This window comes from Streptococcus azizii (genome assembly GCF_001984715.1).
In the GTDB taxonomy this organism is placed as follows: domain Bacteria; phylum Bacillota; class Bacilli; order Lactobacillales; family Streptococcaceae; genus Streptococcus; species Streptococcus azizii.
This window is the reverse complement of the sequence record NZ_MSPR01000003.1, coordinates 1-57,671: the sequence shown is the minus strand read 5'-3', so window position 1 is coordinate 57,671 and position 57,671 is coordinate 1. Positions and strand designations below refer to the sequence as shown.

Sequence of the window (57,671 nt, the reverse complement as noted above, 5' to 3'; positions counted from 1 at the left end):
GCCGAAGGAGCTTATCCCCTTTCTTTTCACAATAATAAGGACTGGGCTTTTTTTTCTTATTGACTACAAGCTGACCTGTCGAACTCTCAACCTTACCCCGCAAGCCCTGATGCTTAGGAACTTGCAGATAGATCGGCGCTTCGACGAGTTGCAAGAAGAGGTGCTGAGACATCTGATCCATCGCTGTAATACGGATATCCTGTTGTTTTTTATCCGTCGCACTATGGATAGAGACATCTTCAAACGGAAGATAATCTAATCTCGCATCTGCTCTTCCCAACTCTAAATTTAAAATCGACATCCACTGATTTGGCAAGGAAACCGTCAGATGGCAGGGGAGGTTTGAAGCAAAGTGCAACCCTCGATTTTCAACATAAATCTGAGGTAAAAAGGTTTGATGGGTCTGCTGAGGGTAGACTAGATGAATCTGAACCTGCTCCGATTTGCTTTTCACAAAGACAATTTTTCCCTTTGATACGCTAATAAAGAGAGATTCAATATCCGAAAAAGCATAGTCTTGCTTCAACTTGGACGAAGAAAAAATTTTCAAACTTGGAAGCGTAAAACTCAGACGGGGCTTTTCCTCCTCAACTAAAAAATCTGGCTCCTCGTCAAACTCCAAAAAGCAGGCACGTGCTTCGTCTTTTGTCAAAACACCTTTTTCATATAATTCGATCAGTCGTTTTTGTGCTTCTCGTGCCATCTTCTCACCTCGATTCTCCTTTATTATACCATAGACAAGGCAAAAGAAATCAGCCCGAGGACTGATTTCTTTTCTCGACGAACAGCAGCGGCCCGCGGCACTTGCCACAGCCATATTTTGCTGTATTTATACGCCGCTTCCGCGGATAGACATGGGCGCATTGTTGGCATTGATAGAGATAAACATTCGTCTCAAATGCCGAAAGGGCAGGTGCATATCGTACCCCATCTACTGCCTCTAGCAATTCCTTAAAATCCCTATCCCTGTGGCGGTATCCCTTTTTCTCAAAATAGAGATGATAATGGCAGAGTTCGTGGCGGACAATCTTGCGAAACAAAAGAGGGGCTGCTTCATAGTAACGCGGATTAAAATCCAAGTGACCATCCTTTGGAAAGAAACACCCACCTGTCGTTTTCAAACGGCGATTCCAGTAAGCCTGATGGCGAAATTCTTTTCCGAAATCTTCACGTGAGACCCGCCGAACATAGTCAGTTAGATTCATGAGGAGGCACCAAACTGAGATTGACTTTTTCTCTAATAGCATCTAGCTTATGGACCCAAACGGTTACCAAATCACCGACCGAAACCACTTGGCTAGGGTGCTTAATGAAGGTTTTACTCATATTAGAAATGTGAATCAAGCCGTCCTCGTGGATTCCAATGTCAACAAAAGCACCGAAATCAACCACATTACGGACCACACCCTCTAATTTCTGACCAACTTCCAAATCCTTGAAGTCAAGAATATCCTGACGAAGAACAGGTGCTGCAAAATCATCTCGTAAATCCCTTCCCGGTTTGAGTAGATCAGCGATAATATCTTTCAAGGTTTCCTTACCAAGACCAAGTCTAGCAGCCATTTCTTCTAACGGAACAGCCTTTAATTTTTCCTGAGCGACTTCATCTATCTGCTCAATTCCTAGCAAATCGAACAGTTTTTGAACAGCTGGATAGGACTCTGGGTGAACCCCCGTATTGTCCAAAAAATTGCTAGCCTCTGGAATCCGTAAGAAACCAGCAGCTTGCTCGAAAGCCTTGTCTCCCAGACGCGGAACCTTCTTTAATTCTGCTCGCGAAGTCAAGGCGCCGTGCTCCTCTCGATATGTGACAATATTTTCCGAAATGGTCTTATTGAGTCCAGCTACATGGGCAAGGAGGGCGGAGCTTGCTGTATTGATATTGACTCCGACTTGGTTGACCACTGTATCAACCACAAAATTTAGGCTTTCTGTTAATTTCTTCTGGTTGACATCATGCTGATACTGGCCAACTCCGATTGATTTTGGATCAATTTTTACCAACTCTGCCAGCGGATCTTGTAGGCGACGGGCAATAGAGATAGCCGAACGCTTCTCTACTGTCAAGTCTGGGAATTCATGCCGAGCCAACTCAGAAGCTGAGTAGACAGACGCACCACTTTCATTAACAATGACATAGCGAACAGTCGGAAATGCCTGTAAGACTTCTGCTACAAAACTCTCTGATTCTCGGCTAGCTGTCCCGTTTCCAATAGCAATGATTTCAATGCCATATTGACCAATCAAGCTGGCAAGTTCTTCTTTCGCTTGAGCAATCTGGGTCTGAGAGGCTGGTTTGACAGGATGGATTACCTGGGTCGCCAACAGTTTTCCGGTCTGATCCACGACCGCTAGCTTGGCCCCCGTCCGGAAAGCTGGGTCAAATCCCAAGACCATCTTCCCTTTTAATGGTGGTACTAACAGGAGGTTGCGCAGATTATCTGAGAAGAGAGAAATGGCCCCTTCTTCAGCTGACTCTGTCAATTCTGTCCGAATCCGCCGCTCCATTGCTGGCAAGATTTTCTTCTTGACTGCTTGGCTAATAGCTTCTGTAATATAGGTATTTTTCTGCGGGAAACGGACTTCAAAAAAACGTAGTATTTTTTCTAGATGATGCTCAAAGGAGACTTTCAAGGCCCCTACTTTTTCTCCACGGTTGAGGGCTAATGTCCGGTATCCCTGCATATTGGCTACTTTTTCAGAAAAGTCGTAGTAAATCTGAAAGACTTGCTTTTCATCAGCTTCTTGATCCTTCAACTGCGAATGAAGGATAGAATAGTGTAGAACCTCGTGATAGGTCCAGGCCCGCAATTTCACATCTTCCGAAATTGCCTCAATCAAAATATCCACTGCACCAGCTAAACAAGCGCTTGCCGTTTCAAAACCTTCACAGATGAAAGAGGTCGCCTCTTTTTCTAAGTCTGCGACATTTTGCAAAATGAGCCGAGCCAAAGGAAAGAGACCCGCCTCCCGTGCAATGGTCGCCTTGGTGCGACGTTTTTCCTTATAAGGCAGGTATAGCTCTTCTACATCTGCCAATTTTTCAGCTCCTTCAATCGCCTGGCGCAGCGAATCGGTCAATTTTCCCTGCTCCTCGATCTTGGCTAAGACGCTTGCCTTGCGCTCTGCCAGAGCCGTTAGGGACTTGTCCAAATCAATAATAGACTTGATGACAACTTCATCCAAATTTCCCGTCATTTCCTTACGGTACCGAGCGATAAAGGGGATAGTATTGCCTTCTGCTGTCAGGGTCAAGACACTCTCAATCTGCTTTAAACGAACACCCAAGTCCTGGGCAATTTTCACATATTTTTCTTCCATAGCCCTTATTATAGCACACACAAATAAAATAATAAAATCAGAAATTATCAAATCAGCTCAAACCTTATCATTTTACACTTTCCCCCAATCACTCTACCTACCGTTCTTTATCAATTAACCTCACACATTATCACATTTTATCTGATTTTTGGTACTTTTTTGGTATCTCCATATTTTCGAGCTTACCCTTCAAATCTTCTCTCATTGTATCCGTCACATGAGTATAAATTTCTAAGGTAGTCTTTTCATCTCCATGACCTACACGCTCCATTATCAACTTTAAAGGGACATTCAATTCTGCCAATAAACTGATATGAGAATGTCGCAAGGCATGAGTTGTGAGATTAAACACTTCCCCTTTCTGAATACCTGATTTAGAAAAATGTGTACGCAAATAAGTATTAAAAGACATTGGTTTAAGTGGTAATAATTCTATGATTGCTTTCTTTAAGTTTGCCCAAGCAGTTTCAATTGGATTTAATTCCGGTGAATAAGGAGGTAAGGGCAGAAAGAAGTGGTGATGTTCAATACAAAGCTCATCTAGTTGTTTCTTGGGGTGAAAAGTCGCATTATCCATCACAATAACATGAGTTTCAGATAAGGAGGGTAACAGCTCCACTTCATAAAAAAGTCACTTGTCATACTTTCTTTGTAAATCATCGGAGCTACAAATTGATGTCCAATTTGACCAGCTACAACTGAAATACGCTCAAACCTTCTTCCACTAATCTTCTCCAGAACCTTATGTCCCCTAGGAGCTCTCGCTCGTGGGCGTGTTAAATAAGTGTCAATGCCGGTTTCATCAATGTAGATGATTGGATAGCCGGATAGGTGTTGGAGAATGGTTGAGAACTGCTGGACTTTTCCTGCGTCCTGCTCTTTATAAGTTGTTGTCTTTTTTTAAAGTTACTTTGAGTTTCTTTAAAGCAGCCCAAACAGACTGCGGTGTGCAATCAAACTGTTCAGCTATTTCACGGAGAAAGGCATCTGGATGTGCTGAGACAAACTTCTGAAGTTGATCCAGTGGCAATTTTCTAGGACGTGGGGAACGCTTTTTAACCGCCAAAGTCCCGTGATGTTTTAACTGTTGTTCCCATAAATAGAGAGTGTTTACGCTAATATCAAAGAGCTGACAAGCTTCTTTACGAGTATGACCTTCGTCTTGAACAAACGAAATCACTCGTTTTCTAAAATCTAAATCATATGCCATAACTTTAGTATACCATAATTACTGTTTTAAAACTGATTGACTATACTATTTCAATCATATTTTATTTCTCCAACAACACAAAAAGCTAACAACCTTTTGCATTGTTAGCTCTTATATACTATTTCTTTGGCAAGCGTTGCTCATAATGAGACCAAGCAGACCAAATTTTTACAATTTTCCGTGACTTATCAATCGTATAAACAACCCTATGCTGAATATTTACTCTCATGGAGTAAATCTCCTTATTTTTAGGAGACAGCTTTTCCATTCTACGAACTCGACTATAGGGATTTTCTTTCAAAATAGAAACAATCTCATTAAAATCACCCATCAAACCTGCTTTTTCTAATTTTGGAATATCTTCCTTTTTAACGAGCTTGTGAGGGATTACTAACCATTCACTCATAGAGCGTCCTCAATTAAGAAGTCTTCTTCCGTTTCCTCTTCCATTCGTTCAAGAACAGTTGACAAAACTCCTGTATTTTCTAAATAATGTAACTCTTTCATAGCTCGATAATCAGCCAGGGATAAAACAACAATACCTGCACCCTCATCTCCTACTGAAATTTCAAGCTCTTCATGATTTTCTATGACTGCTTTTGACAAGTTATAAATATCTTTCCTGAATGATGTTAAGTTCATTGTCAGTACCTCCTACTTGTCTTTATTATAACGTACTTCAATACGTACGTCAATAATTTGTAGTTTGAAAGACTACTATTTACCGAAATACATAGTAATTGTTAGTTGAAAAGAAATCCTTACTATTCAGACGACAATCACGACCGTAAGATTCAAAGTCAAAATAGTTTTCTAATTCTGCTGGGATTTTTATTGTTTCAAAACACTCTACCAGCGCAACACCAAATTCTTCATCGTTAGAGGCTTCTACAATCGTCCAATCTTCCAAATCGAACTCACTAATAAATCCTCGAATACCTCCATAGATTGATAGCCAGCGTTCTAGGCATTTCTCATATAGTGCAGGTATTTCTTCTAGCTTTTCTGCCAACTGCTGAATTTCTTGCAGACTCGTCTGTTCTGATATTCCAGCCAAGTTTGAATCAACGACTATCATTTCATCACCATCACGATAGTTTAAGTGCTGTTTTACCTATTCTAAATTAGTAGGAAACTCAAACCAACTCCAGTCGCCTATGCGTAAATTTTGTAACGCTACACTTAAAATCATCATTCACCTCTCTTAAAACGATAAAAATTTTCCGCATATCCATTATATGCAATCGGATCATCTGACAATTCATACGCTGTTGTTGAATCAATAAAACCGCTATACCACGGATATTGAAAAGAAAAAAGAAGCAAACAAAGAATACTCTTGCAATGGCAGATGGCTTCACCTCTAATTTTTATATATAACGATAAATGCTACAAAATACAAGAAAAACAAAATAGACAGAAAATACAGAAAAATCAAAAAATATTGACAATCTTTATTTTTTTTGTTATTATAAAATAGTTATAACATAAATGAGCGCTAATTCTATCGGAAAGGTGGTGGAGTAAATGATTGGTCCAATTCAAAATTAATAAGCCTAGTTGTAAAACAAACTTTGAAATCTATTCAAGCAAGAGTTTGAATAGATTTTTTATACATCATTCTTTTTGGCAAATAAAGGTACTAGGAGGATTAAGATAGTATGAAATATAAAACTAGTTTTACTACAGTAATGATGGAATCTCCAAGTAAAATTATTGGAGTAGGAAGTAGACAATATTTTGTTGATGATGTAGAATATGATTCTTCCTTATCCATCCTACATTTTTTAACCAAGCCCAGAGATATTGAGGAAATAAAGAGCTATTTGATTGGAAATAATTTAGATTTTGCTTTATTTCAAAAATTATTGGAGCATAAATTAGTCACATCTATTGAGGAACTTTTTCAAAAGGAGGATACTGAAGAATTTAAAAATGCTCTCTATTTAAATTTACTATTGGATAATCCAATTGATGTTTTGAACAGATTTAAACATACAACATTTGTAGTTATTGGCTGTGGTAGTATTGGTAATTTTATAAGTTATGCCTTATCAGTTTACTTCCCCAAGAAGATAATACTTATAGATGGAGATAGAATTGAGAGAAGTAATTTAAATCGCCAAATTCTTTTTTCTAAAGAGGATATAGGTTGCTATAAATCAGAAGTGATTGCACGAGAATTAAAGAAAAAAAATAGCCAATCAGATATACAGATAGTGACAGACTATGTGACAGCTGAAAATATCTCAACCATTCTTCAAGGGCTAGATTCTAATTCAACTTTCGGTATCATTTCCGGTGATGACCAAGTAGCAGTAAGAATATCATCTGAAAAATTTGTTGAAAAACAAATACCTTTTTTGAATGTAGGGTATCTAAACGACATTTCCGTCATTGGACCTTTTGTCATACCTAGAAATTCTGCTTGTCCTTTTTGTAATCATTCATTAGTAGCAACAATGGATTCTCAGAGTCATGTCAGTGAAATCATAAATGCAGAATATTCATCTCCTTCAAGTTTTACAAATAGTACGTTAGCTACTAGTTTAGCAATGTCTGATATTGTCCAATTCTTCTCTGGAAATTTACAAAAAGTCAAATCTTTGAATGCACGAGTCGGAATCAACAGTGATACTTTTGAAAAATATACCTTAGAGAATAGACAAGATCCAAATTGTTCGGTTTGTGGGGTGAAAAATGAAGGGCATTAATCTTCGTAAAAATATCCATATCTATTTTCTTTCAAGTATCTTAGTAACTATTTCCTATAGTCTACCCCATTCCATATTAACCGTACTGTTCATTGCAAAAGGAATCTCTCTATCACAAATTTTAATGATTCAATCAGCATATAGTTTGGCGGTGATGTTATTTGAATTTCCTAGCGGTGTGACAGCAGATATATTCTCTAAAAAAGATATGTATCTTATTTCAAAATCATTGCTCATCATACTGTATATCATTATCATCTATTCAAATAGCTTTTGGCTGCTGTATCTTGCTTGGTTCATCTATGGCATAGCTACCGCATTCGATAGTGGAACTATTGACGCAGACTTAGTCAATCAAATTAAAGAATCTAAAAATATTGAGTTAAGTAGCTTTATCGCTACAGATAGCCGACTGTCTATTCTTTCTCTATTGATAGGAAGTACAACAGGGAGTATTTTCTATCTATATTTTGGCACTGGAATATATTTCCTTAGTATTCTATTCTGTATGTTGGCCATCATCATTACGTTCTTCTTCTTCCAAGAGTCTACTATCCAAAAGGAAGTAAAAAATCCTAGAATTAACGACTTTAAAAAACATATTCTCAAGGGATTCAAAGAATTAAAAAATAGTAATATGATGCGTTTTGTAATAATATTAGAATTTTTAACTCAAATTTTTTTTCAAACACATTTCCAACTATGGCAGGCATTTCTTATTGAAAAAGACATTCCCTCTACTCTTTTTTCTCTATTCTATATTCTCTTTCAAGTAGTTGCTTTGATTTCATACTCCATTGATTCACACAAAATAACAGCACTCGCTAAATTTAAATTATACAGTATTCCTTTAGGTTTCCTACCGCTGGTTTTCCTATCCAACAAACCATACATATATATACCCGTCTATATTTTGTACGTCTTTTTATTCTATATTATTCAATTTATTTTAAAAAAATATTACACACAAATCGTTTCAAAAGATACTATATCATCATTAATATCTTTTAAAGCAACCATTAGCCGCCTTGGTAGCATGATAACCTTATTTCTTTTGAGTATTTTTGCTAACTTTATACCAGCCAGCTCCTTAATCATTTCTAGTTTCATTTTTACATTCTTCTCTTTAACTTTGGGGATTGCTATTTTTATGAAGAAATATAACTCCTATACCAACTAAAACTACCTATTATTTAGAATGATTAAGGAATGTGATACCATTTAGCCAAGTAGTCTCTCTCCCCAACATCATCTCCAATGAAATAAAAAACATCATCTGAATCAGTGACAAGAAAGAGTACACTCGTTCAGATGATGTTAAATGATAGTATCTGCTACAGCAATAGTGAGTCATTGCTTCAACAACCTACTATACCAACTTTATTTTGTAAAATCAATCCTCTGTGCTAAGCGATCAATCACTAGAGAACCAACAAATAGGGAAGCAAATTCTCCCATAGCCGTGGTAAACCAAGTCGCTAAAAATGGACTTTGGTACAAAACATATAATTCGAGGGCGATGGTACACATGGTCATTGCAAAGAAGAGCGAAAAGTATAAAAATGCCTTGTTTACAAGCCCTTTCCATAGATACTCATCCTGGTATTTTTTAAAGAAATAGACCCCTAGAGCTACAAATACGAGGGTGGAGCCTCCACCAACAAATACATCAACAACTCCAAAGCCAATGAGATTAGATAACATGCAGCCGATGGTAACAGCTACTAGATATTTACGATGATAGAAAGCTAGAAAATTGAGCATTTCTGATAAGCGAAATTGGTAGGCACCGTAAGAAATCGCATTGAGCGGCGGTGTCACTGTCAATACCACATAAAGAGCGGCGACCAAGGCGATATGTGCCATGTCGCGGACTGTCCATTTTGTTTGTTCCATATCATTCTCCTTTGGCGGATAAACCGCGTGTAATATGCTTGGCTAAAGGAAGGAAGCGCCAAGGGTTGTATAAGATACGAGGACGTTTGACACGAGCTCCACTCGTTTTATTTCCAACCTTCAACAGTCTTTTCCTAGACTGTTGAAGCGAGCAAAGCAAAAATGGGATTGAAACAGTTCGGGGAACTGTTTCAACGGTCACCTAGAAATAAGAAAGTGAGCCTAGAAGTTCGGTGAACTGTTTCAACGGTCACCTAGAAAGAAGAAAGTGACCAGAGAAGCCCGAGCTGGGAAATAAGAAATTTTCCGAGTGAAAACATCAGGTAGAGGTTTTCAGCTTATATCTTAAAGGTTACTGAGAGTTTGCCAAGGCAAACTTCTATTTCCCGACTTCAAAGGTATACCATACCTTTGAAGCTAGGAAAAACTATCCCAAAGGGATTCTTATCTGTAATCGGCTAAAGCTGAAACAGCTGCCTATCTTTTTTGCACAGCTCGTAGTCCGAGTTCAATTCCTCAAGATACGAGGACGTTTGACACGAGTTGCACTCGTTTTATTTCCAACCTTCAACAGTCTATCCCTAGACTGGTTGACACGAGTTCCACTCGTTTTATTTCCAACCTTCAACAGTCTATCCCTGACTGGTTGACACGAGTTCCACTCGTTTTATTTCCAACCTTCAACAGTCTATCCCTAGACTGGTTGACACGAGCTCCACTCGTTTTATTTCCAACCTTCAACAGTCTATCCCTAGACTGTTGAAGCGAGCAAAGCAAAAATGGGATTGAAACAGTTCGGGGAACTGTTTCAACGGTCACCTAGAAATAAGAAAGTGAGCCTAGAAGTTCGGTGAACTGTTTCAACGGTCACCTAGAAAGAAGAAAGTGACCAGAGAAGCCCGAGCTGGGAAATAAGAAATTTTCCGAGTGAAAAGCTCCAGTGGTGCTTTTCAGCCTATTTCCAGCCTTCAAAGATATGCCATACCTTTGAAGGCTGGAGACTTGTTTTCGTACCTGTAAGACGAGCAAGCTCATAAACGCTATCGCAGCCATTTCATCTGTGAAAGTTCTGCCTTCGTATTTTTACAACATTCCAAGTATAGCACAATTTGAGAGAATATGATAGACTAAGGGTATGAAAAGATATATAAACGCATTTTTTAATCATGAAATTCTATCCTATCTGTTTTTTGGAGTAGCGACAACCTTGGTCTATATGATCACAAGAACCGGTCTTTTCTTTGTCATTCCCCATACCCTAGTCCTTGTCTTTGTCTCCAACTGCGTCGCCATCCTATTTGCCTTTTTTACCAATGATCAAATCGTCTTTAAACAGACCTGGTCCGGATGGCCCGTACGCCTCCTGAAATTCATCTCTGCTCGAGTGACCACCTTGTTACTTGACATGCTGCTAGCCTACATCTTGGTAGATGCCTTCCCCCAACTCATCGGGCAGTTCGTCAACCAGAACCTCGCTAGTATCAATGCCATTGCAACCCTCATTTCACAGGTTCTTGTCATTGTACTCAACTATGTTCTAAGCAAAGTATTTATCTTTCAGAATACAAAAAACATCTCCTAATTATAGGAGTTGTTCAGGTTGTAGACAAAGTATCTCTGAGAAAATTTGTCAATGTCAACATCGAAGGCTAGTATCAGTGCTCTTATCTCTTCGTGAAAAGGCGAGCGAAGCGAGCCCATAACCGCTACTTTACGCCGTAACAAAAAACACCAGAAACGTTCTGTTTCTGGTGTTCGGAGATTTTGAGACTCAGGCTCAAAATCTAGGCATGAAATCCCGTAGGAAGTTGCTGCCGTCCGTACTACCTAAGTAAAGTATCATAATAAAATAATCGTTTTGGAGAAAATAGACTTTTTCTTCAGTCTAAACAGCTCCTAATTGTAGGAGTTGTTCTTTTTATCGTTTCTTGTAAATCGTGCTTTGATACGGTGTATAATCGACCCCACATCGCCAGGTCTAGGAGAAAATTCTGCTACCTTCAAACTCTGCACGGTAGCATTGAAAACCGCTCCAATAATCAAAACATTTGCCACAAAGATAAACCAGAGCATCAGAACCAAGATCACCACCGAGGTAACGAGACGAAAATCTAGAAAGCGATTCGCATACGAGTCAATGTAGAGTCCAAAAACTTGCCCTACTGTTGCCATAACAGCCAAGACAAAGAAGGAACCTGGCAACACATAACGAATTTTTTCGATGCGAACATTGGGAAGGAAGAAATAGAGCATCGCTAGCGCCAAAAAAAGGGCAAGGTAGGCCACTAATTGGGTCTGATTGATAAGAGTATCAAATAAGGGATCCACATGAAATTTTGCAGCTAACAACTGGAGGAGCGTCTTACCAAAAGCTAGCATCATCACGCTGAAGATGATAATCCCTTGCAGTCCAATCCCTAAAAACATTCCCACTGCACGGCTGATGATAAAATCTCGATGTTGGTCAACCCCGTAGGCCTTGTTAACTGCCTTTTGAAGTGCCGCCATACTCTTTGAAAGAGTCCAAAGGGTGGTAACAATAGCAATTCCCAACCAGGATGATGACGGACGAGTCAGGATACTGACCACCATGTCTGCTGCTGTCGGATAGAGTTTTTCAGGAAAGATTTCAACCAGTACATCTAAAATCTGATCGACATCAATCTGTAAATAAGGCAAGAGGTTTGCCAGCGTCAATAAAATAGGAAATACTGAAATAATCAGATAATAGGCAACAGCAACCCCTGTCAAATCAAGCTCAGCTGACCGATAAAAGGTCATAAAGGAGGTCATAAAGGATTTACAGTTACTCCAGAGCTGTTTTCGATTCATTCTCCCTCCCTTTTCACATCAATAGGTCCCTTCTTCTCCTTGACTAGTCAAAATCACAGGACCATCTTTGGTAATAACAAATTGGTGTTCATACTGGCAAGACAGGCCTCCGTCCAATGTTTTATGGGCCCAGCCTGTTTTTTCATCAGTATCAATCTCCCAAGTGCCTGTATTGATCATCGGTTCGATGGTCAAGACCATCCCCTCACGTAGGCGTAAGCCACGGCCGGCACGACCGTAGTGGGGTACCATCGGCTCTTCATGCATGGTAGGTCCTACGCCATGCCCTACCAAGTCACGAACCACACCATATCCCTTACTTTCTGCGTATTCTTGAATCGCTGCACCAATATCACCGATACGGTTGCCAACCACTGCCTGCTCAATGCCTCGGTAGAGACATTCCTTGGTCACTTCCATGAGGTGCTTAACCTCCTGACTAACCTTACCGACTGCATAAGCCCAGCAGGAATCTGCAACGCCACCACTATAGGACTCCGTATGCTGTTTCATAAGCGCTACGTTAGTAAAGTCTAGCTTTGAAACGTCCAAAACAGCCCTGTCAATCGGTTCACTCAAGACCATATCCACCTTGAGTAAATCCCCTTCTTTCAAGATGTAATGACGGGGAAAGGCGTGAGCGACCTCATCGTTCAAGCCACAACAAGTAGCGTATGGATAGTCCATGATGTGACCATCGACACCAATCTGCAAGGGAAGGACATTTTCTTCCTTACAGCGCCTGCGGACATATTCCTCCACTTCCCATAGATCCAGACCCGGTTTAATCAGGTCACGAAGTCCGATATGAATACCAGCAAGAATATCTCCTGCCCGATTCATCGCATCAATTTCTCTTTGTGATTTAATCGTAATCATCCCATCCCTCTTCTAGTTGTTTATCCTGTTTCGCACGTAGCAGAAACTCTATATACTCACGCATTTTACGACTGTAGCGGTCGCTTCCCTTATATTGACGAACCTTTAGAAAACCTGCTTTTTCTGCTACACGCTGACTAGCTCTATTTTCCACATGCGTTAACAAGCGTAAGGTTTGAAAACCAATCTGAGTCATTCCTAGATAAACCAGGGTTTGTAACACCTCTGTCATGAGGCCTCTTCCCCAGAAAGATCGGTGCAGAAAATAGCCAATTTCTGCCTCTCTCGCCCGCTCATCGATATTCTCAAAGCGAATGCAACCAATCAGCTGCCCTGTTTCTCTGTCCTCTATGGCCCAAATTCCTAGCGGAAATCGCATAAAAGCCTGAACCAACAAGCCTCTCGTCTCCTCAATCGTCCTTGTACTGGGCATAATGTAGCTCGTATTGTGAGCATCAGAGAGAATCCGGTGCAAGTCCCTGCCATCATCATAAGAAAAGGGACGGAGCAGTAGACGATCCGTCTCAAAGTTTGCGTACTCTGCCAGCGACTCCCAAATTGTCATCTTCTATTCCCTACCAAAAATGAACAGGTTGAGCCTTGAATAGGTTCCTACTCGCAGCCCTATCTCTCATGAAACACTTTATCACTTGTCTCAATGAGTTCGATATCTGCTCCTAAGTTTTTTAGTTTCTCAATAATGTTCGAGTATCCTCGAAGAATAAATTCAATATTGGTAATTTCAGTACGACCTTCCGCCATTAACCCTGCAATCACCATGGCAGCCCCTGCACGCAAGTCAGTCGCCTTCACACGGGTTCCATTGAGTTTATTGGAACCTTGATAGCTGATTCGACTGCCTAAAACACGAATATCAGCCCCCATATTGGCCAATTCTTGCACATGGCCGACACGCTTTTCGTAAATTGTATCTGTGATAGTACCTGTCCCTTCTGCCTTCAGCAATAAGGGAGTGATCGGTTGTTGTAAGTCAGTCGCAAATCCTGGGTAGGGGGAGGTCTTGACACTCACCGCTTTTAGCCTGCTCTGCTTTTCAACGAAAATACTATCCTCAGACACTGTCATACGCACGCCCATAGCTTCCAATTTTGCGATGAAACCTTCCAAATGTTCATAGAGGACATTATCAATCCGAATCCCTTCACCGACAGCAGCGGCAAGGGCGATATAGGTCCCTGCTTCAATCCGATCCGGAATGACCTGATGGCGGGTACCGTGCAACTTCTCGACACCTTCAATCGTAATGACCTCTGTACCTGCACCACGGACATGGGCCCCCATGTTATTTAAGAGGGTTGCTACATCAATAATTTCTGGTTCACGAGCAGCATTTTCAATCACTGTACGTCCCTCGGCTTTGACAGCCGCAAGCATCGTATTGATCGTTGCTCCCACGCTCACCGTGTCCATGAAGATGTGTGCCCCATGAATACGTTTACCTTGAGTAGATAGATGCATGTTGAGGTCTTCATAGGTCATGGTTGCCCCCATTGCCTCAAAGGCTTTCAAATGTAGGTCAATGGGCCGTGGTCCCAAATCACAGCCACCCGGCAAGCCAACGATGGCCTGCCCAAAACGACCGAGCAGGGCTCCATAAAAATAGTAAGAGGCACGCAAGCTATTGATTTTACCAAAAGGCATTGGCATATCCTTGACACCACGAGGGTCAATCTCCAAAGATTCCCCGCTACGCTTGACAACTGCCCCCATTGTCTCCATAATATCAATCAAACTGTCGACATCTGAAATCTCAGGTACTCCATCCAAACTGACAATTCCATCTGCTAAAATAATGGCTGGAATGAGAGCTACAACTGAATTTTTAGCGCCACTGATAGTCACACTCCCTTTCAAGGAACGACCACCATTGATTACAATTTTTCTCATACTATTCAAATCTCTTTCTCAATTTCGCCAAACGGCACACAGCCTATTCTACCATAACTTGATATAAATAGCTAGTTTTCATCTCAAGCAACACAGCGTAGGGACAAAGAAAAGGCATGTTCACTTTCTAGTTACATGCCTTTTTCAACTATTTTCAGAAAATTCATCTTCTGACTAGAATAATCCCTCACTATCAAGATTGTCATACTCAATAAAAATCAACAGTATAGACTAGTAAGGACCACCTATACCAGCCACTCTGGTGAAATCCCATAATTGTCCAAGATGTCCTGAATCCGTTCAAATTGTAGTCGAAAATGATGTTGACAGTGTCCATCTGAACCAACTGAATAGCGCCTACAGCCCATCTCCTGCAAAATAGACAGAGCATATAGGTAAAGTGGCTCATTATTGTACAGATACATAGATTTACTATTTAACTCAAAAGCCAACTGATGATCCATCATCTTTTGAAAAAGAGAGCGCAGATGTGGCTCATATTCCCTCAAGTCGTCAACGGTCAGAGATAATCTCCTAAAACCATAGTCAAAATGGGCTAGCACATCTGCTGGAACTCGTTCTATTGCTCGTTCCACTTCCTGCCAATAGGATATAATATGCTCTTTGGAATCGAGTGAGAGGACCTCATCTTCCAAGTAATCAAAGTCACCATTATGGTGTACGGATAGGAGTTTCAAATCAAACTCCTTCCCCTCTAAATAAGCTAGGGTATCCGCTTCTCGAGGTGCATAATAGCCAATCTCAATGCCCTTTTTGATTCGGTCGCCATACTGCTGTTTCAAGCGTTCAATTTTTTCTGTATAGGCTCGATAGTCTGGCACATCATCGCGAGGACCACCTAGGTAAGGATTGGACAAATCAAAATGCTCTGTCGTCACGATTTCTCCCTCATAAATCGTTAAATAATCTTCAAACTCTGCCTGCGCATCATAAGAAAAATAGGTGTGTAAATGATTATCCCGCATCATTTTCTCCTTTACTCGAAAAGCCAAACAACTACAACAAGAGCAGTTACCAAACAAAGACTAGAATCTAGTTATGATTGCGCAAAAATCAGCCTGGTAGTCCACTCCCCTATCTCCTCATACTCAAACAACCTGGAAAACGATGACCTTATCACCATTGGGCTATAAGAGTACCTGAGCTTGAACTCAGACTATTCTTCAAGAATTTTTTTAAGAGCTGCCACCTTATCCAAGCGCTCCCATGGCAAATCAATATCGGTTCGTCCCATATGTCCATACGCTGCTGTTTGGCGGTAAATCGGCCGTTTTAAATCCAACATGTGGATAATGCCGGCTGGTCGTAGGTCAAATAAGTCTCGGATGGCTGCTTCCAGCCGACTCTCTGCTACTAGACCTGTCCCAAATGTGTCAATCCGCACCGATACTGGATGTGCCACCCCAATCGCATAGGCCAACTGAACTTCTGCTTTTCTAGCAAGACCCGCTGCAACGATATTTTTAGCGATATAACGGGCCGCATAAGAGGCTGAACGATCCACCTTGGTTGCATCTTTGCCAGAAAAAGCACCGCCACCATGACGGGCATAACCGCCATAGGTATCGACAATAATTTTACGACCAGTCAAGCCAGAGTCGCCTTGTGGTCCTCCAATGACAAATCGGCCAGTAGGATTGATGAAGTACTTCGTCTGCTCATCTAGATAGTGAGCAGGAATGACAGCCGTAATGACCTGTTCAATGATGTCTTTACGAATCCTTTCCTGACTGACTTCTGGATCATGCTGCGTCGAGATGACCACTGTATCGACGCGCAAAGGCTGGTCATCTTCATCGTATTCAACTGTCACCTGACTTTTAGCATCTGGGCGAAGATAGGCAATCTCCCCAGACTTTCTCAAGTCTGCCAATTTCTTGACCAGACGATGGCTCAGTGAGATTGGCAGTGGCATCAACTCGGGTGTTTCATCTACAGCAAAGCCAAACATGAGCCCTTGGTCACCAGCCCCAATTTGATCCAAGGAATCTTGATTCATACCTTCACGGACTTCTAGGGCTTCGTGAACTCCTTGTGCAATATCAGGTGATTGCTCTACCAAGGACGGATGGACTCCCACCGTTTCCGCTGAAAAACCATACTCAGTATTGGTATAGCCAATTTCTGCAATCGTATCTCGGACCAAGCGGTTAATATCAACATAAGCAGTGGTGGAGATTTCTCCAAATACATGGACAGACCCTGTATAAACAGCCGTTTCAGCTGCAACATGGGCCTCCGGATCCTGCTCTAACACCGCATCTAAAATCGCATCGGAAATCTGATCTGCAATCTTATCTGGATGCCCCTCAGATACCGACTCAGAAGTGAAAAGTTTACGTTCTGACATCTTCATGTCCCCCTTTAAATAAAATTGATACAAAGAAAACAACTGCTCGCTTCCTCCCATTACCGTGGTCTACAGACACAGCCTAGTAACTTGGGCTTGATAGACCACCTACTGGTCACTGCTATAGAAAAAAGTGAGACTCTGGAGCTGTTTTTCTCAGTGAGTTAAAAGTTACAAAGCACCGACTGTTCCATTTTTGGAGCAATCGCCTTTTCGGGACTCATAACTCCTCTAGTATACCATGTTTGGAAAGAAATTTCCGATTTTTTCAATCGCCTGAACCCCAACCCAGCCTTTCCTTGATATTTATACCCACCCCAACCATCTAGGGATGAAGAGAACAATACTCAATAAAAATCAAAAAGAAACTGGACCGCATCCAGCTCAGGTTGTAGACAAAGTATCTCTGAGAAAATTTGTCAATGTCAACATCGAAGGATAGTATCAGTGCTCTTATCTCTTCGTGAAAAGGCGAGCGAAGCGAGCCCATAACCGCTACTTTACGCCGTAGCAAAAAACACCAGAAACGTTATGTTTCTGGTGTTCGGAGATTTTGAGACTCAGGCTCAAAATCTAGGCATGAAATCCCGTAGGGAGTTGCTGCCGTCCGTGCTACCTAAGTAAAGTATCATAATAAAATAATCGTTTTGAAGAAAATAAACTTTTTCTTCAGTCTAAACTGGACCGCATCCAGCTTCCTGTATTATTTATACTTTATGGCACGTTGGAAATTTTTCCATATCCCTGCATCATCTGTCTGGAGAATCAGACTGGAATAAATTTTTCCGATGTACCAGATACTGCCCGCTGTTGTCGCTAACAAAATGCCAAGAGATAGAAACCCTTCAAGATAGGAGGCTTCTGCATGAATCAAGCGAATGGGCATAAAAAATGGTGAGAAAAAGGGAATGTAAGACCCTATAGTCAGCCAGATATTCTCCCCTTTTACTCCCAAGGTTACACTGACCATCATGGCCACTACCACCAGTATAATCACTGGTTGAACAGCCTTATTGGCATCCTCCACACGTGTCACCAAGGCTCCACAGGCTGCAGAAAGCACGATATAAAAGACCAAGCCAAATAACATGAAAAAGAGGATATAGACTGTCGATGGCTGGAATAAGAGTGTCAATGCCTCTTGATACTGCTCTAAGAAGATCTGAACAAGCGGAAACTGGCTAGCAACAAAGTAGGCGAGCAAGAAACCGACGACATAAATCGAAATATGGGTAAACACAACTGCCATAATCCCTAGCATGCGACCGTAAAAGTAGTTGGACGCACGAACGCTAGAAAAAATGACCTCCATAATCTTGGTCCCTTTTTCATTGGCGACATCCTGCGCAGTCGTTGCTGCATAGACAATGAGGAGCATGTAGAGGGCAAGTGAGAGGATAAAGACTAGGCCTGATTGAAGGGATTGAAGCAATTCTGTATCCTTCTCAATGACTTCATCATAGAGAATCTCTCTGGATAAGATTTCTTTTTGTTCCTCGCTCAACTTCGCCGTCTCCTGGCTCAATGCTACCTGTAGTTTATTCAAGCGATCCACAACATCTTTCTTAGCAAAGGAATCCATGCTTTCCTTACCACGGTAGCCTGCATGTACCTGATGCTCCTTGACCTCTACCACGAGATAGGCATCTATCTCTCCTGCCTCCACTGCTTTTTGAGCAGTCCTTTCATCCTGATAGGCAAAGCTGTATTGAGCCTGTCCCTCACCCAAGGCTCCTTGAACCTCTGGACTGGCCGTCACAACAGGTAGCGGATCCGAGGAGGATTGAGACATGCCAACCAGCACTCCCGAGCCGATAGAGATACCCAGAAAAAGAAACGGGCTCAAGACCATAAACACGAAACTCCATGATTTCACATGACGGAAATAGGTTTCTTTTATGACAATATACAGTTGTTTCATAAGTCGACTCCTGATTCTAATTTGAAGATTTCATCAATCGTTGGGGCTTGCTGGTCAAAGGTGGATACATATTGTCCCTGAGTAAGAATATCAAATAAGGCTGGTCCTGCTGTTTCATCATCCAGAACCAAACGCCAAGTACCTTGCTTGGTGCGGCTGACCTTAACTACATGGGGCAAAACTTCTAATTCTTCCTGTGTCCTCTCACTTGCAACAAAAATACGTGTCTTACCGTAGCTGTTGCGGACATCTTCAACTGTCCCTGAAACGACTACCTCTCCATCACGAATCATCAAAATATCATCGCAGAGTTCTTCCACATTGGTCATGACATGGTCTGAAAAAATAATGGTTGCTCCCCGTTCTTTTTCTTCAACAATAACCTGCTTAAGTAGCTCCGTATTAACAGGATCCAGACCACTAAATGGCTCATCTAGGATAATCAAATCCGGATGGTGCATGAGGGTAATGATTAGCTGTATTTTCTGTTGATTTCCCTTGGATAAACTTTTGATTTTATCTGTCGGATTGCCCTTCACTTGTAATCTATCCATCCAAAGCGGTAATTGTTCTTTGATATAAGCAGTAGACAATCCTTTCAAACTAGCCAGATAATGCACTTGATGATAGACCGTTAATTTCGGCATCAGGCTACGCTCTTCTGGTAGATAGCCGATTTTCTCATAGGTCGCTTGGGAAATAGCCTCTCCGTCTAAGCGAATCTCTCCCTCATAATCCAAGAAATTTAAAATGCTATGAAAGATGGTCGTCTTTCCTGCACCGTTTTTTCCTACTAGACCGATAATCCTCCCTCTTTCTGCTCGAAAATCAATCCCATGTAAAACTGCTTTTTGTCCGAAACGTTTCTTTAGTCCTGACACTTCTAACATAGTGAACCTCCTTGTCTCCATCAACAGCATGTATAAGCACTGTCATAGTCTGTTAGTCTACATTTTGCATCCTTTGTTTTCCCTATTTCTCTTCAGTTGTTGATTTTTTTGAGTATTACATAACTATATCCTTATTATACTCCTAATTACAAAAAATGCAATCACAGGCAGACAAAAGACACCCCCTAGCAGAAGGCGTGTCTGCAATAGGATACATCAGTAAGTCTAGGCAAGCTAGCTCTGAGAAATTTTCTCCACTGGTTCATCAGACTACAGGAACAGCGCTACCCTCTCAGCAAAAAAGCGCTTGAGGGGAGTCACTATACGACCTATTCCGCCAAGCTACAAAGCTCATGAAAAAAGCAACTGTCCAGTGGAGAGTTGCTTCCATCATCTATACAGCGAGCCTAGCCTGCAACAGATACTAAAAATAGAGGGTTGACCTAGTGTTCCATTCGACTAGCTTACTAATGTCTTTTGATGTTCATGGAGTATCAAATCCAATCTGTCTGAGCAATCGCTTCTCTTACTCTTTCAATCGGCAGTTGAACGAGCTCACAATTTTTTTCTCGATAAAGGTACTTGGCATAGTCGTCAATCCTATATTCATTGATATACACCACGCGTTTACAACCTACTTGGAGCAGCTGCTTGGAGCAATTTAGACAGGGAAAATGGGTGACATAGGCGGTAAATCCTTTGGGAATCCCCCGCGTCGCTCCTTGTAAAATCGCATTGACCTCCGCATGCAGGGTCCGCACACAGTGACCATCCACTACCAAGCATTCCTGATCCAAGCAATGCTCCGTTCCTGAGACAGAACCATTATAACCGGTTGCGACAACCTTGTTATCCTTTACGAGAACCGCACCAACCTTGGCTCGTTTACACGTCGCGCGATTAGCAATCAAGAGTGCCTGCGCTGCAAAGTATTCATCCCAGGCCAAACGTTTTTCTGACATCTCTATCCTCCTCATGTATATCTTCCTTCTTCTACCTTCTAGTGCAGAAGAGAACCATCATCCTACCTACTGAGAAGTTAGTGGCACCGTTTCGGTCTCCCGCTGACCGGCTAACTGATGCAAGATGGTTTTGAGCTGGGAAACCGTCGTCAATACTGCTTCTTCATAGCCCAATCCTTCCGACGAAAGAGGATAGATAATCGCTCCCACGATAACAGAGTCATCATAATTTCCTGTATCTTCTAAACGATAAAAGGTAATTTTAGCAGCATTATTATCGGGATTTACTTCATAGCCAACTCGCCACTCCTGATCCTCGATAGCAACAGTGCTTTCTTGAATAAAGTTCTGACCATCCGCTTTCAGACGTTGCGCCAACTCCTCCTGCTTCATGACCTCTCCACCTGAGAGGGGGGAGGTTAGATAGACATCTAGGCTATAAACTTGCACACCAAATGCCAAGCCTCCTTCAAAGGATCTATAAACAGCGTCCCTAGGCTGCGTCTCGCTATTGACACCCTCAAGCTGCCAAGTATCTGGTACTTGATAGAGACGATAGGTCACTTCCTCACTATCTCCCGCCCCAACTGTTTTTATCACCCCATTTTTAGCAGAATAGAGTTTTTCTTGGGCCTTGTTCGTCTGAATAGCGCGAGGAGCCGCCTCTACGAGCTTCTGAAAATCAATGGTCCCTGACTTTGGTACTAGCTGACTATTCAAATCTAGACTCGCCTCTGTCGCAGAGGATGAGGTCGAGGAGCTTCCTTTTTCTCCACAGGCTGACAGGCACAGTAGAGCCGCTACTACTAAATATAACACTTTCTTTTTCATCTGTATGCTTATCCTTTCTACTTAGCTTCATACCAAGTCTTGCCCGCATTTTCATCGGCAATCAATGGAACGGAAAGAGAAATCGCCGCTTCCATCACTTCCTTCACCATGGAGCGAATCCTAGCCAACTCATCATTTGGTACTTCTAGTACAATCTCATCGTGTACCTGCAAGAGCATGCGCGTGCGCAGGCCCTCTTCTCTCATCGCCTTATCTAGATTGATCATGGCCACCTTCAGGACATCGGCTGCTGACCCCTGAATAGGAGAGTTGATAGCAGTTCGCTCAGCAAAATTCCGAACATTGAAATTGCGCGAGTGGATGTCGGGAATCTCCCTACGACGGTGGTAGATGGTCTCTACATACCCCTTGTCGCGCGCCTCACGAACAATCCTTTCCATGTAGTTCTTGATTCCTGGAAAGCGTTCAAAATACGTGTTGATATAGGCTTTCGCTTCTTTTCGACTAATCCCCAAATTATTGGACAAGCCAAAATCTGAAATCCCATAGACAACCCCAAAGTTCACTGCCTTAGCATTTCGACGGTCATTGGCTGTCACATCTTCTGGTCTTTCGATACCAAAGACCCGCATAGCGGTCGAAGTATGAATATCCGCCCCTTGACGGAAGGCTTCAATCAGATGTTCGTCCTGCGAAATATGCGCCAAAATCCGCAATTCAATCTGCGAATAGTCTGAACTCAGTAAGACACTATCCTCCCACTCTGGAACAAAGGCCTTGCGAATCAAGCGCCCTTGCTCTAGTCGTACAGGAATATTTTGCAAGTTGGGGTCGGTACTGGATAGACGACCTGTCTGGGTCAAATCTTGAACATAGCGAGTATGAATCTTCCCGTCCTCCATAATGGATTCCTGAAGACCAATCACGTAGGTAGACTGCAACTTAGTAATCTGGCGATATTCGAGAATCTTCGAGACAATCGGCGCGATAGGTGCCAGTCTTTCCAAGACATCGACAGCCGTTGAATAGCCTGTCTTGGTCTTTTTGGTAAATTCAAGTGGCAAGCCCATCTTCTCAAAGAGAATCATCCCCAGCTGCTTGGGCGAGTTGATGTTAAACTCTTCACCAGCCAAATCATAAATGTCCTGCGTCAACTGTTCAATCAAGATGTCATTTTCAGCCTGCATGACCTTGAGAGTCTCTGCTTCCACTTTTATCCCGGTCATCTCCATTTTCGCAAGGACATTGGCAAGTGGTAGCTCTATAGCAAAGAGTAAATCTGACTGCTGATTCTCAGCTAGCTTGGCACGCATGGTCGACTCAGTCTCTACTAGCACTGCCAGTTTATTGGCCAAGTGCTGATAGAGAGCTGCCTGATCGGGTAGCATACGCTTTGCTCCCTTGCCATACACTACCTCATCAGCATCCAATCTATGTTGACCATAGAGGGTCGCAATCGTCGCAATCTCATTATCTTCGACTGTGCTGAGGAGGTACTTAGCCAAGCGACTATCGAAAGCTGCCAAGCCTAGCTCAATCCCATAGTGGGAAAGGAGGACCTTGCTCCGTTTGAAATCATAGGTCTTAATGGCTGTCTTACTCAAAAACTCCCGCAGAATATCCTGGGAGAGTAAGTCTGCCCCACCCACGTAAATGGTCTTTTCATCTCCCCAAGCTAGAGCGATGATCGGCTCCTTATGATAATTTTCGCCAAAGATTTCAAAGTGGAAAAACTGCTCTTCGTGGAGCATGCTCGCCTCAATAGTTTCAACGGTTACAAAGTCATTCCTGCGAGCCGCAGGTCCAGTCGCCTCACTTCCTAACTGGGAGCGAAGCACTTTAAAGCCCATGTCCTCGTAGAAGCGTGCCAGTTGTTCTATATCTGGTCCTTGGTAGACAATATCGTCCAGACCGATGCTAATCGGTGCCTGAGTATCAATGGTCGCTAAGGTTCGTGAAAGGAAGGCCTGCTCCTTATCCTGAATCAGATTCTCCTTCATCTTGGAGGGTTTCATCCTGTCAAGCTGCTCATAAATTCCGTCGAGCGACCCGTATTCGGTCAACAGTTTCAGCCCTGTTTTTTCACCGATTTTGGTCACACCGGGGATATTATCTGACTTATCGCCCATGAGTGCTTTTAAATCGATGAATTGGGCTGGTGTGATGCCCATTTTTTCCATGAGATAGGCTGGTGTGAACTCCTCAAATTCTGCCACCCCTTTTTTAGAAATTTCAACGATGGTATTATCATCGGTCAGCTGGATCAAGTCCTTATCACCGCTAACAATGGTAACATCAAACGGTAGCTCTGTCCGCTCTGCCATTTTGTCTAGGGTGCCAATGATATCGTCTGCCTCGTAGCGCTCCAATTCGTAGTGGCGAATCCCCATGACATCTAACATCTGACGAATGAAGGGGAATTGCTCCCGAAACTCGTCTGGTGTCTTGGCCCGACCTGCCTTGTAATCCTGATACATCTCCGTACGAAAGGTCGTTTTACCCGCATCAAAGGCGACCAACACATGGGTCGGCTGGATGCGCTTCATCATATGGTCGAGCATGAGATGAAAACCATAAATAGCATTGGTATGAAGCCCAGTTGGATTCTTAAAGCGATCGATTTGATTGTAGAGGGCAAAGAAGGCACGAAAAGCCACAGAGGAGCCATCTATTAGTAATAATCTATTTTTTTTCATATTTTTATCCATATTCCCATTATACCACACCTCCTCCTATTTTCTTACCGATAAGGCATAAAAAAACTAGCCCGACCGAGCTAGTTTTCGCATGGACCTATCTTCCTCCCTGTCTGATGACTCCTACAGCAGCTCTAATACTCTTTAAAAATCAAAAGGATACGTTGTCACCTTGTCTCGGTGAGTGAAAAGCTCCAGTGGAGGTTTTCAGCCTGTTCCCTTGAAATAAGATGGAACAGAGTTCTACCTTCGACTTCGTTTCCTAGTCTACTTTTGATTTTTATTGAGTATAAAAAGAGATTGGCATGATTTCTATGGACTTCTCTCTGGTGAAGCTCTTGGAGAACGAAATGCCCATCGCCTTCTCTATCCAGTCCTCATAAATGACCATTACCAGCTGGTCAGGTAGCCCAGACAGCCTATGGTATCGAATGACCTAACTATAATGGAGTCATTAGGCATGGAACCTCCACAGGACTGCCGTCCATACTGTCCAGTAACCATCAACTGTTGAAGAGTAGCCCGTAGGGTATTCTGCAAACTCAAGATAAGATTATCTCTATTCTTTCTTCCGAGGTTTCAAGTCAATAACAGCGGAGGCAGTCACAATCATAAAGGTTGCTAAAGGAAGAAATAGCTGGGTGATTTCTCCTGTTTGAGGAAGAACCTGCTGATTCTTTGGCTCTTTCACATCTTTTTGAAGCGGAGGCAGCTCCCTCTCGTCCATTGATAAGAAATTAGTGTTCTTATTTGAATCAAGGTTTCCTCCCTTGGTCGTTCCGATAATAGGAGCTGCTTTTGTACCGTATTCGATGATTTCATCTACTGGCTCTTTCGTAATTTGGTTAGACTTCTCGACACGGCTAGTCTCCTTGCCGTTCGTAAGAGTGACCGTCTCGACAATCGTACGCTCGCCATTGACACCAGCTTGGACGACCTGTTCGTAGCCTACTCCTTGTTCGGGATTAGCGCGACGGACTGTCTTATAGGCGATTAACTCCGTACGAGTTTCCTCACGAGTCTCAACGACTGGAGCTGATTTCGTGCCATATTCGATGATTTCATCTACTGGTTCTTTCGTAATCTGGTTAGACTTCTCAACGCGGCTGGTCTCGACACCATCGGTCAGGGTGACCGTCTCGACAATCGTACGTTCGCCATTGACACCAGCTTGGACAACTTGTTCGTAGCCTACTCCTTGTTCGGGATTAGCACGGCGGACTGTCTTATAAGCGACTGGCTCTGTGCGGCTTTCCTCACGAGTCTCAACGACTGGGGCTGATTTCGTGCCGTATTCGATGATTTCATCTACTGGCTCTTTCGTAATCTGGTTGGACTTCTCGACACGGCTGGTCTCCTTGCCGTCAGTCAAAGTGACCGTCTCGACAATCCTGCGTTCACCATTGACACCAACTTGGACGACCTGTTCGTAGCCTACTCCTTGTTCGGGATTAGCGCGACGGACTGTCTTATAGGCAACTGTCTCAGTGTGGGTCTCCTCCTTCGTTTCAACGACTGGGGCTGATTTCGTACCATATTCGATGATTTCATCTACTGGCTCTTTCGTAATCTGGTTGGACTTCTCGACGCGGCTGGTCTCAACACCGTCGGTAAGAGTGACCGTCTCGACAATCGTACGCTCGCCATTTTGACCCTGCTGGACAACCTGTTCGTAGCCTACTCCTTGTTCGGGATTAGCGCGACGGACTGTCTTATATGCAACTGTCTCAGTGTGGGTCTCCTCCTTCGTTTCAACGACTGGAGCTGCTTTCGTACCGTATTCGATGATTTCATCTACTGGTTCTTTCGTAATCTGGTTGGACTTCTCAACACGGCTGGTCTCCTTGCCATCGGTCAAAGTGACCGTCTCGACAATCGTACGCTCACCATTTTGACCCTGCTGGACAACCTGTTCGTAGCCTACTCCTTGTTCGGGATTGGCACGGCGAATCGTCTTATAGGCGACAGACTCCGTGCGGGTTTCTTCCTTCGTTTCAACGACTGGGGCTGATTTCGTACCATATTCGATGATTTCATCTACTGGTTCTTTCGTAATCTGGTTAGACTTCTCGACGCGGCCTGTCTCCTTGCCGTCAGTCAAAGTGACCGTCTCGACGATTGTGCGCTCACCATTGACACCAGCTTGGACGACCTGTTCGTAGCCTACTCCTTGTTCAGGATTAGCGCGACGGACGGTCTTATAAGCAACTGTCTCAGTACGGGTTTCCTCACGAGTCTCAACGACTGGAGCTACTTTCGTACCATATTCGATGACTTCATCTACTGGCTCTTTTGTAATCTGGTTGGACTTCTCGACACGGCGGGTCTCCTTGCCATCAGTCAAAGTGACCGTCTCGACAATCCTGCGCTCGCCATTTTGACCCTGCTGGACAACCTGTTCGTAGCCTACTCCTTGTTCGGGATTAGCGCGACGGACTGTCTTATATGCAACTGTCTCAGTGTGGGTCTCCTCCTTCGTTTCAACGACTGGAGCTGCTTTCGTACCGTATTCGATGATTTCATCTACTGGTTCTTTCGTAATCTGGTTGGACTTCTCAACACGGCTGGTCTCCTTGCCATCGGTCAAAGTGACCGTCTCGACAATCGTACGCTCACCATTTTGACCCTGCTGGACAACCTGTTCGTAGCCTACTCCTTGTTCGGGATTGGCACGGCGAATCGTCTTATAGGCGACAGACTCCGTGCGGGTTTCTTCCTTCGTTTCAACGACTGGGGCTGATTTCGTACCATATTCGATGATTTCATCTACTGGTTCTTTCGTAATCTGGTTAGACTTCTCGACGCGGCCTGTCTCCTTGCCGTCAGTCAAAGTGACCGTCTCGACGATTGTGCGCTCACCATTGACACCAGCTTGGACGACCTGTTCGTAGCCTACTCCTTGTTCAGGATTAGCGCGACGGACGGTCTTATAAGCAACTGTCTCAGTACGGGTTTCCTCACGAGTCTCAACGACTGGAGCTACTTTCGTACCATATTCGATGACTTCATCTACTGGCTCTTTTGTAATCTGGTTGGACTTCTCGACACGGCGGGTCTCCTTGCCATCAGTCAAAGTGACCGTCTCGACAATCCTGCGCTCGCCATTGACACCAGCTTGGACAACCCGTTCGTAGCCTACTCCTTGTTCGGGATTGGCACGGCGGACTGTCTTATAGGCGATTGACTCCGTACGGGTTTCTTCCTTCGTCTCAACGACTGGAGCTACTTTCGTACCATATTCGATGACTTCATCTACTGGCTCTTTCGTAATCTGATTGGACTTCTCAACACGGCCTGTCTCGACACCATCGGTAAGAGTGACCGTCTCGACGATCGTACGCTCACCATTTTGACCCTGCTGGACGACCTGTTCGTAGCCTACTCCTTGTTCGGGATTAGCACGGCGGACTGTCTTATAGGCAACTGTCTCAGTACGGCTCTCCTCACGAGTCTCAACGACTGGAGCTGCTTTCGTGCCGTATTCGATGATTTCATCTACTGGTTCTTTCGTAATCTGATTGGACTTCTCAACACGGCCTGTCTCGACACCATCGGTAAGAGTGACCGTCTCGACGATCGTACGCTCACCATTTTGACCCTGCTGGACGACCTGTTCGTAGCCTACTCCTTGTTCGGGATTAGCACGACGGACTGTCTTATAGGCGACCGGCTCTGTCCGGCTTTCCTCACGAGTCTCAACGACAGGAGCTGATTTCGTACCGTATTCGATGACTTCATCTACTGGCTCTTTCGTCATCTGGTTGGACTTCTCGACACGGCTGGTCTCCTTGCCATCGGTCAAAGTGACCGTCTCGACAATCCTGCGCTCACCATTGACACCAGCTTGGACGACCTGTTCTTGACCCTCTGCTAGGGCAGGATTGGCACGGCGAATCGTCTTATAAGCGACTGGCTCTGTGCGGCTTTCCTCCTTTACCTCAATGACAGGTTCGGCAGGTCGAACATTATTTTTCCCTTTGGCAATGTTATCCAGAGACGCACTTACACTCGTCCCATCCACGAAGAGAATGGAAAAGGTTCCTTCTGAGGATAGAACATATTCTTGAATGTCATTGCCCCAATCTGCTTCGTACCAACTCTTGAGCGCTCCTACTAAACTTGCCTTTTCAGTATCCGTCAGCTGATAGATATTTTCCACTCTTATTTTTTCAAATGAGCCTAAGCCAAAATCTTCCCCCATTACACTGACAAATTCTTCAGATAGGGGGGCTGCTAGCTTGGCATTTTTAGCAGCACGAATTGCATTTTCCAATTTATTTCTGCCACTATAAATACCTAAGAATTCTTCCAGAGCAGCTTGTGCACTATATAATTCTTGTGTATTTGGTAGGGTTGATAAAATATCATCCAATCGGACATTCAAAGCCTGCTTTTGCTCTTCAGTAATTCCATTTTCGGACCCTGTGTAATTCATATCTTGTCGATAAGGATCCACCGTTCTTGACAGTTCATCAAGAATGATCGGTCCCTGCTGTTTGACACTGTCTCCTTTGGCAATGACAGCTTCCATATTTCTGACCAGCTGTTCAGCTTCACTCACAACGGCTTGATAGGCATTGTAAGCCTCAGGTTGAATCCCTTCTGGAGCCACTTTCTCCGCATTGGTGATTTGATGGATGTAGCCCTGTACCTTGGCAACGTCAAAATTTGTATAGGTTGTGATGATATTGCGGATGTTCGCATCTTTTGATAGAACTTGTTGACCAATGAGCGTATCAGCGTGAACCGTTGTTGTAGCAATCACCCCCGGCAATACACTGGCTCCAATGATAACAGAGGCTGCTCCTATCGAGAATTTGCGAATCGCATATTTTTTTATGCAATTCCAATTAACTGAAGATTTCTTCATATCACTCCTCCTTTTCATCTAACAATAAGTACAGCACTACTAAAAGGCTGTACTTATTTATGATTTCACCTATTTTTCATCTTCTTTTCTTTTATTTTTGAATAGCATAGCTCCACTTAGTCCTAAGCTAGCAAAGGCTAGAACATTTAGGAATGGGAGTGTCTCTGTACCTGTATTTGGTAATTGAGAACGTGAAGTAGCTGATTGATGTGAAGAAGATGGGAACGATGAAGTAAATGCCTTTGTCGATACCATATTTGGAAGTAGGCTTCCTTGATTTGGATCTGTTGGCGTGCTTGGATTCGTTGGTTTACTTGGTTCCGTTGGTTTGTTTGGTTCCGTTGGTTTGTTAATGCAACTACATTCCCCATCTTTACCATCTTTACCATCAATTCCATCGCGAACAAATTCACGACTAACTTCACGACCATCACCATCTGTGACAATAACCCAGATACCTGTATGCCCATCCGTATTCTTACCTGGAACCGTTGTGACTACTGGAGTTTTACCATCCTTGCCATCACGGACAAATTCACGGCTAATCTCGTTGCCATTACCATCGCGGATAATCACCCAAATTCCTGTATGACCTTCTGTATTCACACCTGGTGTGGCTTCAACTGTCGGAGACTTGCCGTCAACGCCGTCACGACCATCACGACCGTCGCGACCATCGCGAACAAATTCACGACTGACTTCACGACCATCACCATCTGTGACAATAACCCAGATACCTGTATGCCCATCCGTATTCTTACCTGGAACCGTTGTGACTACTGGAGTTTTACCATCCTTGCCATCACGGACAAATTCACGGCTAATCTCGTTGCCATTACCATCGCGGATAATTACCCAAATTCCTGTATGACCTTCTGTATTCACACCTGGTGTGGCTTCAACCGTCGGAGACTTGCCGTCAATGCCGTTGCGACCATCACGACCGTCTTCACCCTTATCTCCCTTGTCGCCCTTGCTGCCATCTGGGATAAAGGTGCGACTTAGCTCATTGCCGTCGCCATCTTTGGTGATAACCCAAGTACCATCTACTTCTTCGCCAGCAGGGTTGGTACCACGGCCTCGCTCTGTGGCTACACTTGGAGACTTACCGTCTACACCGTCACGACCATTCTGACCGTTTTGACCGTCTGGGATAAAGGTACGGGCTATTTCAGTGCCGTCACCATCTCTGGTAATCACCCAAGTACCATCTACTTCTTCACCAGCAGCGTTGGTACCACGGCCGCGTTCTGTGGCTACACTTGGAGACTTACCGTCTACGCCATCACGGCCATTCTGACCATCTTGGCCGTTTTGACCGTCTTCACCCCTATCTCCCTTGTCGCCCTTGCTGCCATCTGGAATAAAGGTACGGTTCAATTCGTTACCGTCGCCGTCTTTGGTGATCACCCAAGTACCATCTACTTCTTCGCCAGCAGGGTTGGTACCACGGCCTCGCTCTGTGGCTACACTTGGAGACTTACCATCGACACCGTCTCGACCATTCTGACCGTTTTGACCGTCTGGGATAAAGGTACGGGCGATTTCAGTGCCGTCACCATCTCTGGTAATCACCCAAGTACCGTCTACTTCGTCACCAGCAGGGTTAGTACCACGGCCACGTTCTGTCGCGACACTTGGGGACTTACCATCTACGCCGTTCTGACCATTTTGGCCAGCTTCGCCCTTCTCACCTTTATCTCCCTTATCGCCCTTGCTGCCATCTGGGATAAAGGTGCGGCTTAGCTCATTGCCGTCACCATCTTTGGTGATAACCCAGGTACCGTCTACTTCTTCACCAGCAGAGTTAGTACCTTTACCACGTTCTGTCGCAACACTTGGGGACTTGCCGTCTACGCCATTCTGGCCGTTTTGGCCATCTTCACCCTTATCTCCCTTATCGCCTTTGCTTCCATCTGGGATAAAGGTGCGACTTAGCTCATTGCCGTCGCCATCTTTTGTGATGACCCAAGTACCGTCTACTTCTTCACCAGCAGGGTTAGTACCCTTGCCACGTTCTGTCGCAACACTTGGGGACTTGCCATCTTGACCATTTTGACCATCTTCGCCTTTATCTCCCTTATCGCCTTTGCTTCCGTCTGGGATAAAGGTACGGGTTAGCTCATTGCCGTCACCATCCTTGGTAATCACCCAAGTACCGTCTACTTCGTCACCAGCAGGGTTAGTACCACGGCCACGTTCTGTCGCGACACTTGGGGACTTGCCATCTACGCCGTTCTGACCATTTTGGCCAGCTTCGCCCTTATCGCCTTTATCTCCCTTATCGCCTTTGCTTCCATCTGGGATAAAGGTGCGGCTTAACTCGTTGCCATCTACGTCCTTGGTAATCACCCAAGTACCGTCTACTTCGTCACCAGCAGGGTTAGTACCTTTACCACGTTCTGTCGCAACGCTTGGGGACTTGCCGTCTTGACCATTTTGGCCATCCTCGCCTTTATCTCCCTTGTCGCCCTTGCTGCCATCTGGGATAAAGGTGCGGCTTAGCTCGTTGCCGTCACCGTCCTTGGTAATCACCCAAGTACCGTCTACCTCTTCGCCAGCAAGGTTGGTACCACGGCCACGTTCTGTCGCAACACTTGGGGACTTGCCGTCTACGCCGTTCTGACCGTTTTGGCCATCCTCGCCTTTATCTCCCTTGTCGCCCTTGCTGCCATCTGGGATAAAGGTGCGGCTTAGCTCATTGCCGTCGCCATCTTTTGTGATGACCCAGGTACCGTCTACCTCTTCACCAGCAGGGTTAGTACCACGGCCACGTTCTGTCGCGACACTTGGGGACTTACCGTCTACGCCGTTTTGGCCATCTTCACCCTTATCTCCCTTGTCGCCCTTGCTTCCATCTGGGATAAAGGTACGGTTCAACTCGTTGCCGTCACCGTCCTTGGTAATCACCCAAGTACCGTCTACTTCGTCGCCAGCAGGGTTAGTACCCTTGCCACGTTCTGTCGCAACACTTGGGGACTTGCCGTCTACGCCATTCTGACCATCTTCACCTTTATCTCCCTTGTCGCCTTTGCTGCCATCTGGGATAAAGGTGCGGCTTAGCTCATTGCCGTCGCCGTCCTTGGTAATCACCCAAGTACCGTCTACTTCTTCACCAGCAGGGTTAGTACCCTTGCCACGTTCTGTTTCGACACTTGGGGACTTGCCGTCTTCTCCTCGAGAACCATTTTGCCCGTCTGGAATAAAGGATAAGAAATCATCATATTCATTGAGAATCCACGTTCCATCTACGATGTTCCCTGCACTATCCTTTCCTCGACCACGTTGTACTTTTAAAATTGTTCCTGGGCTTCCGTCTTCGCCCTTGTCGCCCTTGCTGCCATCTGGGATAAAGGTGCGGCTTAGCTCATTGCCGTCACCATCTTTGGTGATGACCCAGGTACCGTCTACCTCTTCGCCAGCAGCGTTAGTACCACGGCCACGTTCTGTCGCAACACTTGGGGACTTGCCGTCTACGCCGTTCTGACCGTTTTGGCCATCTTCGCCTTTATCTCCCTTGTCGCCCTTGCTGCCATCTGGGATAAAGGTGCGGCTTAGCTCATTACCGTCGCCATCTTTGGTAATGACCCAAGTACCGTCTACCTCTTCACCAGCTGCGTCAGTACCCTTACCACGTTCTGTTTCGACACTTGGGGACTTGCCGTCTTGGCCATTATCGCCCTTGGTAATCTGTGGAACAGCTGTCGCTGAAATAGCGTCACTCGGGGTCTTGCCTTTTTCTGTTTGTTTTGCATCAACACTCTGACCTTTTTCAAAGGCTGGAAGATCCGTAATGGACCAAGTTCCGCTTTCCCCGACGGTGGTCTCTCTCACCGTACCGTCTGGTAGGCTTACTTTGACGGTGGCATTTGGAGTTCCATAGCCCGAAACGGCAGTATCACCTTCAATAATCTTATTGAGACGAGGGTCCGCTGATTGCACAGAGTCTGGCAATTCAATCACATCTAACCTTGCTACAGCAACCTTTGTCCGTTTCCCATCTTCACTGGTGACGCTGGCCTGAATGTCGTAGCGTCCCGCTTTCGTTGGCGTCCCACTGATGGTCTTGGTTCCGGCATCGTAGACTAGCCCTTCCGGTAACTGGGTCTCATCAAAGTCAAGTGTGGCACCATCGGTATGCGTTAAGACCATATTACGTATGTTGCTTCCTAGCAAGATTGTCTGCGCATCATTGCTGATGACGAGATCCAAATCAGCAGGAACAACCTTAATGACAAAGGTTTCCACATCTTCTGCGCCACCCAAATCCGAGTTATTTTTAGCCTTCATACGGAATTCAAAGGTACCGATACGGCTCGGAGTCCCACTGATAGTCTTGGTCGCACTGTCATACCGCAGGCCGTACTGGTCGCGGAACAGGGCATCTAGGCTACTTTCTGGCACATCTCCATAAGGGGTCGATAGGTATAAATCTGATAAGCGACTGTGGCTTACCTGAACAGGTGTGATGTCATCTCCAAGTGTCACCTGTTGATTATCCCTATCTACTTCCACATCCGCAGCGATTGGCAAGACTGTAATGGAAAATGTAGTATTGGCCTCAATATTTCCTTCCAAGTCTGGGTAGCTGGCTCTAGCTTCAAGAATGTAGGTTCCCACCTTCTTAGGAGTTCCACTAATCGTCTTTGTTGTAGCATCATAGCTGAGACCTGCTGGTAACTCACTCACAATCTCGACATGCGCGCCCTCACTTGCTGTTAGCACCAGATTCGGCATTTGGCTTTCTACTACGGTCGTCTGATTTCCAGCGCTCACATTGATAGCCTTATCTGTTACGATCAGTACATATTGGCCAGTTGCTTCTGTATTGCCAGATAGGTGTGGGTAGCGTGCTGTGTAGCTCACCACAAAGCGTCCCACCTTTGTAGGCCTACCGCTGATAGTCTTTGTTTCGCGATTATAAGTGACACCCGATGGGAGTTGGTCATCAGAAATATAACTAATTTCTCCACCCTCACTCGGTCGAATCACAAAATCTTGAATAGCTGTTCCTGCGGTCACCGTTTCCTGACCACTGTTGACACCAATGTACTTATCTGTCACATTGAGGACAAACCAGCCTGTCGCAGTCGTATTCCCCTCAATATTAGGATAGCTTGCTGTATAAGGGATGCGGAAGGTTCCTACACGGGTCGGGGTGCCACTGAAGGTCTTGCTGTCACTATCATAGGTGACGCCTGGCGGTAACAAATAGGTATTGATATTCCCAATGCTCGCTCCGGCTGTCGTTTCAATGGTGAAATTCTGAATAGCTGTCCCTACTTCCAGTGTCTGGTCATTACTGGTCACCGTCACCGGACGATTGGTAATCCGAAGCGTGATTCTACCATTAACCCGTTGTGTCGTCCCGTTCACTGTCCGAACCAGTGAATAGGTGTACTCCCTTTCTCCAACCCGAGTGGTCGTCCCGTTAATCGTCGCCTCCTCTCGGTTAAAGGTCAAGCCATAGTTCCCTAAATCTCGCGCATTCCAATCGCTAAACTCGAGTGTGGCATTGCCTGGCTTTTCAATGAGAAGTTCCTCAATAGCATCTCCTGCAACCACTTCTCGTACATAGTCATCTGCCACTAACTCACCCGGCTCTACCGTGAGGTGGATGGATTTTGTTGCACTCAAACCATCTTTTTCAGCCAGTATCGTGATATGATAGGTGCCTGCCTCTACTCCACGCCCTGAGAAGGTCTTGGTACTTGGTGAAAAGCGCAGTCCCTTTGGCAGGGCTGTAATCACGCTCAATTCAGCGCCTTCGGTATGCGTCACGACCATGTTTTCATACCGCTGGCCTTCCTTGACAGTTTGAATGGCATTCGTGACATCTAGGTCCAGCTGATTATCATTTGGCCGTACTTCGTAGGTGAAGTCGGTGTAGACTGTGTCAGTGCCACCTTCACTATTGCGATAGGATACCTGCAAACGGGCTGTTTGGTTTTCCGTCGTACGGGTTGTTGCGACCCCATTGATGGTCTTACCTGTACTATCTGCTAGTAGATCGGCATGATTGCCCATGCGGATGACTTTTATCTCTGTAATGTCGGAATTGTGCTCCATGCTGACAGGGATGGGGTCAATCCGAGAGCCTTCTGTCCACACTTGGTGGGGGATGGCAAGGATATTGTCCACGACCTTGAAGGACATCTCACGGGTCGGGGCATTGTCACCGAAGTGACCATCCACGGCGCGCACTTGGAAGGTGTAGACACCCGGTGCAAGGGTGACCCCTGCTTTTTTCTTGACCGTCTGCGTTGAGGCGTCATATTCTGTCCCATCTGGGAAACGAACAGGAACAACGCTGGCATTGATTTTGTTTAGCTCAACCTTTCCGAGTACCTGCTCCTCACTGGAAGCTGGGACAAGGACCGCTTTGGTGACCGCATCCGTGTAGGCTGCATTTCCTTCAAAGCGGACATCAGCATTGGTCAGGTGCCCGTCCTGCGAACGCTCAACTGTAGTAATGTTGATACGGAAGTTCCGCGTGACGCCATTGCTATCTGTCGTCTTAAAGGTGACAAAAGCACTTCCCTGAGTTCCTGACTCCCCCATCTTCTTAAATAGCACCCAGTAGGGACCGATGGGATATTTGCTCTCATAATTCGTTCTCCCATCATACCCTGTTGAATACATGGTAGCTTTATCCATATTTACATGGTCTAAATACCAAAGGGCCCCAACTGTATTTAAGTGGGTGTCGAATGGACGATTGGCTAGGGTGTTTCTGTCAATAAATTCCAGTTCCCATCCAGACGTCCCCCCTGTCTGCTCAAACTTGGTAATGGTTACCTCTTCTGTAAAGTTGACATAGGAGTCGGGATGGAGTAGCTGAAAACCTGCCACATACTGAGGGGTTGTACTCGTTGCATCCGCCACGGTCTTCTTGGCATTAGGATCATTTGAAATGTAATAGCCAAAGGGGGTGGTGGTCACCTTCATCTCATAGGTTAGATCACGATTTTGGTAATCATCCGTATCATTCCCTTTGTCAGTCCTGATGGGACCACCATTATTTGCATTCTTGAAATAGGCGGCATTGGCATACTCCCGTACATTAGGATTTTCTCCACTATTTAATCCATTCGCCAAATCCCGTAGAATAAAGGTTCTCGGGTCTTCGATTTTAAGTAGGGCGGTTGCCTTGTAGCCTGAATTGGCTTTTGCTACAAGTCCAATCTGATAGCTCCCTGCCAGTAGAGCTGGGTCTGAAAAATCTAATATCCCCGTGATATAGTTGGAAACAGGGTCATAGTTGAGACCTAGTTTCTGGGCATCGGCTGTCAATTCTACCTCATCCGTCCCAATCCGCGTCAGCCCCATTTTATAGCGAACCTGAGCCTGAGTCCCATTTTTCTTGACCGTGTAATCAACATTGGAAACATTATTTCCCCAGTACCGTTCAATAGTCATGTAAGGAGTTCGATCACGATGAGCCTGATAGTCCTCCTTTGAAAGGAAGGACAAGCTAGGGCCATCAACGGTTTTATCCACACCATTCTGCCTAATATTAAATCTTAATGGAAGGGTATTAGGCGTCCCACTTGTAATCCAAATTTGACCCTCATAAAACCCTGTAATAGCATCGTATCTACCATCATAAATATCACTGCTATTTACAGACTCAATACCTTCGCCACTAATTTTAAACTTGAATCTTGCCCATGTGTTAGTCGACTTATCATAGAAACCACCCCAATTTTCAATGTTAGATACAGACACCAGCTCAATCGTTACAGGATTTTCTTCTGCCGCTCGTCTGACACGCCTTGGAGCTTCTGCTGGGAAGTTTTGGAAGCGTTCTACCGGATAGGTCACTTTGGTCGTCGTGCCTTCACTTAATTCAACTGTTTTTTGGGTCTCTAGTCCATCTGGCACGTAAAAATCTGCCAGGGCTGCTTCATTGGTGAGTTCTGCGCCGATTTCAGTGACGCTGGCTGTCGCCACTGCCTCAGTAGTTGTCACCGCCTTTTCTTTTTGGATACTAAAGACGACCTCTCCAGTCTGCCGATTCACATATTCTACCGTATAGGTCAAGGACACCGTCCGTGAGGTGTTGTCAGGAGACGCCTGCTTTTCTGCTTCTGTTGCAGCTGTTGAAGATTCTGCAGCTCCTTCCTCAACCACTACCTTGTCTACCAAGGCATTCTTAGCTTGTGATAAGTTGGAAATCACTGCGACCAAGGCCGCATCCTGGGCTTCAACTTCCGCCTGGCTCGTAGCCCCGTTGGCAAGAAGGAGGGCTGCTTTTTCTTCCTCCTGTCTCGCTGTCGCAAGGGCTGCCTCATAGCCCGCTAGGCTCTCTGGCGTTTTCTCACTGGTATTCGTAGCTGCACTTTGCTCCAGCAGGGTTCTGAGGGTTGCGAGGGTCTGCGCCAAACTCGAGGTATCAAGAGGAGCAGGGACTACTGCTTCCGCCCCAGTCTCCTCGGCTGGACTTTCAGCTACAGTTGGGGCTACCTCAGTTGTAGAAACCGTGTCTACTTCTGGGCTTTCTTCAGTTGTTGCATTTTCCTCGGCTGGGACTGGCGCTACCTGTCCTGCACCGGCAGTAGCAGGAGAGACCTCCTCTGCATAAAGAGGGCTACTCACACCGACTGTCGTCCCGATGGCTGCAGCTGCAACAACTGCCTTCAGGCGTTTTTGTTCCAGACGTAGGCGTTTTTTATTTCGTTGTCTTTTACTCATGATTCACTTTTTCCTTTTGACTGATAATATGGTTGGTTAAAAATGTAAGGGAGCGTTCTACAATGTATCCCCCTTTACTAAGAATGAAAAACAGGTTTTCCAAATCTTGTGAGACCCTCGTCACATAGCGGGCAAAGACTCGATTGTCATCATCGAGTGCGAAATAGTAATAGAGTCCATGTTGTAGGTTGAGAAGATTGAGACCATCCAACCAGAGAGAGCGCTCTGCCCTCTCGGGCAGATAGGCCAGCTGGTTAAAGACAATCTGGGCGATACACTCGCTGTCCCCCTTGGAGATGGAGAGGGCAAAGTCCACTTGGTGTTCCTCAAAGATTAAAACTCTTCCCTTGTAGATGAAGGCATCTTCCTCTTCCTTGATTTTCAAAGGAAAACCTCTGGCTTCTAGTATCTCTTGAAATAGTTGGTTTAGATCCGACATACTCCTGTCTCCTATTGAGAGCCTAGGGAGTAGAGAGGGATTTCCCCCGTATACTCTTTACTCTGTTCAAATTTCTCAGTTTGACGTGAGGTGGTATTGGGACGCTTTTCAGGACCGGTAGCTATCTGCTTGGTGAGATAGAGGACCTTCTGGCTGTTCTCTAAAATCGTATTTAACTCAGAATTGCGGTCATGTAAATCGCCCAATTCAATGTGATCCACCATCTCCATGTGCCGATTGAGCAACTGACGAAGCTCCACCTTCATAAACTCCTCGTGGTTGACAATCCTGCGGCGGGCTTCTTCCAGCTCTTGGAGCTTCACTTCCGTATTGCGCACACGATTACTAAGATTCTCCTTGGTGAGACGAATCAATTCCTCTGCTTCCACTTCTGAATTCGCCAAAATATCCCTTGAAATGCGTTTGGCTTCTGTCAGCGCTTCAGAAATGAATAGTTCTTTTTCTTGATAGCGCTCAATGGTTCGCTTGAAGGTCGCATTCAACTCTTCCAGGTCACGCATCTTTTTTTCGTAATCGCTCCGCTGCCGATTTAATTCACTTTCATGCTCTCTGCGCTGAGCATTCAATACTCTATGCACAGAGGCCTTTGAATAGCCAAAGAGCAAGGTTCCTTTTAATTCAGCCATATTTCCTCCTCAAATGTTGGGTTCTCCTATCCTATTATTCTCTAAAAAAAGAAAGGACAGGCAGACATAATATTTTCCTATCTATTCTACCCCCCCCCCCGCCTATTTTGTCAAGGGGAAATGCCTAGATAATGAGCATTTTTTATCCAAAATTTTTCCACAGATTCTATAGCTGGTCCAGAGAGGGGTACTACTACTCCTACTCTTCAAAAATCAAAAAGCAAACTGGGAAATAAAGACGAAGGAGATTGACATAAGAAAAAATACAAGAGAGTAAAACAGCTCCTCGAAAAAATAGGAAATACGGCACACAAAAACCAGCCCTATCGAATAGAGCTGGTTTCTATATGTGATACACTTTGATATTCTTCAAAGATCTCTTTAAAACACGTCGACGACATCGCTGGCTCTCGCAAGTTCAAGTAAGATGTGAAGCCGTTAAAAAACCGAATGAAAAATAGGAAATCGAAGCAGGTTGTCTTGCAACCAATGAGATTTATCTTTTTTCCGAGGTTTTAGGCTGAACTCAATTACACAAGATGTGAGGACGTTAAAAGGTCTAAGTGAAAATAGGAAATACGACGAGTGAAAAGCTCCTGTGGAGGTTTTCAGCCTCTTCATTATTCATTAAAGACAGTAAATAGGAGTATTTATCTTCGCTTCTTAGTTTTTAAGCTCATTGGCAAATTTCCTCACTTGTTCCTTTCTAGGTTCGGGCTTCTGTAGTCACTTCCCTGACTATTGCTATCTTTTTTCTCACATTTTTAGTCCGAACTCAGTTCAATTCCCCGAGACTCTTGACAACGTATCCTTGTGATTTTTAAGGAGTATAAATAACTATATCAAACTCCGATAAGTAGATAACCGACCATCATTGTGATATAAAATGCAAAAATCAAACTAATCCCGACAATCAAATATGTTATATTTTTACATAGACCAGATAACACGATGAATATGTAACCGATGATTGGAAATATATCCATTAAGATTTTATTTCTAAGAAAGTAGTTTTCTCCGAGATATTGACTGGGGAGAACGAGTAGGAGAATCCAAATAAATAGTACAAGTCCAATAAGGTGATGACTGTACCTATTCCCAACCTTATTTATCCATTTTAGCATCCAATAAGTCCTACTCTTTCAAAATATGCTTTGATAGCATTAGCTATTGGAAGGGCAGAATCTGGCATCCACCTCCTATTGGTTTGAATAAAATGAACTAATTGTCGGTTACATTCACAGTTTTGTCCCGGGGACCAAGGCTTATAACATTTATCATGTTGCATGCAACCCCAATCTAAGTGATCAACAGGTGGCAAGGTAAAATTATTTCCACTATGACCAGGTCCACAATAGTTGCCATACACTGGAAGTGAGATAGAACGAAAATAAGTATTTGGAGTAAATCTCCCACTCATATATTCATTGCTGACATCTTCAATTATTAAGCCTATATCAAGAGCCTCCCCTGAAACTCCATCTTTTTGCGCTCTATCAAAATCAAAGTACATTCGATTGTTATGATGGACAATATAGTTCATTGCAACTTCTGTTTCTTGATCTATATAGGCAATTCGTTCGTCAGTTGATTGGATGAACATGCTTGTTTGATTCGACTCTGCTGTTGAATTAGCATGAACCACACTATTTATAGATAATAAGACTGTTACACATAGGCATAATAGAAAAAATTTTTTCATACGATTGTCCTCCTTCTAGTTGGTTATGTTTGGTAATGGAATGAACTTGATTTTTCTTGAAAACTCCTTTCTAACAAGTTATTCTCACTGCTTTCATCCTTACTATAGCATTAGATTTTATAAAAAACAAGTCTGTTTATTATAAAATATTTATGTTATAATAAAAGAGTTAGACTTTGTCATTACCTTTTATTAATCTTTTAGACAATATAGAAGTCCACTATATTCTTATTGAACTCTATAGCAAACTAGTGTCCTCATGTTGTTTCAATCTATTATCGTTATAAATGAACTTAAAAGCGCGGAAAATAGGAAATACGACAACGAGCTCACCTACAAAAACCAGCCCTATCGAATAGAGCTGGTTTCTATATGTGATACACTTTGATATTCTTCAAAAATCTCTTTAATACACGTCAACGACATCGCTTGCTCTCGCAGGGTGCTAAGAACTCAAGTCACTAGCTTTCTAGTTTGATGTTTATCAAGTATAAGCCAAGTCCTAGTAAGAGAAGGAAGCCAAGAAGTGATAGATACGAAAGGGCTGCACCCGTTTTTGGCAGAATCTGCTGGATAGCTGCCTGCGCTACTGATTTCCCTGATGGGGAAGTGGTGCTGGTTGGTGGTGTGACAATCGGTGGTACTGGCGGAACTAGATGATTTTCTACTTGCCCCAGATCAATCATCGCCCCATCTTCTGTCACACTGACTGCCTGTGGCTTATCTGCTACTACATAGCCTGCCAGAGCCTTGGTCTCAACAACTGTATAGTCCCCATAAACAACATCTTTAAAAGTCAGTAAGCCTTGCGCATCTGTCACTTGTGTATCGATGACCTTGTCCCCTTGACGGAGTTCAAAGGTGACTCCTGCCAAGGCTTTTTTAGTAGGGGCATCTACCTTTTTCAAAACAAGCGTAGCTTTCTTCCTACGATTGGTCAGGGTCTTTTCGATGACGACCTGATGTTCTCTCACTGAAACAGGGAGGGGAGTGGTATCAAGAACATGGCTTGCCAGCGTTGCTGTCTCAACTAATTGGTAGTCTCCATAAGCTAGGTCTGTAAAGGTCACCTGCCCCTCATCATCGGTCTTTGCACTTGCAATGACCTTGTCCCCTTGACGGACTTCAAAGGTGACACCTGCTAAGGCTTGACCTGTATCATGATCAGTCTTTGTGAGGACAACTGTTGAACGCTTCAACTTATTGACGACAGTTACCGTCACGTCTAGCTGGTCCTTCCCAAGGATCACTTCTCTATCTTTGGCATCAAGGACATAGGCAGCGCCCGTCTCGTCCTCAGTCAAGGTATAGGAGCCTGGGTCTAAGCCAGTAACCGCTGCCTCTCCCCTGTCATCTGTCCTTAACGGAAGGCTGAAGTCTCCCTTTTTCAAGGTAAAGGCAACATCTTTTAGCGGTTGTTGCTGCTCGTCTACTTTGACAATCTTGATGCTACCTGTCGGCAAGAGTCCAACATTGCGTGTCGCAATAAGACTGGTCGGAGTCTCTCTGATATGCTTTGCCAGCTCTTCCTTACTGCTAGTCGCTAGGCTACTTGGAATGTTGCTTGGTTCTAACACTAGAAGGCGGGTCTTCCCAAGAGAGCTATCCGCTACATCCTGGCTAGTATCATTGCCGATAAACTGGTCTTTTTCAAGGCGAGTGCCTACCCCATCATGAAGCCTTGTAAACTCTTCATTCTCATGTTTTTTCACCACCTGAACATAGTAATTGCCACGCTTGTAGACAGCCATCCGGTAGTAACCATTTTCGTCTGTCTCGGCAGTAATCTTTCTTCCCTCTCGATCAAGGGCTTGCGTACCATCTTCATTCATCAGTTGAACTTGGTAGCCCTTCAACAATGGCTCATCATCACTGCGTGTACCATCACGATTTACATCGTAGAAGAAGGTGCCATCTACTTGATAATGGACGATGGGGGAGCTTACTTGATTTCCTTCAATGTAATCTACCTTGTTTAGACTAAAAGCTCCGGAATTGTTTGCCCTTGCGAAATTGTCGAGCTTCTCATCATACGGTAATGTACCATGGAAAATACAGCCAATCTCTTCTTTCACTTGTAAGACTTGACCTGGTTTCAAGACAAATTTCACTAATGTGACCTGTGTAAAATCAGTAATACTCGCTGCCGGGACAAAGTGGGCATCGCGGGTACTCGCAAGGGTCGGTCCTTGGACATCTGTTGAATAGAGGACATCAAATTTTTGAAGGAAGGCCCTATTTTCTGCGATTGCTTCGATACTTTCCGCTAACTGCACAGGGAATACAGACTCTCGAGAAAGATAGTCCCCGGCATCGTTTGCTACAATCTTGTGATCCCCTACATATGGAAGAACATCAAGGAGAGAAACGTCCTCCAAAGGAATCAAGGAATTGTTGAAGATACTGAGTTTATAATAAACATCCTGTCCCAAATCTGCATACGGAGCCGACAAGGACCAATGTTCCTTATCGAGCGATACAAACTTTTTCACCACAACTTCTCGTGGCGGAATAAAGTGGATCGTATTGGTCCCACGTAGAAAGACCTCCTCTGTATTGCCATCACCATCTAAGTCTAGGGCGTCCGTATAATTTTCCTTATCCCCCTCCCAACGAGTGTATTCGTCATTATTGTCCCAAGTGACGAAGTGTTCAATCTCATTGTCCCCTGTCTGAGCAGAGAGGGTCGTGTCAACATCAAATTCGACCCTCTTTCCATGACTGCGAATGAGATCTCCCAAATGATAGATGACAGCCGTCTTACCTGTATTCTTATAGTTGGGAATCACCCTTGCCTTATTTTGAAACTCCTCCTTTGTCTCACTCCCTGGTACAAACTCAATACCTGGAGGCAGGAGGGTGATGTACTGGACATTCTTTAAGACATAGCTGGACTCTGGGTTATTGTCTGTGACAGGTGCTAATTGACCGTTCAGGAGAACAAAGCCATAGAGCTTTCGGATATTGTTATCTGAATAAGAGACAGTGTAAGAATTCCCATGGTCGCTACGGATCCCCCGCACCTCACCCCTAAAGAAGGTAGCAGCATCCGTTATTCCCTTTGTATACGGACCGTCTGCACGGTTGGAGATACTTGCTTCAAGCGAATTATAGAGACGCTGTTCCTGATCCCTATCATATGGAACATCGTCGCTTCTAAGACCAGTTGTCCGCCACTGACTCCAGACCTCCTCTTTCACAGTCGTGCCTACATAAAACCAGACCCCAGCTTTGTTTCCTGCTAATTCCACAGGATTCTCAAATACAATAACAAGTTTTTCATACTGGTCTTGTGTATCGTTGATAGGCTGTTTGGAACGAGTCAGATCCCCTTCAAACAAGAAAGTTCGTGTTCCATCAGCTGACTCACCATATACCTTGTAACCACCAGCTCGTTCGATTGGGTCAATCGAATCATACGGAGCTAATTGCAGATAGGAATAATAGAGACGGTTGTCTAAGTCAAAATCCACCAATTCTTTCACATAGGTGGTATAGGGCTTTCCTGTCTCCTCATCTACAACATTATTAGCCTCGTTGCTGACACCAATGCTATATCGTACATCCGTATCCGTATTCCTATTATTCGGATTAAAAGGAAGGCCGTCTGATGGCCACTGCTTGTAGCCGACCTTAAAAATTTTTCCTCGGCCACTAGGAGTCACCATCACTGGATGCCATTTCACACGCTCTTCTACCTGACCGAGGGTGACTTCTTCTGGAGTCCCTGGTTCTGCGATAATGGTCGCTCTATTGAGATGAATCGTTGAGTAGGGTTGATTCGGAAATGATAGGCGTAATTCTGCTACATAGTAAGTTTTATCCTGTATATAAGTAAAGGCTGGTCCCTCATAGGTGGCTGTATGCCCTTGCGGATCGTAGCTCCATTTGTAGCCATTGTATACATAATAGCCTGCTGCTGTAGGTTTCCCCTGCATCACAGCACCAGCAGGCAAGTGTTCGACTACTTTAATCGTCGTTGGACGGTACTTTCCATACTTTCCATCGGCAGCTTCTATACCGATTAGGAAGGTCGCATGAGGGGTTCTTTCATCAGAGAAGGTCCGCTCCTTATCCGCCTCCTTTTGCACACCAATAGTCGCCGTAATGACCGTCTCACCCTCAAGAGTCTCTCTCTTTTTGTCCACTCCTGTCATGATCGAATCGGCCCCTGTTCCTTGCCGTGAATCGCTCACAATGTTGATCGGCCTACTAGGATTAGCCTTTGCTATAAAGGTCTTAGTCGCTGATTTTAAGAGCCTGCCTTCTCCATCAAATAACTCATAGACAACAGGTGTTCTAAAACCATTTGGAGTCTCAGGTTGTTGCATACTATAAGGAAAAGGAGTCGCTACAATCTGCCCTCCAGCCAAGACATTGAAGGAATACTCTACATACCAATTATTCGCATCTTCCTTCATCTCCCAACTTTCTGCTGAGGCAATCTTGGTAAATTGAGGTCGATTCTCTACATACTTCTTTGGAACGGTCAGCCTTGTCTTTGCATGTTGAATACTGACACCTGTACCTGAGATACGGAACTCAGCATAAGGATTGACTCCTTCACCGGTCCAATATTCCAGCTTCTCGCTGCCATCCTCGTTCGTATCCTCTGTAAAGATTCGTAGCTCTGCTGCAAAGCTATCGTCTACAGCTCTAGCAGGAGTCGAACTCACATCACTCGTCTCAGGCACTGAGCGAAAAGCCGACTCAGGTGCAGCACTCTCAGATAGTGCTGCACTACTGGAGGTCGGCACATCAGTAGCTGGCAAGGAGGGTGCTTCTGTAGTAGAGGAACTACTGACAGTCGCTGCAGATTCCTCCACTAGAGGACTCGACGTCGAGGAGCTAGCTACCGGGTCATCTCTCTCACTTTCAGGCAGACCTGGCGCCTCTCCTGGTGAGACTGTCACAGGAGTAGCACCTGTAGGGTCTTGCGCCAGCACCACTGCTGCTGGAAGCACATTCCCCCCAATCAATAGTAGATAGAGTAGCGTACGGAATATCCATAGGAATTTCTTTTTCATTCTTGTATCCCCCTTTCACATGTGACACAAACTCTATTTTTTAGCCATTATATACCACATAGTATATATCACCCAAACATATATGTCAACACTTATCCCTATGAAACATTTGGAAAATGATTTACAAGTTTTTTCATACTCTTCAAAAATCTTTTTATACTCTTTAAACCAGCTCAAGGATAGTGAGTTGAAACAAGAATAGGACAAGTAATGAGACAATCTAGAAGCCTCCCATCATCTTATACTCTTTAAAAATCAAAAGGATACGTTGTCAACTCGTCTCGGTGAATTGAACTCGGACTACAACTCGCTGACAAAAAGATAAATACTCCTAGCTTCAAAGGTATAGTATACCTTTGAAGGCGGGAAATAGGAGTTTGCCTTAGCAAACGTCCTTTACTTCTTCGTCGCATTTTCTATTTTGTCTAGGAGTTGTTTTACGTCCTCGTATCTTGACGAGTGAAAAGCTCCAGTGGAGGTTTTTAGCCTGTTCCCTTGAAATAGGGTGGAACTATTGAGAAAAGTCGCGACTTTTCTTATTTCCAACTTGAAATAGTTATCAACTATTTCAACTACCTTCGCCTTCGATTCCTAGTCTACTTTTGATTTTTATTGAGTATTATTGAACTCTAGAGCCAGCAAACAAGTGTCCTCATGTTGTTTCAATCTATTATGGTTATAAATACGCGGAGAATAAGAAATACGACAAAGAGCTCACCCATAAAAACCAGCCCTATCGAATAGAGCTGGTTTCTGTATGTGATACACTTTGATATTCTTCAAAAATCTCTTTAAAGCACGCCGGCGCCACCTTGCTGTACTTCACGACATCACTTGCCCTTACAAGATGTGAGGACGGTAAAAGGTCTAAGTGAAAATAGGAATTCTGACGCAGAGAGTTGCTGAGAGTTTGCTAAAGCAAACTTCTATTTCCCGCCTTCAAAGGTATACCATACCTTTGAAGCTAGGAAGAATTATCTTTTTCACAAAGACCTTAGTCCGAACTCAGTTACAGTAAGATGTGAAGCCGTTAAAAAACCGAATGAAAAATAGGAGATTGACGACGTGTTCGATGAACACGAGGAAATCTATCTTTTTTCCGAGGTTTTAAGCTGAACTCAATTATAAGATACAAAGGGCGTGTAAAAAGCGAATGAAAATTAGGAAATCGAAGCAGATGACTCCGACAACTGCTAATCTCGCCGTCTAATTTTTAGGCTCATTGGCAAATTTCCTCACTTGTTCCTTTCTAGGTTCAGGCTTCTATGGTCACTTTCTTCTTTTTGGGTGACCAGTTGAAACAGTTCACCGAACTGTTTCAATCTCAGCTGTAATTGGCTAAAGCCAAAACAGCTGCCTATCTTTTTTCCGAGCTTTTAGCCCGTGTTCAATTACACAAGATGTGAAGCCGTTAAAAAACCGAATGAAAATTAGGAAATCGAAGCAGGTGACTCCGACAACTGCTAATCTCGCCGTCTAATTTTTAGGCTCATTGGTAAATTTCCTCACTTGTTCCTTTCTAGGCTCGGGCTTCTGTGGTCACTTTCGTATTTCTAGGTGACCAGTTGAAACAGTTCACCGAACTTCTGTGGTCACTTTCGCATTTCTAGGTGACCAGTTGAAACAGTTCACCGAACTGTTTCAATCTCATCTGTAATCGGCTAAAGCCGAAACAGCTGCCTATCTTTTTTCCGAGGTTTTAGGCTAAACTCAATTACACAAGATGTGAAGCCGTTAAAAAACCGAATGAAAATTAGGAAATCGAAGCAGATGACTCCGACAACTGCTAATCTCGCCGTCTAATTTTTAGGCTCATTGGTAAATTTCCTCACTTGTTCCTTTCTAGGCTCGGGCTTCTGTGGTCACTTTCGCATTTCTAGGTGACCAGTTGAAACAGTTCACCGAACTGTTTCAATCCCCTGATTTGAGAGCCTCTAGCATATCAAGTCTGCTCAAACGGCGATGGACAGATAGCCCCAATACCACTAAAATACCTAAAACAGCAACAACTGGCACCAAATAAACATCCAGAGATACTGTCGGAGTAAAGAGAATGGCCGGCGAAGCAATGACATGGAGAAGGAGCCTGTGTAGGAAGAAGCCTCCTATCAATCCGAGGAAGATGCCCACAAGAGATAGAATCATGGTTTCTCTATAGATGTAGAAGGTCACCTCAGCATCATAAAACCCTAGAACCTTGATAGTCGACAGTTCCCGAATCCGCTCTGCTATATTGATAGTAGTCAGATTATAGAGAATCACGATTCCAAGGAGAACCGACAAGACAATCAAGATAATCATAACTGACTGGAGCGATTGGACAATCGTCTCAAGCAAGGTGATTAAGGAAGTATTTTGCACAACAGCTACCACCCCTCTCAGAGCCAAAAGATTTGTCGCTGTTTTCTCAACTGTCTCCTTGTGGTCATTTTCTAACACTAGCAAGCTAGCATTCGGTTGATAGGTCTGCTTAGTTGCTTCCTGATAGGCAGTAGCAGATAGGTAGATAAAATGTCCTGCGTACATTTCCGTAATGCCTGCTACCTTTAGGTCGATCGGCTCTTGATTGAGGTGGAGAGTGAGCTTATCTCCCACTTGAACCTGATAAAGCTGGGCTAATTTTTCAGAGATGATTGCCCCCTTTTCTGGCAGGGCAAGCGCCTGCCCTGTTACAGGACTGCGTAGACTGACAAAAGGAGACAGCTCCTTTTCCTGACTGACAAAGAGACTGATGGCAAGCGCTTCTGCCTGACCTTTCATACTCTCTGTCAGTCCATAGTAGGCAATCGGCAAGGTTTTTTGAATCCCTTTTGCATCAAATGCCTTCTTCACTGCCGCCTTTTCTTCTTGGCTAGCCCTCGTCTGCTCTACAACCACCATCTGATAGTGGAGGAGCTGGCTGAACTGCTGATCGGTGACACGCGAGATCGAAGAGCGAATCCCCAAGCCTGCAAACAAGAGGGCGACCGCACCTGCTACCCCGATGACCGTCATCAGCATCCGTTTTTTATAGCGGACGATATTTCTTGCTGTGACCTTTTGGGTAAAGGTCATACGTCGCCAGATGAAGGACAAATGTTCTAAGAAAATCTTAGCTCCCGAGACAGGGGGCTTGGCTTGTAATAGCAGGGCTGGTTTTTCTCTTAATTCCTTTCCTGCTACCAAATAGGCTGGTAAAACTGAAGAAAGAAGTGAAAAGATCATCGCCAGAAGAAACCACTCAGGATAGAAATATAATTGACTCTCTCCGATGACTGTCGTATCCGTAATAATCCGACTAATCATAGGGGCAAGGAGAAAGTTTCCCAGAAGCAGGCCTGCAACTGTCCCTAGCAAGCCCGAAGCCAAACCATAGATGACAAACTTGATCAGAACCTGAGCATTTGTATAGCCAAGCGCCTTTAAGATCCCCACATTCGATCGCTCTTCATCGACAAAACGGGTCATGGTCATAAAGGTGACGAGAGCTGCTACCACATAGAGAACAGCAGGAAAGATATTTCCCACTGCTGAAATACTGCGGGTGCTACTAACATAATTGGCATAACCATTGCCGCCAGGAAAGCTATCCCTCGTATAACTTTTATATTCTGGTGTAGAAAGCTGCGCCAAATCTGCCTGAGCTACTTGAAGCTCTTTACGTGCCGCCTTGATTTCTTGTTCAGCGCTTAGTCGCTGACGTTCAAAAGCCTGCTTTGCTTCTTGCAGTGCTGCCTGTCCCCTGCCTAGTTCTGCCCGCTTGTCGTCCAAATGTGCATGGGCAAGGGCTAATTGCTCCTGACCACTTTCATAGACAAGACGAGCTGACTCATACTCTACAAGTCCTGTCTGATAGGCCTGCTCCCCCTCTTGGTAGCTATTTAGGGCTATTTGATACTGAGATTCCCCATATTCGTACTGTTCCTTAGCCTTTCTGTAGATAGCCTCTTGCAGTTGATAGTAGCTCTTGCCTGTTTCATAGGCCCTCATCCCTACCTGATAAGCCTGCTCCATGGTCGCAAGATCTGATTCTAACTGCTTTAAGCGAAGCTGGAGATCGACAAGCTCTGGGACATCACTCGGATTTTCTCCCATGGCTAGTGCCACAGCAACCTGATCCTGAATCGCCTGAGTTGTCCTTTCAAAATCATTTCTGGCCTGGGCGATTCTAGCTGCTAATTGTTCCAACTCCTGCTCCTTGGCCGTCAAATCGGACTGGGCTGTCATTAGTGCTGCTTCTCCCTGGGCCAATTCCTGCTGACTATTATCTAAGTTAGCGCGGTGGGTCTCCAATTCTTTTTGGGCTAGTTGCAGTTGGCTGTGACTATCATCCAGTTGCTCCTTGGCCGTCGTCAAGTCCATTGCAACCTGATCTAGGCGCTGCTTTCGACTTTCTAATGCTGCTTGTCCTTGGTCTAGCTGAGCCTTAGCTTCCTCTAAATTCGCCTCATTTGTTGCGATTTGATTCTCCGCTTCAGCTAACTGATCTTGGGCAGCTGTGATGTCTTGTTCAGCCTCCCCCATCTTCTCCCTTGCTTCCTTGGAAATGCTCTCTAGCCGCTTCTTACCGTTGTCTGATAAGAGCCGGTTCAGCTCCTCTTGATGGACGCTAATCCTTTGCTGATAAGCCGGCTGATAGTAGGGAATCTCCCTCACATCATCATAGCGAATCCGAGCCATCATGTAGACCTCTGAATCAAAGGTAGTCTCAGGCACAAAGGCATAGCCAGCTAATTGACCAGTCCCTGCACTAGCTGGTCCAAGATTGATGTTTCCCCAAATTTCAGCTGCATCCGCAAAGCCTGTCACGGTAAGAACGGTTTCTTTTAAAACCGATGCCTGCTTCTCCCCCTCTTTCACCCTAATCGTATCACCGATCCGATACTTTCCACGAAGATTGGTCGATAGCAGCACTTCCTTTTCTGATGAGGGAGCCTTACCTGCCCTTAGCTGATAGAGCGAAATGGTCTTGGGGATAGAAAATAAACGGATGGCTTCTGTCCCTGTTTCCAAGGTCACATCCTTAAAATAGGCATATTCAATCTGAGCCCCTGCTATACTATCCAATTCTGCCTTATCTGCCTGACTAATCCCAAGATCCGACATGACCGCTAGATCCATCATTTGTCCTTGGTCAATATAGTTCTGCGCTGTTTTTTCCATATTAGGAGCTGCTACTTTCAAGCCGATAAGGGCCATGGAGCCGATCAGCATCAAATGAAAGATGGAGAAAAAACGCCCCTTTGATGACAGTAGGGACTGCCAAATGGTCTTCCAATACGTCCTCTTTTTCATCTCATTTCCCTAATATTCTAAGGTCATAATATCCTGGGGATGAGGATTGACCTGAATGGAATGCACACTGGCATCTCGCATCTGAATCACCTTGTCCGCAATAGGAGCAAGGGCTGCATTATGGGTGACAATGACGACTGTCCTTCCCTCTTTTTTAGCCATATCCTGCAAGATCTGCAATACCTGTTTGCCTGTCTGGTAATCGAGGGCCCCGGTCGGTTCATCGCACAAGAGCATCTTAGGGCGCTTGGCGACTGCTCGCGCGATGGCGACCCGCTGTTGCTCCCCTCCAGATAGCTGAGCTGGAAAATTATCCAAGCGGTGTCCTAGTCCGACTTTTTCCAAGACTTCAACTGGATCCATAGCATCACTTACAATCTCAGAAGCTAATTCCACATTTTCTTTAGTAGTCAGATTGGCGACCAGGTTATAAAACTGAAAGACAAAGCCAACATCCTCACGGCGGTACTTGGTCAACTGCTGGCTTGTGAATTGAGCAATATCAACTCCATCAATCCGAACCACACCCTCGTCGTTGGTATCCATACCACCCAAGATATTGAGCAGGGTAGATTTTCCTGCACCAGAAGAGCCCAAAATAATCACTAACTCTCCTTTTTCAATCTCAAAGGAAATAGCCTTGTTTGCCACAACACGATTATTGCCCGTCACATAGGATTTTGAACTATTTCTTACTTCAATATAGGCCATCCCAATCTCCATCTCCCTTCCTTTACGATAAACAGCTTGTAGTCAAACACACCTGTCATTATTTTCATACTCTTAAAACATCAAAAGGATACATTGTCAACTCGCCTTGCTGACATCAGAGTTAGATGGTTGACGAGTATGACTGTCCTTATACTCTTTAAAAATCAAAAGGATACGTTGTCAACTTGTCTCGGTGAACGCTAGTTCTACCTTCGCCTGCGTTTCCTAGTCTACTTTTGATTTTTATTGAGTATTAATTGCTATTATACCACGTTTTTATTTTTCAATCTAAAAACGAGCAAGTCTCCTCACTCGTTGTTACCGTGCTTAAAGATTTTTGGCAACCTCTAAAGCCGTATCATAGTCTGGATGGGTATTGACATTGTCCAAATACTCTGCATAGACAATTTCATTGGTCTCATTCAGGACAAAGACAGCCCGTGCCAATAAATTCCACTCCCGCATCAAGAGACCGTAGGATTTTCCAAAGGCATGGTCATAGTAGTCCGACAGGGTTACAGCCCCTTCAAGGCCTGCTGCACCGCACCATCGAGCCTGCGCAAAGGGCAAATCTGCTGAAACAGTGATAACAACCATGTTTTCTATATCTGCCAATTCTTGATTAAAACGGCGCGTCTGTGTGTCACAAATTCCTGTATCGATGGACGGAACCACACTAATCACCTTACGTTTCTTGCCAAAATCATTGAGACTTTTCAAGGTCAAATCGTTGGCCATCAAGACAAAATCTGGTGCCTGATCCCCTACACATAATTGGGGTCCGACAAGGGTAACTGGTTTTCCGATAAATGTTGTCATAGTAGGCTCCTTTTCGCTGATACCCCTATTGTAAGCGTTTTTCTCCAAAAAGGCTACTATTTTGATTGGAATTTCCCACTATTTGTGTCTAATACGCAATAAACATATAAGATACAAAGCCCGTGAAAAACTCAAAGCGAAAATAGGAAATGCGACGAAGAAACTGGAGTTTCTAGGAGTATTTATCTTTTTCGCACAGAGTTTAGGGCGTGTTCAATTACAAGATACAAAGGGCGTGTAAAAAGCGAATGAAAATTAGGAAACATGACGAAGAAGTGTAGCTTCTAGGAATGTTTATCTATTTTCCGAGCTTTTAGCCCGTGTTCAGTTAAGATGTGAAGTCGTCAAAAAACCGAATGAAAAATAGGCAATCGAAGCAGGTTGTCTTGCAACCACTAACCTCGCTATCTAATTTTTAGGCTCGGGCTTCTGTGGTCACTTTCGTATTTCTAGGTGACCAGTTGAAACAGTTCACCGAACTGTTTCAATCTCATCTGTAATCGGCTAAAGCCAAAACAGCTGCCTATCTTTTTCACACAGACCTTAGTCCGAACTCAGTTGACTAAGATACAAAAGGCGTCTAAAAAGCGACGGAAAAATGGGTGATTATCGATGTGTTCGATGAACACGGGCGGGGAGCTAGGCAAGAGAGGACAGAAAACGGCACAAGGTTTTCAAAGTCCTCGATGACTAGCTCAATCGCCTACAGCACCACGGGACATGAGATATAGTCAGTTACAACATCTCGTCTATTTTTACATCCCAGTACTATCCTCTACTATTGTGACCTCCCCCCAGTGATCTTTCGAAAATCGACTTGGATAGGCTCGGAGCCAGTCTGGAATAACCTTACTTCGCAATAAGTCTTTACTTTTATTAAGATATGGAGAAATGCTAATTTGTTTTTCTTTCACATATTCCATGACTTGATCATATTCTGTCAACCTTTTTTCGCCGATAATCCCAATGGACTGTACTAGTCTACCAGAATTATGTTTATACACATAATATATATCTATATACTCTCCATTTGTATGTAGAAAACAAAAATTTATTGACAGATTTCCACCCTCTAACTTATCATCTGGATAATAAAAACTATACGAGATACTCTTAACTTCCAAAGGCAAAACTTCCGAACGATATTGTTCCGAAACCGAACCATATACTAAACCTCTTGTTCTATTTTTTTCCATATCTGGTATGCTATTTAAAGTAGAGTTCGTACGTAAAAAGGAGGTTGTCACATGATAATATTCATCGTGATAAATCTCTTCAAAAACATTACTATACTTAGGTTTAAAAAGAATTAGAAAGAGCGGTATCAGCATAGCTACTAATACTACTATGGATAAAGTATATGCTGTTTTTTTATTCATATAATCACCTCATCTATGGTTTATTAGTGTAATCTTGAAAGTCATTATTACCTGCTTCTAAACTGCGAATAAAATTATAAGAAGCTGGATAATGTTTTCTCAAATAATCCATCGATTCTGAATCGGTTTTAGGAATATAAGTTTGAATATTCGGCCCTACATCTCTTGTGTTTCTTGGGACTAAACTAGAATAAATCGCTCCTTTAACATCATTGATAGAAATATTTGTTCTAAACTCATCAGCACGTGTGATAGTACCTGATTCAAGCGCATCATAATACTGATTACTAGCCGTCAGGTAATCCACCCCTTGTTTCTTCATTCGTGCTGTGATATTCACTGTATCTAAATCTGCTTTATAGTCATCATTGCCTATGCTAGGAGAGGCAAAAGCATCTCTTGTCACATCGCCTCGCCAACCAGCTAACCCGTTCGTACCTCCAAAGAATACACCATACGCATCAGCTAATCACGGCTTCTCATATAAATGAGTTGCCGTCGTGATACTTTGATGAGCAAAATCTGTCTTATCTTTATATTTAGCATAATTACGATTCCATAATGTATCAAAATCCATATTCGGATAAACTTTAGCCGCTGCAGATTTAAACGTATTATATAATCCTTTCTTTTTAAGAAAATTGACATCACCATAATTTCCTGAGGCCAATGAATATTGTATTCTAACATTATAAACTAGCTTATCTGCTTTACTTCCAGTAACCCCATACTTATTAAGAACTTCTTTTACTTCGCCTAGATTTCCAGCAGTATTATTCCATTTAAAATCATTATACTGCATTCCTCCCATTAAACGATTAAAGACATAGTCCGCATTCTTTCCTTCCGTTGCCTTTATATTTTGATACAGTTTCCACATGATGTCTGTTGTCTCTTTATCAAAACCATATTGTTGCTGGAGGTTACTCTTGAAATCTTGGGCAACTGAAGTTTGATCTGAGCTAAAGGTAACTTCACTCGCATAGACAGTGCCGCCCGTTGCTTTGGTCGCTACCTCACAGAAATGTCGGATTGTTTCTTCCAAGGCTTTCGTCCAGTTACGGTCGATATTCTCGGCTTCCTTCGTTTTAGAATTACCCCAATCATGGGTCGATAAGCCATTGATACGGGCCTGTTGCCATAGGTTCGTAATCGTTTGAAACGGCTGTAGAACAGTTCCCATGAGCGAGTGATAGGCAGATGTAGCCTGCTCTTTTAAGAAGTGCAAGCCTTCTCGAACTTGCTGTCCTAGCTGCCTCAATCCAGAACCAATCTGATTCGTCACATTTCCAACAAAATCCCTAAACTGATTCCAGGCACCACTGACCGCCTGCTTCATCACATTCCATGCACCAGATAAAGCTCCCTGTGCCTTGCGGTATCCCTTCTTAGCTCCATTCCATAACTGCTGAAGCGGATTCCACATATGCCCACTAGGGTCAGTATAGTTGACTGGGTTGTTCTGCACATAACTGTAGCGGTTCTGACTGAGCGGGTCAGCTAGTTCCCCTTGGTAGCTATCCTCCGTTAGGAAAGTGCCAACTTGACTATCATAGTATCTTGCTCTGAGGTAATCCAGCCCTGTACTATCTCTGGCTTCCCCATTGTAGGCATACGGGTTGCCTGTTTCGTCTGTGCTAGACTTGGTGGCTCCGTAGAGTTGGTACTTGCTGGACGCTACCGCTTGTCCAGCCTTGGTCAAGCCAGTAACGCTACCACTTTGTGTCGATAGATACTGATAGGTATCCCCTGTCCCATGGTTGTGGTAGGAAGCCCGTCCCTGTCCATAGGTGTAGGTTTCTCTGGCTTTTAGCTCCCGGTCATAGGTCTGGAGAACCTCGGTGTGCTTGCGGTTGACGTCATTGACGTAGTTGCGCTCTTCATAGTAGTGGAAGCTATCTTCTCTTGTGGTGTAAGGAATCAGAACCTCTTTCACTTCGCTGGCATAGGTCACCTCTCCCTCACCCGGGAGCTTTCCTAGGTCTGGTGGATTGACCACCAAGCCCTCCTCGTTGGCCCTGTCTTTGGCCACCTTCTTGTGGTAGGCTGTGGAGACATCGTCAAAAATCTCATGCCAGATAGTCCCGACTGTTTGCGGTAGCGTTGCGAGTGCTTGAAGAACGTTTTGACTAAAGCCATACCAGAAGAGGCTATGTGCCTCCCCATTTGGGGACGTGTGGGGCGACTTCCGCTTGTCCTCCCGCTTGAAGAGCTGATAGCTGTGCTTGCCTTCCTTACGGCTGGCGGTAAATACCCGGTTGTCATCACCGTCATACAACGCCGCAAACAAGAGACCTGCCTTGTCCTTGACCGCAAGGAGTCTATTCTCTGTATCGTAGATATAGTCTAGCTTCTCATCATTCTTCTGAGAGGAAATCCGGTTCCCGTTCTTGTCATAAGTGTAGCTGGTAGTACCGTCTTTGTTCTCCAACTTGATGAGACGGTTGTGGTCATCGTAGGTGAAGCGGGTCGTTTCTTCCTTGCCCTCGATGGTTTCTGTGCTGGTCAGCTTATTGCCAGCCAGGTCGTAGCTATAGGTGAGGCTGGAGAGTTCCTTTCCTTCCTTATCTGTTACCACCATACTGATAACTTGTCCCAGACTGTCATAGGTGTAGGCTTGGATAAGGGTTTCCCCATCTTGAGTGATGGTCTCCTTGGTGATATAGTTGCCATCATCGTACTCATAGGCATAGCTGGAAATGAGCTTGTCCTTCTTGTCTCGGTGGACAATTTCCATCACCTTGCGTCCTTATTATCTTTAACTGACAATCTAAATAATTCTCGTGGTGATGTCAAAAACACCTATGGAGAGTAGCTCCATAGGTGGGCGGGGAGCTAGGCAAGAGAGGACGGAAAACGGCACAAGGTTTTCAACGTCCTCGATGACTAGCTCAATCGCCTACAGCACCACAGAATATCACTTTAAGAACTTACTTTGCTCCTAAATGCCAATATATATTAACATCGTAATTGATATTTGGCATTGAAAATAATGATATTTCAGCTTATATATTAATGTTTATTAAGGCATGTATTCTTATTATATAAAAATTTATTTCTATTCTATCAACCCTTGTAGGTAGAGAGATTGCTTGCTTGAATTTGCTTCTTTCAACCTATAATATTCAGAAAATTCCATTGTTCTAAGAGAGTTTTTCCATCTAACAACGGTGCATTTAATAACTCTTCACAAGAAGTAAAAGTATAATAGTCGCTCGGACTCAATGTAAAATAAATCTCTCCCAAATCCCTACGTTGACTAATATTATATCGCTTACCATTATAATATACAAGATACTCCATACCTATCTCTAAAAAATATTTAAATTCATCATAAGTATATTCCATATTTCTACCTTCCAATTATGTTGCCATTCTTGTCATACTGCCAAATATGTTCATGTGGATATTCTGGATGAGCTTTGGGATTTCCATGATTATCCATATCTACATCTCTAAATACATTACCTTTTGAATCATAGTATCTTCGCGTGCGTATCTCACCAGTAGCCTCATCTAAGATATCAATGCTGGAGTTTGGTAAATATTGAGTTGGGGCTTTTTTACTAACGCTACTATGATTCTCAGTTGGTGTTATATCAATCTCATTACCAAGATTTGTTTTAACAACAACTCTAGGTGTTACAGGAACTCTCGGTTTTCCTGACCATGTGGTATCAACTCCTAAAACAGGCTTTCCATAATAATTTTGGTAAC

At 44.1% G+C, this 57,671-nt stretch carries 35 protein-coding genes, 1 pseudogene and 1 riboswitch (1 of these 37 running past the window's edge); of the genes and pseudogenes, 3 read left to right on the top strand and 33 right to left on the bottom strand.

The annotated features are described in order from the left end of the window. The 8 genes from BVE84_RS02560 to BVE84_RS02520 form a co-directional block, all read right to left on the bottom strand. Window positions 1–703, bottom strand: partial view of a hypothetical protein gene (locus BVE84_RS02560; RefSeq protein WP_076995523.1) — the 5' portion only. 68 nt of this gene lie to the left of the window's left edge; only the first 703 of its 771 coding nucleotides appear in the window; the start codon lies at window positions 701–703; the stop codon falls past the left edge of the window. 49 nt (window positions 704–752) lie between these two features. Further along, a complete protein-coding gene (locus tag BVE84_RS02555) occupies window positions 753–1,205 on the bottom strand; it encodes a SprT family protein (protein ID WP_076995522.1) in 453 nt (150 codons plus the stop codon). Beyond that, window positions 1,192–3,321, bottom strand: a complete 2,130-nt coding sequence (locus BVE84_RS02550; protein ID WP_076995521.1) for a Tex family protein — start codon at window positions 3,319–3,321, stop codon at window positions 1,192–1,194. Before BVE84_RS02550 ends, BVE84_RS02555 begins: the two co-directional genes overlap by 14 nt. A 130-nt stretch (window positions 3,322–3,451) precedes the next feature. Further along, window positions 3,452–3,901, bottom strand: coding sequence for a transposase (locus tag BVE84_RS11215; RefSeq protein WP_279625863.1), 450 nt, complete (start codon window positions 3,899–3,901; stop codon window positions 3,452–3,454). Window positions 3,902–4,201: 300 nt separating this feature from the next. After that, the gene (locus BVE84_RS11210; protein WP_076995520.1) at window positions 4,202–4,531 is read right to left on the bottom strand and encodes an IS630 transposase-related protein; all 330 of its coding nucleotides are present in this window, start codon (window positions 4,529–4,531) and stop codon (window positions 4,202–4,204) included. A gap of 118 nt (window positions 4,532–4,649) precedes the next feature. Further along, on the bottom strand, window positions 4,650–4,937 hold the full coding sequence (locus tag BVE84_RS02530) for a Txe/YoeB family addiction module toxin (RefSeq protein ID WP_076995519.1): 288 nt from the start codon (window positions 4,935–4,937) through the stop codon (window positions 4,650–4,652). Beyond that, complete coding sequence (locus tag BVE84_RS02525) at window positions 4,934–5,173, bottom strand: type II toxin-antitoxin system Phd/YefM family antitoxin (protein ID WP_076995518.1); 240 nt, start codon at window positions 5,171–5,173, stop codon at window positions 4,934–4,936. The genes BVE84_RS02530 and BVE84_RS02525 overlap by 4 nt, the downstream gene beginning before the upstream one ends. A gap of 79 nt (window positions 5,174–5,252) precedes the next feature. Continuing rightward, entirely contained in the window at window positions 5,253–5,609 is a 357-nt protein-coding gene (locus BVE84_RS02520) for an antirestriction protein ArdA (protein WP_076995517.1), read from the bottom strand. A 583-nt stretch (window positions 5,610–6,192) separates the two neighbouring features. Between BVE84_RS02520 and BVE84_RS02515 the strand changes: the two genes are divergently transcribed. Continuing rightward, window positions 6,193–7,245, top strand: coding sequence for a ThiF family adenylyltransferase (locus BVE84_RS02515; protein ID WP_076995516.1), 1,053 nt, complete (start codon window positions 6,193–6,195; stop codon window positions 7,243–7,245). Continuing rightward, window positions 7,232–8,425 (top strand): MFS transporter, encoded by a 1,194-nt coding sequence (locus tag BVE84_RS02510; protein WP_076995515.1) that lies wholly within the window; start codon window positions 7,232–7,234, stop codon window positions 8,423–8,425. Before BVE84_RS02515 ends, BVE84_RS02510 begins: the two co-directional genes overlap by 14 nt. A 200-nt stretch (window positions 8,426–8,625) precedes the next feature. Here the strand turns inward: BVE84_RS02510 and BVE84_RS02505 are convergent, their stop codons facing one another. Next, window positions 8,626–9,141, bottom strand: a complete 516-nt coding sequence (locus BVE84_RS02505) for a QueT transporter family protein (RefSeq protein WP_076995514.1) — start codon at window positions 9,139–9,141, stop codon at window positions 8,626–8,628. Beyond that, a riboswitch (PreQ1 riboswitch) is annotated at window positions 9,139–9,235 on the bottom strand. Its footprint overlaps the gene before it by 3 nt. A 1,041-nt stretch (window positions 9,236–10,276) precedes the next feature. On the opposite strand from BVE84_RS02505, the gene BVE84_RS02500 reads away from it, so the two are divergent. After that, complete coding sequence (locus BVE84_RS02500; RefSeq protein ID WP_076995513.1) at window positions 10,277–10,723, top strand: GtrA family protein; 447 nt, start codon at window positions 10,277–10,279, stop codon at window positions 10,721–10,723. A gap of 314 nt (window positions 10,724–11,037) precedes the next feature. Here BVE84_RS02500 and BVE84_RS02495 read toward each other — a convergent pair whose 3' ends face one another. The 24 genes and pseudogenes from BVE84_RS02495 to BVE84_RS10830 all read right to left on the bottom strand — a co-directional run. After that, complete coding sequence (locus tag BVE84_RS02495) at window positions 11,038–11,973, bottom strand: YihY/virulence factor BrkB family protein (protein WP_076995512.1); 936 nt, start codon at window positions 11,971–11,973, stop codon at window positions 11,038–11,040. A gap of 18 nt (window positions 11,974–11,991) precedes the next feature. Beyond that, window positions 11,992–12,852 carry a methionyl aminopeptidase gene (locus tag BVE84_RS02490; protein WP_076995511.1) on the bottom strand — a complete coding sequence of 287 codons (861 nt, stop codon included), beginning with the start codon at window positions 12,850–12,852 and terminating at the stop codon, window positions 11,992–11,994. Then, window positions 12,839–13,417 carry a GNAT family N-acetyltransferase gene (locus BVE84_RS02485; RefSeq protein WP_076995510.1) on the bottom strand — a complete coding sequence of 193 codons (579 nt, stop codon included), beginning with the start codon at window positions 13,415–13,417 and terminating at the stop codon, window positions 12,839–12,841. Before BVE84_RS02485 ends, BVE84_RS02490 begins: the two co-directional genes overlap by 14 nt. A 59-nt stretch (window positions 13,418–13,476) precedes the next feature. Then, a complete protein-coding gene (locus BVE84_RS02480; RefSeq protein WP_076995509.1) occupies window positions 13,477–14,760 on the bottom strand; it encodes a UDP-N-acetylglucosamine 1-carboxyvinyltransferase in 1,284 nt (427 codons plus the stop codon). Window positions 14,761–15,005: 245 nt separating this feature from the next. Beyond that, a complete protein-coding gene (locus BVE84_RS02475; RefSeq protein ID WP_076995508.1) occupies window positions 15,006–15,746 on the bottom strand; it encodes a PHP domain-containing protein in 741 nt (246 codons plus the stop codon). 191 nt (window positions 15,747–15,937) lie between these two features. Next, the gene (gene metK / locus BVE84_RS02470) at window positions 15,938–17,131 is read right to left on the bottom strand and encodes a methionine adenosyltransferase (protein ID WP_076995507.1); all 1,194 of its coding nucleotides are present in this window, start codon (window positions 17,129–17,131) and stop codon (window positions 15,938–15,940) included. Between the two features lie 703 nt (window positions 17,132–17,834). Further along, the gene (locus BVE84_RS02465; RefSeq protein WP_076995506.1) at window positions 17,835–19,052 is read right to left on the bottom strand and encodes an ABC transporter permease; all 1,218 of its coding nucleotides are present in this window, start codon (window positions 19,050–19,052) and stop codon (window positions 17,835–17,837) included. Next, a complete protein-coding gene (locus tag BVE84_RS02460) occupies window positions 19,049–19,942 on the bottom strand; it encodes an ABC transporter ATP-binding protein (RefSeq protein ID WP_076995505.1) in 894 nt (297 codons plus the stop codon). The genes BVE84_RS02465 and BVE84_RS02460 overlap by 4 nt, the downstream gene beginning before the upstream one ends. Window positions 19,943–20,436: 494 nt before the next feature. Then, window positions 20,437–20,904, bottom strand: a complete 468-nt coding sequence (locus BVE84_RS02455; RefSeq protein WP_076995504.1) for a deoxycytidylate deaminase — start codon at window positions 20,902–20,904, stop codon at window positions 20,437–20,439. Window positions 20,905–20,970: 66 nt separating this feature from the next. Continuing rightward, window positions 20,971–21,735, bottom strand: coding sequence for a hypothetical protein (locus BVE84_RS02450; RefSeq protein WP_076995503.1), 765 nt, complete (start codon window positions 21,733–21,735; stop codon window positions 20,971–20,973). A 17-nt stretch (window positions 21,736–21,752) separates the two neighbouring features. Further along, window positions 21,753–24,392, bottom strand: a complete 2,640-nt coding sequence (polA, locus tag BVE84_RS02445) for a DNA polymerase I (RefSeq protein ID WP_076995622.1) — start codon at window positions 24,390–24,392, stop codon at window positions 21,753–21,755. A gap of 559 nt (window positions 24,393–24,951) precedes the next feature. Further along, the gene (locus BVE84_RS02440) at window positions 24,952–29,262 is read right to left on the bottom strand and encodes a G5 domain-containing protein (RefSeq protein ID WP_076995502.1); all 4,311 of its coding nucleotides are present in this window, start codon (window positions 29,260–29,262) and stop codon (window positions 24,952–24,954) included. A gap of 69 nt (window positions 29,263–29,331) precedes the next feature. Beyond that, window positions 29,332–37,956: a putative Ig domain-containing protein gene (locus BVE84_RS02435; protein ID WP_076995501.1), complete on the bottom strand. Its 8,625-nt coding sequence runs from the start codon at window positions 37,954–37,956 to the stop codon at window positions 29,332–29,334. Further along, the gene (locus tag BVE84_RS02430; RefSeq protein WP_076995500.1) at window positions 37,949–38,395 is read right to left on the bottom strand and encodes a hypothetical protein; all 447 of its coding nucleotides are present in this window, start codon (window positions 38,393–38,395) and stop codon (window positions 37,949–37,951) included. The genes BVE84_RS02435 and BVE84_RS02430 overlap by 8 nt, the downstream gene beginning before the upstream one ends. Window positions 38,396–38,406: 11 nt before the next feature. Continuing rightward, window positions 38,407–39,042, bottom strand: a complete 636-nt coding sequence (locus BVE84_RS02425; RefSeq protein ID WP_076995499.1) for a hypothetical protein — start codon at window positions 39,040–39,042, stop codon at window positions 38,407–38,409. 1,117 nt (window positions 39,043–40,159) lie between these two features. Then, on the bottom strand, window positions 40,160–40,744 hold the full coding sequence (locus BVE84_RS02415; RefSeq protein ID WP_076995497.1) for a phospholipase A2 family protein: 585 nt from the start codon (window positions 40,742–40,744) through the stop codon (window positions 40,160–40,162). A gap of 461 nt (window positions 40,745–41,205) precedes the next feature. Next, window positions 41,206–45,771 (bottom strand): SpaA isopeptide-forming pilin-related protein, encoded by a 4,566-nt coding sequence (locus BVE84_RS02410; protein ID WP_076995496.1) that lies wholly within the window; start codon window positions 45,769–45,771, stop codon window positions 41,206–41,208. A gap of 1,911 nt (window positions 45,772–47,682) precedes the next feature. Next, window positions 47,683–51,045, bottom strand: coding sequence for an FtsX-like permease family protein (locus BVE84_RS02405; protein ID WP_076995495.1), 3,363 nt, complete (start codon window positions 51,043–51,045; stop codon window positions 47,683–47,685). A gap of 9 nt (window positions 51,046–51,054) precedes the next feature. Then, window positions 51,055–51,756 (bottom strand): ABC transporter ATP-binding protein, encoded by a 702-nt coding sequence (locus BVE84_RS02400; protein WP_076995621.1) that lies wholly within the window; start codon window positions 51,754–51,756, stop codon window positions 51,055–51,057. A gap of 327 nt (window positions 51,757–52,083) precedes the next feature. After that, window positions 52,084–52,575 carry a thiol peroxidase gene (gene tpx / locus BVE84_RS02395; protein WP_076995494.1) on the bottom strand — a complete coding sequence of 164 codons (492 nt, stop codon included), beginning with the start codon at window positions 52,573–52,575 and terminating at the stop codon, window positions 52,084–52,086. Between the two features lie 755 nt (window positions 52,576–53,330). Then, window positions 53,331–53,954: a TipC family immunity protein gene (locus tag BVE84_RS02390; RefSeq protein WP_076995493.1), complete on the bottom strand. Its 624-nt coding sequence runs from the start codon at window positions 53,952–53,954 to the stop codon at window positions 53,331–53,333. A gap of 13 nt (window positions 53,955–53,967) precedes the next feature. Continuing rightward, the gene (locus BVE84_RS02385) at window positions 53,968–54,360 is read right to left on the bottom strand and encodes a hypothetical protein (protein ID WP_076995492.1); all 393 of its coding nucleotides are present in this window, start codon (window positions 54,358–54,360) and stop codon (window positions 53,968–53,970) included. Window positions 54,361–54,423: 63 nt separating this feature from the next. Then, window positions 54,424–56,691 (bottom strand): RHS repeat-associated core domain-containing protein, encoded by a 2,268-nt coding sequence (locus tag BVE84_RS02380; RefSeq protein WP_076995491.1) that lies wholly within the window; start codon window positions 56,689–56,691, stop codon window positions 54,424–54,426. 615 nt (window positions 56,692–57,306) lie between these two features. After that, window positions 57,307–57,671, bottom strand: a pseudogene (locus BVE84_RS10830) (hypothetical protein); the annotation flags it as partial.

What these genes read in the sequence shown, in the direction of transcription:
- BVE84_RS02555 (WP_076995522.1), bottom strand. Translation starts at nt 1,205, where the DNA reads ATGAATCTAACTGACTATGTTCGGCGGGTCTCACGTGAAGATTTCGGA.
- BVE84_RS02550 (WP_076995521.1), bottom strand. Translation starts at nt 3,321, where the DNA reads ATGGAAGAAAAATATGTGAAAATTGCCCAGGACTTGGGTGTTCGTTTA.
- BVE84_RS11210 (WP_076995520.1), bottom strand. Translation starts at nt 4,531, where the DNA reads ATGGCATATGATTTAGATTTTAGAAAACGAGTGATTTCGTTTGTTCAA.
- BVE84_RS02530 (WP_076995519.1), bottom strand. Translation starts at nt 4,937, where the DNA reads ATGAGTGAATGGTTAGTAATCCCTCACAAGCTCGTTAAAAAGGAAGAT.
- BVE84_RS02525 (WP_076995518.1), bottom strand. Translation starts at nt 5,173, where the DNA reads ATGAACTTAACATCATTCAGGAAAGATATTTATAACTTGTCAAAAGCA.
- BVE84_RS02520 (WP_076995517.1), bottom strand. Translation starts at nt 5,609, where the DNA reads ATGATAGTCGTTGATTCAAACTTGGCTGGAATATCAGAACAGACGAGT.
- BVE84_RS02515 (WP_076995516.1), top strand. Translation starts at nt 6,193, where the DNA reads ATGAAATATAAAACTAGTTTTACTACAGTAATGATGGAATCTCCAAGT.
- BVE84_RS02510 (WP_076995515.1), top strand. Translation starts at nt 7,232, where the DNA reads ATGAAGGGCATTAATCTTCGTAAAAATATCCATATCTATTTTCTTTCA.
- BVE84_RS02505 (WP_076995514.1), bottom strand. Translation starts at nt 9,141, where the DNA reads ATGGAACAAACAAAATGGACAGTCCGCGACATGGCACATATCGCCTTG.
- BVE84_RS02500 (WP_076995513.1), top strand. Translation starts at nt 10,277, where the DNA reads ATGAAAAGATATATAAACGCATTTTTTAATCATGAAATTCTATCCTAT.
- BVE84_RS02495 (WP_076995512.1), bottom strand. Translation starts at nt 11,973, where the DNA reads ATGAATCGAAAACAGCTCTGGAGTAACTGTAAATCCTTTATGACCTCC.
- BVE84_RS02490 (WP_076995511.1), bottom strand. Translation starts at nt 12,852, where the DNA reads ATGATTACGATTAAATCACAAAGAGAAATTGATGCGATGAATCGGGCA.
- BVE84_RS02485 (WP_076995510.1), bottom strand. Translation starts at nt 13,417, where the DNA reads ATGACAATTTGGGAGTCGCTGGCAGAGTACGCAAACTTTGAGACGGAT.
- BVE84_RS02480 (WP_076995509.1), bottom strand. Translation starts at nt 14,760, where the DNA reads ATGAGAAAAATTGTAATCAATGGTGGTCGTTCCTTGAAAGGGAGTGTG.
- BVE84_RS02475 (WP_076995508.1), bottom strand. Translation starts at nt 15,746, where the DNA reads ATGCGGGATAATCATTTACACACCTATTTTTCTTATGATGCGCAGGCA.
- metK (WP_076995507.1), bottom strand. Translation starts at nt 17,131, where the DNA reads ATGTCAGAACGTAAACTTTTCACTTCTGAGTCGGTATCTGAGGGGCAT.
- BVE84_RS02465 (WP_076995506.1), bottom strand. Translation starts at nt 19,052, where the DNA reads ATGAAACAACTGTATATTGTCATAAAAGAAACCTATTTCCGTCATGTG.
- BVE84_RS02460 (WP_076995505.1), bottom strand. Translation starts at nt 19,942, where the DNA reads ATGTTAGAAGTGTCAGGACTAAAGAAACGTTTCGGACAAAAAGCAGTT.
- BVE84_RS02455 (WP_076995504.1), bottom strand. Translation starts at nt 20,904, where the DNA reads ATGTCAGAAAAACGTTTGGCCTGGGATGAATACTTTGCAGCGCAGGCA.
- BVE84_RS02450 (WP_076995503.1), bottom strand. Translation starts at nt 21,735, where the DNA reads ATGAAAAAGAAAGTGTTATATTTAGTAGTAGCGGCTCTACTGTGCCTG.
- polA (WP_076995622.1), bottom strand. Translation starts at nt 24,392, where the DNA reads ATGAAAAAAAATAGATTATTACTAATAGATGGCTCCTCTGTGGCTTTT.
- BVE84_RS02440 (WP_076995502.1), bottom strand. Translation starts at nt 29,262, where the DNA reads ATGAAGAAATCTTCAGTTAATTGGAATTGCATAAAAAAATATGCGATT.
- BVE84_RS02435 (WP_076995501.1), bottom strand. Translation starts at nt 37,956, where the DNA reads ATGAGTAAAAGACAACGAAATAAAAAACGCCTACGTCTGGAACAAAAA.
- BVE84_RS02430 (WP_076995500.1), bottom strand. Translation starts at nt 38,395, where the DNA reads ATGTCGGATCTAAACCAACTATTTCAAGAGATACTAGAAGCCAGAGGT.
- BVE84_RS02425 (WP_076995499.1), bottom strand. Translation starts at nt 39,042, where the DNA reads ATGGCTGAATTAAAAGGAACCTTGCTCTTTGGCTATTCAAAGGCCTCT.
- BVE84_RS02415 (WP_076995497.1), bottom strand. Translation starts at nt 40,744, where the DNA reads ATGAAAAAATTTTTTCTATTATGCCTATGTGTAACAGTCTTATTATCT.
- BVE84_RS02410 (WP_076995496.1), bottom strand. Translation starts at nt 45,771, where the DNA reads ATGAAAAAGAAATTCCTATGGATATTCCGTACGCTACTCTATCTACTA.
- BVE84_RS02405 (WP_076995495.1), bottom strand. Translation starts at nt 51,045, where the DNA reads ATGAAAAAGAGGACGTATTGGAAGACCATTTGGCAGTCCCTACTGTCA.
- BVE84_RS02400 (WP_076995621.1), bottom strand. Translation starts at nt 51,756, where the DNA reads ATGGCCTATATTGAAGTAAGAAATAGTTCAAAATCCTATGTGACGGGC.
- tpx (WP_076995494.1), bottom strand. Translation starts at nt 52,575, where the DNA reads ATGACAACATTTATCGGAAAACCAGTTACCCTTGTCGGACCCCAATTA.
- BVE84_RS02390 (WP_076995493.1), bottom strand. Translation starts at nt 53,954, where the DNA reads ATGAATAAAAAAACAGCATATACTTTATCCATAGTAGTATTAGTAGCT.
- BVE84_RS02380 (WP_076995491.1), bottom strand. Translation starts at nt 56,691, where the DNA reads ATGGAAATTGTCCACCGAGACAAGAAGGACAAGCTCATTTCCAGCTAT.